Raw genomic sequence first — 46,075 nt, 5'->3', positions numbered from 1 at the left:
GCCCCGAGCAATCGGGGCCGCTTTCGCCGCATTCTGGTTGATCATTGCGCGCAGTACTGGGAGAAAACGCGGGAATTCAAGCCGCTTTTGCTCCTCCTGCTGTGCCGGGGCGAGAGCCGGTCTGCTCTGCTATGAGGGTTCGCGCCGCCTTAAAGACGGCGGCTTACCAATTTTTCCGCCGAACCGCTGAAGCGGCCCGGAGAAAAATGAGTTCCTCCGCGCACCACCGACGGCCGCTGACGCGATCCTGACCCCGGCCCGATTTCACATCCGTGGGCGTTATCTTTTACACTATCCAAGGAAATAGTGATTATACCTATGCAACAATAGAGAAAACCCATATGCCCAAGCCAAGCGGTTCCTATTCAACCAGCGACCTCTCACGGAAGTCGGGCGAGATCATTGCCGAGGCCCTACGCCATCCGGTAACCATCACCCAGCGGAACAAACCCCGTCTGGTTGAATTTATCAGCCGCCACATGTCTGCCACCGAGATCAGCCGGTTCCGCTGAGCTTGGGTTTCGCGATAGTCTCATCGCTACTGCGCCATTTTGACGAAGCGGTTCGGCTTGGTCGACGCATTCATCTCCTTCCGCCGGAAGTAGATCGCGCGCCCGCAGCGAATCGGGCTGTGGCCCTGGACGACAATGATCTGTTCGTCCTTTCGCATCGACTGGGTGATCTCATGCGGCATGATCAGCGGCCGGCGCTGGAAATTGACGCTCTCCGATTTGCGCGATGCGCCGTTCTTCGTGTCCCAGCCGATATTGCGGGAACTTGCCTTCACCTCCACCGTCATCTCACCGCATTGCGCCGAGACATTGCGCGCCGTGTCGAGCGCCTTGATCGCGGCATAGCTTGCGAATGCGCAGCCATCGATCCACGACGTTGCACCATCTTTCCCGAAATGCCGCTCCAATTGCCCGACCGACTGGTACATCAGCATCATGCTGACGCCATATTTGCGGCCGCGGTCGCGCGCCTCCTCCAGCACCCGCATGTAACCGAGCAGATCCACCTCATCGAGCATGAACAGCGCCCGGCGCCTGAAATCGCCATCGGCCTGCACCATTGCATTGATGAGCGAGCCGATGATCACGCGGCCGATGCCTGGATAGGAGCGCAGGATCGATGCCGGAATGTTGAGGAAAACGTCCTTCTTGCCCATAACGATGTCGGTCGATCTGAAGGCATTGCCACAGACGAGCGCGGCATAGCTCTCGAGGGAAAGCCACTGTGTGTAAACTGATGCGGACTGTTTTCATCGCCACCTTCCTTCTTACGGCCGCCGCCTTTCCGGCGCTTACCCTCGAAATTCCGCGCGGCGGGGCGCAGGACAGCCGCGTGCGTTTTGTCGAGTACCAGCCCTATAACATCACCCGCATCATCGGCTCGCTACGCTCCTCGGTGCAGGTGGAATTCGCCGCCGACGAGGAGATCGCGCATGTCGCGCTCGGCAACAGCGTCGCCTGGGAGGTGGCTCCGGCCGGCAATATCCTGTTTCTCAAACCGCGGGAAAACCAGCCGGTCACCAATATCTCTGTCGTAACCACCCAGCGCGACGGATCTACCCGAAGCTACCAGATGGAATTGACAGTGCGGGATGGAAAGGTGGAGGTGGGTAATGACACATACTTTTACGTCAAGTACCGCTATCCAGCCGATGAAGCGGAACGACGGCGACAGGCCGCGGCGGCGCGAGCGGTTGCCACGCAGGCGAAGGAGGCCGACAAGGTGCTGGCTCTCCATGAAGCCTTTGGCCCTCGAAACTGGCGTTACTCGGCTCAGGGTTCACAGGCGCTAGCACCGCAGTCCGTTTACGATAACGGGAAGCTTACGACCTTTGCCTTCACCGGCAATCAGGAAATGCCGGCCATCTATATCGAGAACTCGGACGGCAGCGAGAGTCTGGTGCCCAAATCCGTCGACGGCAACCTGGTTCTCGTCCATGCGATCAGCCGCAAGTTTATCCTGCGCAGGGGAGGGGACGTGCTTTGCGTCTTCAATGAGGCCTATGACCGGATCGGTATCAACCCTGCCACCAACACGACTTCACCGTCAGTCGAGCGCGTGGTCCGGACCGAGGTCGGCACGGCGCAGTAGGAGGCTGTTATGGTTCATGAAGATGAAAACCGGATACCGGGCGAGCGGGCCGAAACGCACGCCGGCGGGCGGATCGACAACAATCCCGCCCTGAAGCGCGGTGCCGTTGCGCTTGCCGTCGTCGCCTTTGTCGGCTTCGCCCTGTGGTCGATGAGTGGGGGAAGGGAAAAGCAGGAAAATTCCCAGCCGGAGCGAGTGGTCATCCGACAAACCACAGACTTCGAACCAGCCAAGGAAAACATTGAACCGGTTCAGCCGCTACCGGAGGTGAAGTTGCCAATGCCTGTCGTGACCGAGGAGGCGAAAGAGGAAGATCCACTGCTCGACGCGGCGCGCCGAGCGCCCGTCATCGCCTATAGCGGCGGACAGAGAAACACCAGATCGCGCCGTGAAGCCGAAAATCCTGTCACTTCGGCGGAGAGCAATTTTCTGCCGCTTGATGGAAACACGATGGGCCAGAATACCGCCAACGCCGATGAAGAGCGGTTCAACGGGTTGCTGCGGCCGACCAAGCTTGAGGGGTCGCGGGCCGGTACGCTCGGCAATCGTAACTTCATCATCGCGATGGGGACCTCGATACCCTGCGTCCTGGAAACTGCCATGGCATCGGATCAGCCCGGCTTCACGAGCTGTGTGATCAACCGTGACATCCTCTCGGACAATGGCCGCGTCGTGCTGATGGAGAAAGGCACCCAGGTTGTTGGAGAGTATCGCGGCGGTTTGCAGCGAGGTCAGAAGCGCCTCTTCGTGCTCTGGAACCGCGCGAAAACCCCGAACGGCGTCATCGTCACATTGGCCTCGCCAGCGACGGATGCGCTCGGCCGGGCCGGGGTGGACGGCTACGTCGACACGCATTGGTGGGAGCGGTTCGGAAGTGCGCTTCTCCTCTCCATTGTCGGCGACGCCACCAGTTATGCCGGCAGCCGCCTGCAGGACAGCGACGTCGACGTAGAGAACATGACGAGTGCCGGCCAGCAGGCGGCGGCGATCGCTGTCGAGCAATCGATCAACATTCCTCCGACGCTGAACAAGCATCAGGGTGAACTGTTATCGATCTTCGTGGCGCGCGATCTCGACTTTTCCGGGATTTACGGATTGCGAGTGACCGAGCCGAGAAATAAAGTCCTCGACCGGACGGTGCTGGGGGACTTCAGGCCGCAGTCAACGCTCGTGACGAAGTAGGAGGCAGGAGCGATGACCGAAGGTTCTGATGCGACAGTCATTCGTGAACTACTTTCTCCGTTGGCGCGATTCCTCGGAGATAGGTCGCTCTACGAAGTGATCGTCAATCGGCCCGGGCAGGTGCTGACGGAAGATGCCGGTGGATGGCGGACCCATGATCTGCCGGAGCTTACATTCGAAAAGCTGATGCGCCTTGCCCGGGCCGTGGCCAGTTTTTCTCACCAATCAATCGATGAGACGCGACCGATCCTGTCTGCAACACTACCCGGCGGCGAGCGCATCCAGATCGTCATTCCACCGGCCACCACCAGAAACACGGTCAGCATCACGATCCGAAAGCCATCCTCGGTCACGTTCACGCTCGATGACCTAGAGGAGCGCGAATTTTTCTCCGAAACCCGGGCGACGAATGAAGACAGTTCGACGACGGACCAGGATTTGCTGGCGCTCTACCGTGCCGGTTGCTTTAAGGATTTTCTGCGGGAAGCCGTCATAGCGCGGAAGAACATCATCATATCCGGCGCAACCGGATCGGCCAAGACAACGCTTTCGAAAGCGCTGATCAGGCACATTCCGCAGCATGAACGGATCATTTCGATCGAGGACACACCCGAACTGACTGTTCTCCAACCCAACCACGTTCGACTGTTCTATTCGAAAGGCGCCCAGGGGCTCTCCACTGCCGGCCCAAAAGAACTATTGGAATCTTGTCTCCGGATGCGGCCGGACCGCATCTTGCTTCAAGAGTTACGTGACGGCACGGCATTCTCCTATATCCGCAATGTGAATTCCGGTCACCCGGGGTCTATAACCACCGTTCACGCCGACTCTCCAGAACTCGCCTTCCAGCAGCTGGCGTTGCTTGTGAAGGAGTCCGACGGTGGACGCAATTTGGGTCGTGATGACATCGACAAGTTGTTGAGGATGTCGATCGATGTCGTGGTACAATGTAGGCGAATAAGTGGGCGGTTCCGTGCAACCGAGGTCTACTACCCAGGTTGAGATTTTTAGGCTTTCCATGCAGCGACGCGGTAATAGTTGATCTCTGCGGCCGGGGCGCACTATCTCATAACGAAATTCGGTATGGATGCTGGGAGACCATTATAATGGTGAGAAGGATAGTCCCATACCTTCAGCTCACAGCTGTGTTCTTTGTAGCGGCGACGGCAGTCCGGGCAGAGGTGCCATTTGAACGCATTACTGTTGAGCGCGGGCCATGCCTTGGGACATGCCCCGTTTATCGCTTCGTGATGAATTCAGACGGGGTTGGCCTGTTCGACGGACGAAAATTCACAACGGCGAGTGGCGTGCATCGCTTTGCCATCACGCCCGAGGAATGGTCATCCTTCGAAGCCGCCCTAAGGCCTTTTCGCCCACGTGGCACAGAAGACATCACGCGTGGCCATCCGCTGTGCGCGCGCATGGCGACAGATCACCCCATGGTCTCCGTTACATGGGAGGACGGTGATGGCATCGATCACCTCAGGTTCAATTTTGGCTGTCGCAATGAAAAAACTGAAGCCATGGCCGACGCGTTGGCAAACGCTCCCGATCTTCTCCCGCGCCTCGCCGATCTAATCGAGCGGGTTCGCTTGGAGGAAGGGGAGCTCCATCACCGAGAATAGCTGAACCCTGCATATCTGATGAATCCAAATACCTATGCAGCCGCAACGCCTCTTGCCTTGTCTTGAGTGTTGTGTCGATCAGTTCCGCCGCCGCGCAAGCGCCGGCTCCAACGCCTGACCGGAACGATGACTTTATCGAGACGAGAGATCACTTTCGAAGGATCGTGCTTTGCCCGTCTGCGGGTCCAGTTCGCATGTGAATTTGAAGGAGGTCCAATCATTTCCCGTCCGCACGTCGCCTGAACCACTGAGCAGGTGATTGTCAGTGAGGTCCAGAGTGCGAGGATCATCGGTGCCAAGAAATACGCGATCCGCCTGCTTGTTCCACTTTTGTAGTTCGCTCAAGGCAAGGGGCCGGCAGATGAACTCGGCCACCTTCTTTGCGTCGGACCAACCGGCAGCAACTGCACGCTCCTCGGGTGCTTTGAGTTCCTTGATTTGGGAAGCGATCATCGCCTGCTGGGCTTGCGACAATTCACCTGCGGCCTTTGCTGGTGTCAGGATCAAGGCAGATCCAAGCAGCAGTGCTCCACCGAAGATTGACTTGGCTTTTTGCATCGGCTGGTCTCCTTCCGTTGAGCCGCCTATGTAGACTGTCTTGTTTTTCGACAGGTTAACCAGCCAGGCACTGGCACCCGATGGAGCAGCTGTTCACAGAACGGCACGACAAAACCATAGATCAGCCAATCGCGACTTTCAATTTTTGCGATTATCTCAGCCTAGTGAAAACGTTAAAAAGATCGCATCCTGCTGCTTGCGCAGTCTCAAGAGATGCGAGTTTGGATCGAGCTCGAGATGGCTGAGCGCTATTGCCTCGCCCTCGCGCACCGGCTTTGCAAGTTTGCGATTAGCTACGAGATAGAACGGTGCCGGTGCGTCGGCAGCAAGCGGGGCTGCGGGAATAAGTGCCGATCCGACATTCTCTATCGCATGATGATGACCGGTTGCGGAAAGCAAAGTGCCGGCCGGCAGATCCGTTTCAGCAACTGCGATGAGGTCGAGACGAGGTTTAGGGTCCGGCGCGCCGCTCGACCGTTTGAGCAAGACTGCGTCGAGGATGCTGGTCGACGCCTCGAGGCCAAGAAGGTGGCGCGGAAGATAGATCATCGCGGTGTCGCCGGTACGGCTCAGGATGTGTCCCTTCTCGGCCAGCATCTTCCAGCTTTCGGCATCGCGGCAACGCACGACGACGAAGACGCCGCCGGCGAAGCTCACTTCACCCGGTAAACGCAGGCAGTGGAAGACGTCGAGGCGTCGGTCACCGCCGAGAATGCCGCCTTCGTCGCGCGTGGAAAAGATCGTCGGGACCTCTGTGATGCGCGCGATCGGGCAATGGAAATCCGGCCGGTCGGGAAAAAGATCGATGGAATGGCTGACCACGCCCATTTCGCAGAGATCGGGAACGGCTCGTTGCGGCAGTGCGGCCGCCGCCCTGGCGCGGGCGGCTATCAGGGTTTCGATATCGGCATTGCCGAGATCCAGGAGATGCGAAAACTCCGGAACCGAGATGGTTTCGCCGTTGCTCGTCAAGGTCGCCGTGGCCGGGTCGAAGACGAAGTCGTATTCACTTGCCTTACCAGCCGCGACAATCTCGAATCCTAGCAATTCCGCCCAGGTAACAAGATCGATCAGAAGGCTCGGTTGGTCTCCGTCCACGGGTGTGACGACCACCCCGCGTTCGGCGGCAATGTGGGCGAGGCCCGGTCCCACCACACTGTCGACCTCCTTGCTGACCAGCGCGACATGGCGGCCGTTCGAGACGGCCATGTCGGTGTGGCGGGCGCCTGCCTCCGGATCGCCGGTTGCCTCCACGAGCAGGTCGAAAGGCAGGTCAATGACATGGGCGAGATCGCCCGCCGCGATAGTGCGACCGTCGGCAAAAGCCCGCGCAGCCTTTTCGGCATTTTCACAGATTGTAATGCGAGCGTCTGGAATACCTGCCGCACGAAGCGCAGCTGCCGCCCGGGTCGGATCCATGTCAACGGCGATCCGGATATCCAGGCGCGGAACGCGGTGGGCAAGCAGGCTGCGGCCGAAGGCACCCGTTCCGACCAGACAGACGGATGCTTTGCCGGAGGCGGGATAAAGAGCGTGACGATACATCGGAACTCGTTCTCAGCTTGCGTTGGAAGGGTTTTGACGGCCGCGTCGGATCAGGTTACGAAAACCCATCACTTTCCCGATCAGCGGCCAGCCGAGCATAAGGATGCCGAGCCCCATGATGCTGGCGACGAGCGAGTTCGACCAGAAGATCGTGAGAGAGCCGTTCGACATCAGCATGGATTGGCGGAACGCGTCCTCGGCCTTGTCGCCAAGCACCATGGCAAGCACCAGCGGCGCGATCGGATATTCCAGCTTCTTGAACACGTAGCCGACGACGCCGAAGATCAGCACCAGCCACATATCGAATGTGGAATTGGCGATCTGATAGGCGCCGGAGAAGATGACGGCGACGATGATCGGTCCAATGATGGCGAAGGGCACGCGCAGAATGGCGGCATAGAGCGGCACGGTGCTGAGCACGAGCAGGACGGCAACGACATTGCCGAGATACATTGAGGCGATGAGGCCCCAGACGAAATCCGGACGATCGATGAAGAGCATCGGTCCCGGCGTTAGCCCCCAGATCATCAGTCCGCCCATCATCACCGCCGCGGTGGCCGAACCTGGAACGCCGAGGGCTAGCATAGGCAGTAGCGCGGAAGTGCCGGCCGAATGGTCCGCGGTTTCCGGACTGACGATGCCGCGTGGATCACCCTTGCCGAACATCTCGGGATTGCGGGCGAAGCGGCGGGTCATGCCGTAGGCCATGAAGGAGGCAGCCGTCGGGCCTGCCGGCGTGATGCCCATCCAGATTCCGATCAGTATGGATCGGCCGATCGCGATGGCGTGCCGGGGAATTTCAGCCATTGTACGCAGTACGTCGAGTGGGCGGATACGGGCCTTGATGCCTTCGAAGCGGAGACCCTCCTCCGTGGTCAGCAGGAGTTCGCCGATGCCGAACAGACCCATGACCGCCACCAGGAAGGACACGCCCTTGATGAGGTCGGGAACCCCGAAGGTGAGGCGAAGGCCGCCGGAGATCGTGTCCATCCCGACGGTTGCGAGCGCAAAGCCGAGCATCATGGAGACGAGCGTCTTGGCGGGCGCGTTGGCACCCATGCCGATAAAGCTGGCAAAGGCCAGGAAATAGACCGCAAAGAATTCGGGTGATGAGAACTGCAGCGCAAAGCGCGCGACCCAGCCGGAAAGCAGCGTAATCATGATCACGCCGGCGATCGCGCCGATGCCGGCCGACATGAAGGCCAGGGTGAGTGCGCGCGTCGCCTGACCGCTGCGAGCCATGGGGTATCCGTCGAAAGTGGTGGCGACGGAGGACGGTTCGCCCGGAATGTTGAAGAGGATCGATGTCGTCGAGCCACCGAAAAGCGCGCCCCAATACATGCAGGAGAGCAGGATGATCGCCGAGATCGGGTCCATGGCGAAGGTGAGCGGCAAGAGGAGCGACACGCCATTCGGCGCACCGAGCCCGGGCAATACCCCGACGAGAATGCCGAGCATCACACCCACCACCATGATGGCCAGATGATAGCCGCTGATGACAGTGGCGAAACCATCGAGCAGATGGCCGAAATTCTCCATGAAACTTCCTCCCAAACGATATCGACAGGCCGCCCTGCGGCGGCCCGCCCGCCTAGTAGATGCCGAGCCAGTCTTCTATCGGACCCTTCAGCAGCGGCACCTGGAACGCGATCTCGAAGACGCAATAAAAGGCAGCGGTGACCGCCGCACCGGTAAGGGTGGCGATCCACCAGCGATAGCGGCCCTGCCAGATCATCGCGGTCGAAACGTAAAGCAGCGTCGCGACGTAGAGACCGAGCAGAAGGGCGCCGACCATGAAGCCGACGAGAGGCAGGGCAAAGGCCAGAACCGGCCGGGCGCGCTCGCTATCCAGGAAAATCTCCCTGCTCCAATCCTTAACGAACGCTCGTATCAGATTCGCCAGGCTTCCCAGGATGATGAGAAGCCCGATATAGAAGGGAAAGTAGCCAGGCGCCGGTCCGGTTTCGGTCCAGCCTGTCCCGATCTCGGCGGCGCCGTAGCAGACCGCTCCGCCCGCCGCCGCCGTGGCGATCGCGGTGGCGATCTCCATTGTCCGGCGGCTGAGATGTCTTTTGCTGTCTTCAGCCATGGCAAGCTCCTCCAACTTGGATGGTTACCTGATGAGCCAGCCTTCGCGCTCGAGCACCTTGGAGACGCTCGCTTTGTCCTTCTCGATGTAGGACTGGAATTCCTCGCCCACCATGAACTGTCCGGTCAGGGACGTCTTGGTGAGATATTCCTGCCATTCGGGCGTCTCGGTGACTTTCTTCAGCACGTCACGGTAGAAGGCGATGACATCTTCCTCGACACCGGCAGCCAGCCATACGGTACGCGGCATGCGATAGTTTTCAAGCGCGATGCCGGCTTCCTTGCAGGTTGGGATATCGTGCCAGCCCTTGCCGTCGTGAACAGCGTCGCTCTGCGGGAAACGGTCCGGCCGGAAGACGCAGAGCGGCTTGACCATGCCGGCCTGCCATTGGCCGCGGTTTTCGTTCGGATTGTTGACGTTGGCATCGATATGGCCGCCCGCAAGCTGGGTCGTGGCCTCGCCGCCGCTCTTGAAGGGAATGTAGCGAAACTCGGCTCCGACCGCTTCAGCCAGAGACGAGACGAGGATCTGGTCGGTATCCTTCGACTGGCTGCCGCCGAACTGGATGGCGCCCGGCTTTTCCTTTGCGGCCTTCACGAAGGATGCGGCATCGTCGAAATCAGATTTGCCGTTGACCCAGATCAGGAACTCGTCGAGTGCCATGGCGGCGACCGGCGTGAGGTCTTCCGCCTTATAGGGAACGGCCGCCACGCTCGGAAGCAGATATTCGTTGTTGGTGCCGAAGGTGAGCTTGTGGGGGTCGCCTTTGTAGCCGGCTGCGTAGACGAAACCTTCCGCGCCGCTGCCGCCGCCCTTGTTGGTCACGACGATCGAGGCGTCCATCAATTCATGCTTGGTGATGATCGACTGGATTGTTCGCGCAAAGGTGTCAGTGCCGCCTCCAGGGCCCGAAGTGACCACGAACTCCACAGGCCTCTTGGGTTCGAAAGCCAGGGCCGGCGTGGCAACCGCGACCGCCAGTGTGACGGCGGAGAGATATTTCAGCATGTCAATTCCTCCCTTTCAACATCGGCGCCCTCCAGCGCCTCCGAGATTACTTTTTACTCAAGCGGGGACGCGTCTCCGCTCAGCCATTCTTGCGGCAAGTAGCACCGCCTCGCGCGCGGCCCCGACATCGGCGATGCCGCGTCCGGCGATGTCGTAAGCAGTCCCATGTGCGGGCGTGCACAGCGGGAATGGTAGCCCGCCGATCATGGTCACGCCCTTGTCGAAGCCCATCATCTTCATCGCGATCTGGCCCTGATCGTGGTACATGGTCAGGACAGCCTGAAAACCTTCCTTGAGGCCGCGCAAAAACACCGTATCTGCCGGGAAGGGGCCGTCCACATCCATGCCGAGAGCTTGAGCAGCCTTGACCGCCGGCTCGATGATTTCGATTTCCTCCATGCCGAAGCTGCCGCCGTCGCCAGCATGCGGATTGAGACCCGCAACAGCAATGCGTGGTCGATCGAAACCTGCCTGCCGCAGGCAATCCGCAGTCAGCTTCAACTCGGCAATAATGGCGTCCTGCGAAAGGTGGGAAGCCACCGCGGAAAGCGGGATATGCGAGGTTACGCGTGCGTTCCATATGCGCTCAAGCACATTGAATTCACGCATCTTGCCGGGATAGCCGAGCACATCTGAGACGAAGCGGATCTCATCGTCGTAGCCGGGATAGGCGTAACGCATCGCTTTCTTGTTGAAGGGTGTGAAGCAGACGCCCTCGGCGCGTCCTTGATGGGCGAGTTGCAAGGCGAAGCGAAAATTTTCGACGGCGAACTGGCCGCCTACAAGCGTGGCCTCGGAGAGCGTCACGTCGACCGGATCGAGATGCCCAAGATCGACGAAAACATGCCTGCCTACCGGATGGTCGGGAATGCTGTCGCGGGATACGACCTGAAGATCGAGATCGACGCCTGCTACATCGGCACCTTTCCGTAGAATGCGTGCGTCGCCGACGACAATGAAGTGGCAAACGTCACGAAGTTCGGGGAGGGCCAGTACGCGGGCCGTCAGTTCCGGGCTGATTCCCGCCGGATCGCCCATCGCCAAAGCCAGTGTCGGACGTCCTGCAGCCCGCGCTTCGATACCAAGTGCGTTCACTATGTCTGCCTCCCTAGCGTTGCGCCCTCCAGAGCGCATTCTGTATTCTGTATACAGGATTATGCGTGCATTGTGAAGACCCCTTCTGATGGCGTAAGATGATTTGGACAAAGCACACGCAAACCGAGGATCACCCTGTGGATGGCACGGCCGAAAGAACAGTTGGACGCGGAATTATCGAACGGCAGTCGCTCCACCAGGAGATCGTCAGTCGGCTGCGGGATATGATTATCGAGGGCGAGCTGCAGCCAGGGGAGCGGCTTTACGAAATCCAGCTCGGCGAATCGCTCGGCGTGTCGCGCACTCCGTTGCGCGAAGCATTGAAGTCGCTCGCAAGCGAAGGTCTGGTGGAATTGATCCCGGGCCGCGGTGCAGTGGTCCGCCAGTTCACCCGCAAGGATGTGCACGACATGCTCGTGCTGATACGCGCGATGGAAGAGCTGGCGGCGCGTCTTGCCTGCGAGGTGGCGAGCGATGATGAGATCCGCCGTGTGCGCGAGCTCCACGACCGCATGAGGGCGCACTACGAAGCCGGCGAGCGGATGGAATATTATAGGCTCAACCAGCAGATCCATACGTCCCTGGTCGCGTTGGCCGACAATCCGCATTTGTCGGCTTTTCATGCCACACTGCAGGCTCGGCTGAAACGAATCCGCTTCATTGGTCACGAGGGACCGGAGCGGTGGGCAGCAGCCATGGCAGAGCACGAGGACATCGTCGCGGCACTGGAAAAGCGCGATGTGGAGACGCTCGTCGCGATCATTGGCAAGCACCTGCATAACGCCTGGCTACGGGTGCGGGACGCTGTCTGAACGGGCGAACCAATTTCGCGCGCTAGGTTATAACCTTCTATTGTAGATGCAGCACGCCCGTGATCTCCGGAACGAAGGAAAACACTTTCTGAAGAGAGGAGGTTTCGTCGGTCACCGCCTCTCGCGCCAGCCTTCCTGCGGTCTCGCCAATAATGCGGCGGGGTGATCTGGAGGTAGCAATCCTGACAGGTAGCGCCTGGGCGAGGTCCAGCCCGTTGAAGCCAGCGATCAGGATGTTCGCGGGAGTTGCAATGCCGAGTTCCATGCAGGCGAAGAGGCCGCCGGTCGCCATGTCGTCATTGGAATAGTAGATGCAGTCGAGATCAGGGGCAGTTGCTAACATGGTGGTTGTCAGCCGCTTACCAAGCGCGATTGAAGAGAAAGCGTCGTCCTGTTGCTGTTCGACGAAACCGAGGCCATTTTCGCGCAAGACGCGTTCGAAGCCCGCCTTGCGCTTGCCCGCGCGCAAATCCCTGTCAAGCGCGCTTCCGATATAGCCGAACCGTTTACGGCCAGCAGCGAGCAGCGCCCGTGCCATGTCCTCTCCGGCCTTGCCGTGCGAGAGCCCGACGTTGAAATCGACGGGCGTGCCGTCGAGATCCATGATCTGGATCACCGGTATCGCGGCACTCTGGAGTATCCTGACAGTCTCTTCCGGCTGGTCGAGGCCGGTGACGATGATAGCGGAGGGTTGCCAGGAGAGCATGTCTCGGATGATTGCGTGCTCTTTCACTGGGTCGTAGTCGGATATGCCGAAAACAGCCTGCATCCCGGACCCTTCCAGTGCAGCCGAAATGCCCGCAAGAACTTCGGGAAATACGATGTTCGACATGCTGGGTACGACGACAGCGACCAGATTGGTCCGCTGAGAGGAAAGCGAAAGTGCCAGGCGGTTTCCGACATAGCTGAGGCGCTCGGCAGCATTCAGAACCTTCGCACGGGTTACTTTGGAGACATCGCTGGCCCCACGAAGCGCCCGGGATGCCGTCATCTTGCTGACCCCGGCTTCGGCGGCGACTTCTTCAAGAGTGGGTTTGCGCATCCCGTTTGGATCCCCCGATTGCCGCTGATTTCTGCAAGCGCGGCTCCCTGTCATAGGACGTTTTGCGGTCAAAGGGAAATGGCGCGCTATTGACATCCACCGGTAAAACGGTCGATGGTATCGATACCGGTATCGGTAACAATGGCGGTTTAAGCGGAAAGGAAGCTCCGTGAGGGATGTGAGGCGAGCAGCCGTCATAGGCTTGGGATCGATGGGCTGGGGTGCTGCGCTTTCCCTGCTCAGGTCGGGCTTTGCTGTAAGCGGTTGCGATGTGCGTGCCGATGTGCTGGAGCGCTTTGCACAGGCGGGCGGCCGTGCCTGCGCCACGCCCGCGGCAGCCGCAGAGGCCGCTGATGTGGTCTTCGTCTATGTCGTTAACAGCAAACAGGTCGAGGAGGTGCTTTTCGGCTCCAACGGGGCGATCGAGGGTGCGCGACCCGCGACAGTCTTCCTCCTCTGCGCTACCATGGCGCCGAGCGCTTCCATAGCCATTGCGGAGAAATTGGAGGCCGCGGGCATGCTGGTCATCGATGCGCCCGTTTCCGGTGGGCACCAGCGAGCGCTGTCGGGCGAGATCACAGTCATGGCATCGGGTTCGGACGAGGCGTTTTCGCGAGCGTCTGCCGCGTTGGATGCCGTGTCCGCCAAGGTTTTTCGTCTAGGAGATCATGTTGGTCCTGGCTCCCAGATCAAGATGATCAACCAGCTTCTGGCCGGGGTGCATATCGCCGCAACCGCCGAAGCCATGACGCTCGCAGCAAAGAACGGGATCGATCTCAAAACCCTCTACGACGTGCTGCGGGTTTCCGCTGGTTCCTCGTGGATGTTCGAAAATCGGGGCGAGCATATTGTCACCGGCGACTATACCCCGCGCTCGGCCGTGAACATATTTGTCAAGGATCTCGGCATCGTGACGAGCGAGGCGCAGAAGGCGGGTGCTGTGGCGCCGCTCGCCACCGCGGCGATGCAGCTTTTCCTGGAGGCTGCCGAAGAGGGGCTCGGACTGGAGGATGATGCCGCCGTCGCGAAAGTCCTGGCGCGCAAAAGCGGTGCCGTCCTGCCGGGCATGGAGGGTTGAGCGCCATGGGCATCGTGCTTGGCTGCATAGCGGACGACTTTACAGGTGCAACGGATCTTGCGGCGCTTTTGGCGCGCAGCGGCTTACCGGTATCGCTGCGCATCGGCGTGCCGTCCGAAGAGCAGAACAACTCCGATGCGACGACTTTTGAAGTCATCGCGCTGAAGAGCCGGACGGCACCGGTACGGGAAGCGGTTGAGCAAGCCCGCCAGGCCTTCTTGTGGCTAAAAGGGGCCGGCGCGACGCGGTTCTTCTGGAAGTACTGTTCAACTTTCGACAGCACGGCCGAGGGCAATATCGGACCGGTCGCGGAAATGCTGATGTCGGAGCTCAACGCTGAGCAGACGATCTATTGCCCGGCGTTTCCGGAAAATGGCCGTAGCGTATTCATGGGCCATCTCTTCGTCGGAGAGCAGCTTCTCTCCGAAAGCCCGATGAAAGATCATCCGCTGACCCCCATGCGCGACTCCAGCCTGCCGCGTCTTCTTGGCTTCCAAGTGCGGGGCAAGGTCGGTCTTGCCAACCGGCAAGTGGTTTCTCAAGGCCCGGAGGCGTTGAAAGCCAGGCTGCGGAGCCTTGCCGAGGAGGGCGTGCACCATGTGATCGTCGATGCTGTTTGCGACGACGATCTCCGGTCGATGGCGGCCGCCACGGCGGAGATGCCACTCCTGACGGGCGGCAGTGCCTTCGCCGGCCAACTTCCGCGCTTTTATGTAGAGCAGGGCATCATTGCATCATCGGCCACCGCGCCAGCCGTGACCGCTCCCATGGGCGGGCAGATTGTCCTGTCAGGCAGCTGTTCGGCTATGACGCGCAGGCAGGTCGCCCATTATGCGCAATGGAGCGCCAGCCTCCGGCTCGATCCGATCGCCCTTGCGAGAGACGGTGTGGGGGTAGCGCGCGAGTGGTTGCAGCGGCAATCTCCCGATGCCCCAAAGCTGATCTTCGCCACCGCCGAACCCGCCGAAGTGCGTCAGGCCCAGGAAAAGCTCGGGCTCGAAAAGGCAAGCCAGGTGGTGGAACAGGCGCTGGCGGAGCTGGCGCGGGAAGCTTTCCGGCTCGGCATTCGCCGGTTCGCCGCCGCTGGCGGCGAGACCTCCGGTGCGATTACGCAGGCGCTCGGCATTACACGGCTGGTGATCGGGCCGGAGATTGCACCGGGTGTTCCCTGGACCTTTGCCGACGTAGAAGGCGAGCGCGTGGCGCTTGCCCTGAAGTCCGGCAATTTTGGGAACGAGCGTTTCTTTGAGAAAGCGTTCGAACTTCTGGAGGGAGCATGAGCGAGGAAGCCCGCCTCAGGGAAGAAATCTGCCTCATGGCGAAATCACTTTATGACCGGGGTCTGACAGCCGGTTCTTCCGGCAATATCTCCGCGCGCCTCAGTGACGGCCGGCTGCTGGTGACCCCGACGGGGAGTTCTTTCGGTCGGCTCGACCCCGCCCGGCTTTCCTGCTTCGACCGCGACGGGCGTCTGGTTGGCGGCGACAAGCCGACCAAGGAGATGCCACTTCATGCCGCTTTCTATGAAACCAGGCCGGAAAAAACAGGTGCCGTGGTGCATCTCCACTCCTGCCATTCCGTGGCGCTCTCGCTGCTGCCCGGGATCGATGTCGACAACATGCTGCCACCCCTGACGGCCTATTCCATCATGAAGCTCGGCAAGGTGAAGCTGCTGCCCTATTACATGCCGGGCGATCCCGCCATGGGCGATGCGATCCGTGGGCTTGCGGGCAAGCGAAGCGCCGTGATGCTTGCGGCCCATGGACCGGTGGTCGCGGCTAAAGACCTCGAAGCGGCGGTCTATGCCATCGAGGAACTCGAAGAGACGGCAAAGCTTGCGATGCTGACGAGAGGCGCCAACCCCTCGCTGCTCAGCGCGGCGCAGATTGCCGATATCGTCCGGACCTATGACGTGGAGTGGGATTGAGCATGCTGCGTTTCTCCGCCAATCTCGGTTTCCTTTGGCAGGAACTTTCGCTTCCCGATGCGATCCGGGCCGCAAAGCGGGCCGGCTTTGATGCCGTCGAATGCCACTATCCTTACGACGTCCCGGCTGAGGCGGTGCGGGGTGCGCTTGAGGAGGCGGGCCTCACCATGCTCGGCCTCAATACCATCCGGGGCAATGTAGCAGCCGGCGACAACGGGCTGGCCGCTGTGCCGGGGCGGGAGGTCGAGGCGCGCCGGGCAATCGAGCAGGCGATTGGCTATGCCGCCGCGACAGGCACGCTAAACGTCCATGTGATGGCGGGAAGGGCGGCTGGGGAGGATGCCCGTTCCACTTTCATCGCCAACCTGCGGCATGCCTGCGATCTTGCCGGCCGCGCAGGTCTCGGTGTGTTGGTAGAACCGCTCAACCACCGCGATGCGCCTGGTTATTTCCTCCAAACCGCGGAGCAGGCGCTGGAGATCATCTCCGCTGTAGGGGCTGCGAACATCAGGCTGATGTTCGATTGCTATCATATGCAGATCAATCAGGGCGACTTGACCCGCCGTCTGCAAACCTGTCTCTCTTCCATCGGGCACATCCAGGTCGCCGCGGTTCCCGATCGTGGCGAGCCGGATCATGGAGAGGTAGATTACCGGCACATTCTGCGCTTTCTGAAAGAGCAGGGATACAATCAGCCGATTGGAGCGGAATATCGGCCGGCGACCACCACGGAGGCGGGGCTCGGCTGGCTGACGGCTTATCGATGAAAGAGGCATGCATCGGCTGGCGTGACAACTCGCTGACCACGAGTGCAGCAAGAAGGTCGCCGGCAGCTGGTATCGAAGAGGAATTTGGGAGGGACTGAATGAGTGAGACTTCTTCGAACGGAAGGGGCAAGATAGCGCTGGTGACCGGCGGGGGAACGGGTGTCGGCCGCGCGATCAGCAGGGCGCTCGGCTCGGCCGGGTACGCCGTCGTCGTTTCCGGACGGCGAGTGGATGTACTGGAAAGGGCCGCGGCTGAACTGGCGGAGGAAACCGGGGCGGAATTCCTGGCAGTCCCAGCCGATGTCGGCGATCCGGCTTCTGTGCGTGCGCTATTCGACGTGATTTCCGACAAATACGGGCGGCTCGATCTCCTCGTCAACAATGCCGGCATCAACGTGCCGACGGTGCCGATGGAGGAACTCTCCTTCGAGCATTGGAACGCCATCCTCGGCGCCAATCTCACCGGCGCTTTCCTCTGCACCCAGCGGGCGTTCCGGCTGATGAAGAGCCAAAGCCCGCGCGGCGGCCGCATCATCAACAACGGCTCCGTCTCGGCCACCACGCCGCGGCCGAACACGGCTCCCTATACGGCGACCAAGCACGCGATTACCGGGCTGACCAAGTCGACGGCGCTCGATGGACGGGAATTCGATATCGCTTGCGGTCAGATCGACATCGGAAATGCCTCGACGGACATGACGCGGGCGATCTCGACCAACATCCTCCAGGCGAACGGGAGTTATGCGGCCGAGCCGACGATCGATGCTTCTCATGTGGCCGATGCGGTAGTCTACATGGCCCACCTGCCACTCAGCGCCAACGTGCTGACGATGACGGTGATGGCGACCAAGATGCCGCTCGTGGGGCGGGGATGATGGGCCGGGGGCGTTAAGAGCGTCTTCGCTACCCTCAATCCGAGTTCTTCCACCCCAATCGCATCGGCAGTATCGGAAATTTGAAAGAGGGGATTGAGGACTATGTCCGCTGTTACACTAACGATCTTAATCTTGCCACGTGTGCTTTGATTCCCAAAAACCGGGCCATTCATAACCGGAGTTCCGCGGTAATTTCCCGGCTGGGAGAGGGAGTGGAAGCATGAAGTATTGATGTTCTCGGACGCTCAGAAGGCGTTCATTTTGAAGCAGGGTGATGATGCGTGCCCGGAGGCGGGGGGCAGCCAGGTGACCTATTTTAATTGGCGCAAAAAGTATGCAGGCTGGTGCCCGATGAGAGGCGCCGTCTGAAGGCGTTGGAAGAGGAGAACTCCAGACTGAAGAATATCCTCGTAGATCTGATCCTCCGCCGCGAGATGCTCCAGGTTGTCATCCGCCGAGAGCTCTGAGGCCTGCCCGAAGGCGCAAGCTGGTCGACGGAATGTTGCTGGGCTGGGCATATCGATCCGACGGGCCTGCCAGTCCTGAGGTTCGACACCCCGACTTACCACTACAGTCCCGGCGCACCGGAGAGGCCCCACTCGAGAGGCGGATCAAGGAGATCTGTGAGACGCGCGTGTGGTATGGCTACCGCCGTGTCCATGCCTATCTGTGTTGTGACGGATGGAAGATCAACATGAAGACACGCAGAATCTGCAGCGAGTTAGGACTTCAGCTGCGCAATAAGCATCCCAAGCGCCTGGTGAAGGCAAAGCTCAGGGAGGATCGCCAGGAGGCAGTGGGACCAAACGACGCACGGGCAATAGACTTCGTTCACGACCAGCTCGCGGCGGGCAAGAAGCTGCGCATCTTGACGGTGGTCGACACTCACTCGCGCTACTACCCTGCAGCCGATGCACGCTTCACCGGGGCGAGGATGTGGTTTAGACACCGGAATGGATCCGCGGGAAGACCGATTATCTGAAGACGACCAGGGCGAACAATGGCAGCGAATTCATCTCCTGTCATCTCGACCTTTGAGTCTATGCCAACAACGTCAACTGGATTTCTCGTGGCCCGGCAAGCCGACGTACAATGGCTTCATCGAGGCGTTCAACAGCAAGCTCAGAGCGGAGTGCCTCAATGCCCACTGGTTCCCGGCCCTTGCAGGTTCCCGCGAAAAGTTGGAAACTTGGCGTCGATACTACAATGAGGAACGTCCTCACTTAGCGATCGGATATAACGTCCCGACTGCCCTGCACAATCCCGGTGGCGAAGCCAGCCAGCCATCGTGATCAGAGCCGGAAAACTCCAGCTCCGGCGGCCCATGGTTTGGTCTCTCAGAGCAGTGGGTCTCAGGTCACAGGCTGTAACTCGTCCAACTTACGGCACCAGTTCATCGCCGGGGTTCTAACCGGAAGTAATCATGACGATCATGGAAAATCGCTCAGTCATCTGGTCCGCTTTTGCGTTGTTGGTAGGGACATATCTGTTCTTCGCTATCTTCATTTACGCAGGTCGATGGCAAGGTGATGAATTCCACACCGGTGCGATGCTAGCGAAGCAGGGCGGTGATTGGATGACCTTTAGGATTCTGTGGAGCCCCCGTCCATTCTCCGAGGCGATTCTTGGCCTTTACCTCTGGCTTGTGAATCAAACTGGTGAGAGATTCATCGCGCCATTCCTTGCGGCGCTCTGGGCGCTATTGTTGATGGCTCCGTTCCTTGGTGGGCGGACGAAGTTACCGGCGGTCCTCCTGGCGATGGGGTTGTTAATCATGGCAATCGCAGGCCGATTCAATTCGGAGGTGCTGTATTGGGTGCAGGGAGCAGTTGCGTATATTCCAACGATCGCATTCTCGCTCTTCCTGACCGCCCGCTTCATTAGCGCGCCAGAGACAGGTCGGTCGCCTAATGGGCTTGACGCGACGGCGCTAGTTTTTCTGGCTTCTTCATCTGAAACGGGAGCGTTTGTCGTACTGCCGTTCTCGGCAATGGTGCTTGCCCTGTCAGCTCATAGTGAGCGTCGGCTGAACTACCCAGCGCTGATCGCGCTCCTGAGCGCCGTATTGGTCATTTACATGACAATGACAGGTAGATTTCAAAGAGCGGAGGAGGTCTCGCAAAGCTTTACCGCCGCAGGAGAGTTGTGGTCCTCTTTCGCAGATGCGACTTTCTATTTTCTTCGGTCGGTTGTGTTTTTTGGAGAAAACGTCGCTCGCTCGCATCAACTCTGGGCTGGTCTGCCAGCCAAGGTCGCGTTCCTTGTTGGCGCAATTGCCGTCGGAGCAACTCTCCGTCCATCTAACAATCAGATGAAGGTGATCTCGGCGTGGGCGCTTAGCCTGCTATTTGCGGCGTTTCTGACGACTTTTGCGAGCTACTATAAGCTCGGAATGCCGGGTGCTCCGCGCCACATCACGATCCAGTCGTACTTCCTATGGATCGCAATCGCGATGTGCGGCGTGGTAGCGTCCCAATGGCTCCGAGCACGGGCGCCCTCTTTTCCGGTCGGTGTAATCCTTCTCCTCATCTCCGTTTCAGTGCCGACTGGGCTATCCGCGAAAGGAGCGGTGGAGGACCTGATTAAACTGGATGAGCTGGTCACATTGCGTGATGAGGTTTGGGAGGCGGGAAGAGCTACGGGAGGCGAGCTCGTCATTCATACCTGTGCGCCTGGCAAGATCGTCGGATACATCTGCCCTTATCCGCCAGCCGGTGAGTATCTTCTCGACGATGGAAAGAATTGGGTTGCCGATGCCATCCTTCGGTATTTCGGAAAATCCAAACTAGTGATGAAGCACCAGAATGGTTAAATATGAGATTGTGAGGTTTAGTTTGGTAGGGGTGGCGGCCACGGGAACACATTTGATTGCCGCCAGCATCTTTGTGGCGCTCTTCCGTGATTTCGAGGCAGTAGCTATAAACACGGTGGCCTTCTGTGTCGCGTTTGTGGTTTCTTATGCTGGACACCGGTATGTCACGTTTGGGAAGGCTGGTTCGCCTGCGAAGTTCCTCGCAACTTCTCTTGCGGGGTTGGCGGTCAACAATGCTGTTGTCTACGCCGTTTCGGCGTACGTTGATGTCAGGTTGGTGGCGATTGTAATTGGAACGCTGATCGCCCCCGGGATAGTCTTTTTGCTTTCTAAATACTGGGTATTCCGAACCAAATGACTGAACAGAAGAAACGGATCATTACTCTGGTCGTGCCAGTCTTCAACGAGCAGGATGCGGTACCGGTTTTTTACGAGGCAGTGAAACGCGACCTCCAGATACCCAATGCAGATGTGCGCATGGTTTTCGTCAATGACGGAAGTCGAGACGATACCTCGCGGGTCCTAGCTGAGCTGTTCAAGCGCGACCCTGAGCGGGTGACCGTTATCAATTTTTCCCGAAATTTCGGCAAGGAGCCCGCTCTTTTCGCCGGTATCGAACATGCTTCAGGGGATGCAGTCATTCCGATTGACGTGGACCTTCAAGACCCAATCGAAGTAATCCCGCAGATGGTAGACAAATGGCGGGAAGGCTATGAAGTTGTTCTGGCGAGGCGGCTGAGCCGCGATGTCGACGGCTGGTTGAAACGCTGCACTGCGGAGCAATTTTACAAGCTCCACAACGCAATATCTAATTCAAAAATTATCGAAAACGTTGGAGACTTCCGTCTCATGGACCGCTCTATCGTGGAAGCGGTCAAATCGCTCCAGGAGCGCCAGCTTTTCATGAAAGGGGTCTTATCTTGGGTCGGCGGCAGAACGGCTATTGTGGATTACGTCAGGGCAGATCGAAGCGCTGGTACGACCAAGTTCAACGGCTGGAAACTCTGGAATTTGGCTCTGGAAGGGATTACTTCGTTCAGTACGGTTCCTCTGCGGATATGGACATATCTCGGGTGCTTCGTCGCCGCTGTTTCGCTAATATACGCGGCGTGGATGGTCTTCGACAAGCTTGTCTTCGGGAATCCCGTACCAGGCTATCCGTCGCTAATGACGGCTATTCTGTTCCTAGGTGGTGTCCAACTTATCGGTATAGGTGTACTCGGCGAATACATCGGTCGCATCTATATGGAAACTAAGCAGCGTCCGCGGTACGTTATTAGCTCCATTCAACGCCGGGAACAGTTATAGCAGAATCGGGTTGACGATCTAAATAAATTGATCTTCCATCCTCTTCCAGAGAAACTATGGAAAACTCTCAAAAGCCTGTCTGTCGTGAGGTTCAGGTAAATTCATCTATTGAGCTTGTCGAACGCTGCCTTCCAGTAGGAACGGTTTCGGGCGCGCCTCATACGTCCTTTAAAAAGGCGAACTTTTAGAGGCTGACGGCTCGCTAAAGGCAAACGCTCATCGTTGGAACCAGGAGAGTCAGAATGAGTGAGGCTTGCGAGCTCATCAAGCTCCATCTGTGTCGGGTTGGTTACCAACCTTTCGAATGGCCTTACCCACTGATCAGACATTAGAGTAGCAGGTTCGTAGATAGACAGTAGGAACTTATAGTCGTCGAAAAATCTCCGTACACCCGATTGGACACGCATCGCTTTCTCGCGATAAGGCGTTTCTAGCTTGCTCGCGTCTTCGATGATGGGCACTATTTGCCCGTCTTCTTGGCGTCGAAGCTCCAACGCGGAGCCGTGGTCAGCTGTGAGCAGGAACTCTAGCAATTCCACACCGCCATTTACCAACAAATGCTCCCAATTTTGCGGATGGCCTCCATTGCAGAGCCAGCCTTTCATTTTGAATCCCTTAGCGGCAATATGATTGCTTGACGTCAGTGTCCCCAAATACAATCCTATTACTCGATCACGAGCCGTATAATCATTCATTGTATGAACGAACGCCTTCTGGATATTTCCTGCCCAACCTATATCTACAAGTCCTAGGTGGGCGTCTCGCTCTGGCATCAGATTAAAGTAGTCTTTATATAAATCTCTATTAATTTTGGTGGCCGCCAACGCCTCTTGGAACATGGTGTCCAGCGCGTGTTTCATGGAGAAATGATGGAAGTGATCGCGTGCGCAATGAATATCCTCTAACCCAAAAGCCGAAAGCTGATGTAAGTTTTGTTCTGCCCGAAGATTGGCATTCCTAAAAGATTTTTCAACGCTTTTGGGCGTTCGACTAGAGATAAGATACCAGTTTAAATGAGAATCCCATTCTCTAAGCCCGACTTGATATCCTATCTTGCGTGACATAAAGAAATATTTGGCGGTCACGTCAGAAAGGCCAGCCACATCTTTGCAGCTTTCAAATAGTTGCTTCAGAAGCCATCCATCACGCGCGACAAATATCAAATCTTTAAGTTTGTTTTCTCTACAGGCCTTCATTAGCCATGCGTTGAATCCGAAAAGAAGTGGGCCGAAGACGCGATAACCGATCGCCTCAAGGTTGTCTGCGGGGATGTACTGCGCAGCCTGTCGAGTATCCAGGAACGCGATGATGCTGGCAACTATATGCGCTGCCCCCTTTCCAACAGTGGGAGTGAAACGGTTATCAACCTTCCCCCAATCTGCATGAAGTGTACGGATACCGTATTCTTTGGCCCTCTTGACGTCAGCGTGGAGGTTATCGCCAACGTGAAGCCATCGGTAGTTGTCAGCAACCCCTAATGCCTCCTTTACGACTTGGAAGAGTTTGCCTGTATGTTTACTAAGGCGGTGTTCGCCGGAAACAAATATATCTAGTTGATCGGCTCCCGAAAAGCCCTTTGCTTGCAACGTATCGCGAAGCCAGTCTGAGGGCAGGTACATGTCGGAGATAAAAGCAATCCTTCTGCCGGCATTGCGATGCTCCTCGTAGACTTTCATGCCTTCGTGGCTTGCAACTAGGACATGGCGTTCAACGTCCAGTTCGATCGATTTAAGGAACTCCGTGAGTTCTTCTCGACATCCGGTTAGTAGAGAATACTCGCGGTATATCTCATCAAAGGTAACTTCGCCTTCACCGCCAGATTCATTTTGGTGGCGTATCCGGCTTCTCCTTTCCGCGTCCATTCTATCATAAGTGAAGTTCAATAGGATATCGTGTGCCAGTAGAGATCTCTCGTCTTCAAAAGCTTTGAGACGCACCAACTCGAACACATCGACAGGCGCCAACACCCGTCGGTGAAGAAGTGTATCGAAAATATCGAACGTTACCACATCAATGGGGGTGTCACCGGATCGCATGTATAATCCCCTTGATCTTCTGCCTCAGCCTTCTCTCACCATCTTTGAGAGCGTGTATGAATTCCATACGATAGTTTCGCTTGGCCCATCGTGCCGACCATATTTCATCACGGACCCTCTGGAAGTCTGACTGTAATTGGTCCTGTATTTCCATTCCTAATAGGATTGCCATCCTGTTTGTTGCCGAGCCGTTGGGGTCATTCAGGTCTGAGCGAATCCACTTATTCCGCAGTATTTGTCGATATTCTCTATGGAGGTGTCCTCCCGCATGAACCGAGTTTCCCAGTACACCATCCGCAGTTACTCGATGATGATAGAAGGCCAGAAATTCGGGATGTACCCAGATATCGTTCTTAAGTACAAAGCGCGTGTGAAAATCCCAATCTCCCAATACAGGAAGCTCTGCGTCAAACATCCCAAGCTCTTTGCAGACTTTAAGGTCAAATAAGAAAGCAATTGGAGGGAATTGGTTGCGGACGAGCATTTTCTGTATGCTCAACAACCCCTCTTCGAGTCGGTCAAACTGGCTCGCATACCACGGCTCAACTCGCTCGATCTGAACCATGTTCGCCGTGACGGTTTCATAAACGGCATTTAGGTGTGTAACAATTCCGCGAATACTCGGATACTTTTTTCTTTTCTCAAGCATGACTCCAGTTGTCACTGATAGAAAGTCCGGCGCCCAGCTGTCGTCATCATCATGAATAATCGCGTAGTCAGTTTCAAGTAATGTAATGCCAGCATTGCTTGCCGCTTCCATTCCTTGTGACGAGGAGTGATGAATAATCTGAACCCTTGAATCTGCTTCAAAGATTAGCTTAATTAGTTTGTCAACAGGGCCAGGGTCGCCGCCATCGTTGACAACGACAAGTTTCCAGTTTTGAAAAGATTGATTGCGAACACTTTCGAGCGCGCGCCTTAGTAGGACCGTTCGGTTCTTAGTTCTAGTTACGATCCCAACACTGGGACCACTGCTCGTTTTCTGCATGCTAGGATAAAAAACCTCGTGTTCGAGAGTTTGCCGTGTGATTACACTACGACGTCTTTCGTCGCTGGAGTCGTCGTGCTGTTTGCCAGACGGTCACGTTCCAAGGCGCTTGGATTGCCAGATGCCACCATTTAACAGCGCCGCTCTCGAGTTTTGCTAAAAATGCGGGAGAACGAAGTTGGTATGGCAGTGCATCGGAGAGTAACTGCATTTCCAGAATTAGATCGTCTTTTTCCGCAGTTTGACCCCGCAACCAGTTCAGTTCAGAATTAGCTGCGCCCAAAGCCCGAGAAGCCGCCGCTGATGCCTCAGCGAGCTTAGAGTTTGCTTCTTCCAAGGTGGCGATCGTATCTCGAAGTCTGGAAGCAGTTGCTACTGCAAGCTCCGCATCCTTGGCTTCCGAGAACCGCTGCCGATCAACCGCAACGAGATTTACATCTGTTTTTGCGATCAGCATATATCCTTGCGACTTGAGATAGGCTTCAATAGCCGCGGAGTTGCCCTCGTGAAAATGATCGGATGGCTCGGTCTGTATGATCGCCGGTCTCCAGCGATCCCAATCCCAGTCCATAAGAATATCCAAATCCAGCCCCTCCACATCAATGGAGAGAAAGATTGGAGCATCGTCGAAGAATTCCTCTCTTAACAGCGTGTTAACACGAAGAGCAGGCACTTTCTCTGTTCTAGCGAGGCCGACAATGCCCGCTCGCCATTCTTCCACAAATCGTTTCGATAGAGAGCTAAGCTCACTCTGGTTGGAAACGTAAAAGTCGATAAACGGTTCATCGCCGATGCTAATAGCAGCATGCTTGATCGTGTCGCGAGGGCGAACTTTCCGCAATGTCGGAAGGAGTTGAGAGTTTGCTTCGACTAGTACGCCTCGCATCCCAAGCTCGCGATGCATGAGGTAAGTTGCGCTGGTGGCTATTGGGTGATTGGCGCCAATCTCCAAATACCGCTGCTCGGCCAAATTGACGTTCTCGCGAACTGAAATCGCCTTCAAAATGGCGACAACGATAAGGTCCTCAGCGCATTGGCCAAAATATGGCCGAGCATAGACAGGAATGTCAGGTGCCTGCACGTCGTTGCTGAAGCACTCGTTATAGACGAAAGTGTTAATAGCCGACACCATTTCCGAACCTTACAGCGCAACGCTGGATCGCATCGCACGTGAAGAAATTAAAATCAAGCACTGGGCTTTTGTGGGGAGCAGCGTGAAGCAGATCCGGTCCTCAATACGCAAGCCGATGTATTGCAGCTAGCGCCTCGGTTTCAGCGTTTTCCCAAAGTAGCCAAGATGCAAGTCCTTGCTTACCATGCCTAATTTCGTGGATTTTCGCGTGATCTACAGTCGGATCGATTTTGATAAAGGTTAAAAACTCCTGGAAGATGGGCCTCGCGAACGAAACTTTGTCTTTGGGCGTAGTACATTGAGTCTCGTAGCTCATAATGTTGGATCGCTCATCAATGGCGACCACATTATCTGGGGAGGAATCGAATATCGGGAAACCCAGGGAGGTGGTGACTTGACCCTTCATTGTATGGCGTAGCTGGGGAAGAAAATTGTACACTCCAAAGCGGGAGATATGGTCGATCCAATCTCCCCATACAAATTTCAAGCCATAGCTTCGGAGATAATTGTCATCCTCGAAAAAAGGGCCGCCAATGTAAACGCCTTTTTTTGCCATTTTCACCGACTTCTCAACGAGGTCAATAACTTGCTGGGCCGTTTCCAGGTGTTCCAGAAGATGGCTCATAAAAACGTAATCTACCCGCACCCCGTCGGGGATGTCGAATGCGTTCATTTCTACGCACGAAATCCCATCTCTACGCATGTTGTCGAGCCTGATTTTCTCAATATTGAGCCCGATCGGGTTTGTCGCGCCCAAATACTGTTTAGCCCACTCGATTGAATTGCTATCGCCTCCAATGTCGATACAATCAAAACTTGTAAAATCCATGGTCCCATCCCTTATGTGCGCGTGCTTTCGCACTGATAGCCAATAGCAGTCGAGCACGCTACTCATTTCTCCAATCGATGGAACCGTTGCGAGGGCTGGCGAGTGCCGCCGGCGAGGTTGGCTCGTCGGTAAGATCGATGCTCAGATACCAGTATGGAGCCGGTTGCCAAGCACTTCCTCCACGTGAGGCTGCGTTCAGACATTCAATTCCACCAATCGCTCCTTGCAGATCGCCTCGACGAGACGGTGAAGATGCTCCGTCCGCTCGAGAAGCCAGACGAGCGCTTCCTCGGTGATTTCGAAATGCTTCGAATAGCGAGCCTTTACATAGGCCTCGTTGAGGATGTTGTACCAGGCAGTGAAGCGGTGCTGGTCACGCGGCCAGGCCTCGATGAGCCGACGGTCATGATCCTCGGCAAGGCCACGCAGGAATTTGAGATTGTGTGATGGCGGGCTGTAGTTGGTGAGCGTGAGGAGCAGGCAGGAGTAGGCGATCTCGATTGACTGGTGCAATTCGAATGCTGAATGATTGAACTGACCCTTCTTGAACAGATATTGTGATGTATCGAGAAAGCTGGCCGCCGCCGAATATTTTTTGTCGAAATGCTCCTTCGCCACCCTGAGTGCATCGGCGGGAGAAAGCCGCTTCGGTTCGGCCAGCGGCCGATCGTCGAGCTCGTAGAGCACGATGCCCTCACGCAGGATATCGACGAAGAAATACTGCCCGTCGGCCAGGAAGTTGTTCACCTCGCGGGCGCCATGCACGATCAGCCCGACCGGCGTCGAGACACCCTTGTCCCACATCAGCCGGTCGGTCGCTTTGTCCCATATTTGCGGCTCGGCCAGTTTCTTGGAGCTGACGATGACCAGGATATCGTAATCGGAGCGGTAGCCCTTCATCGTATGCGGCTCGTCGACAAAGGTGCCGCGGGCATAGGAGCCGAACAGGATGATCTTCAGGATCCGCCCGCGCGTCTTGAAGGCGGCCGAGCTTCCCGCGAGTGTATCGGCAAACTCCTCGTGGATGATCTCGACGACGCGGGCAAGCTCGCGCTGCTTCTTTTCAGGCAGATGTTCGAGGCTCGATTTCATATCCCATCGATAGGGCAAAGGCGATTCGCCGTCTACCACCGGAATTCATGGGTTCTGCTTTATCAAAAAATAACATATTGATCCAAGATGGCGATTAATAGATGATCTGCACCTGGCGGAAAGGCCTAGGTAGATGGAGATAGAGAATGGAAGTCCGTCAGATGAGATGCTTTGCGGCGCTGGCCGAGGGCAGCGAAGGCCCTCAGTCCTGGAAGTGAAGCCCCCGCCGGTAAGCCTTAATAGCAATCAGCTTAGCGCCGCCACTTTTTCCGTTTCGGCATCGTCGGAGAGGAACTGGTAGCTGTAGAGGCGGTGATAAAGGCCGCCCTTGGCCAGCAATTCACGCTGGGTACCCTCTTCGGCAACGCGCCCTTCTTCCATCACGATGATCTTGTCAGCCTTGGCAACGGTGGACAGGCGATGTGCGATGACGATCGTCGTCCGTCCCGTTGTCAATCTCTGTAAGGCGTCGCTGACGAGAGCCTCTGTCTCTGAATCGAGAGCGCTCGTTGCTTCGTCGAGAATGAGGATCTGGCTGTCGCGCAGCATGGCTCGTGCGATCGCGATGCGCTGCTTCTGGCCGCCCGAAAGATTGCCGCCATTGTCGCCGACATTGGTATCATAGCCTTTCGGAAGCGTCGTGATGAAGTCGTGCGCATTGGCCGCCTTTGCGGCTTCGATGATCTCGGCCTCCGTCGCGCCAGGTTTTCCAAGCGCGATATTGTGCATGATCGTGCCCGCGAAAAGGAAGGTATCCTGGCCGACATAGGACATGCGTTCGCGGAGCGAGGCAAATGTCACGCCACGAATGTCGACCCCGTCGATCTCGACCGAACCTTGCGTAGGGTCATAGAGCCTGAGGATGAGGTTGATGATCGTCGACTTGCCGCTGCCCGAGGGACCGACCAATGCCGTCATCTTGCCCGGAGGGAAATTGAGATCGATATCGTGCAGGATCGCGTGATCGCCGGAATAGGCGAAACGGACCGCCTTGAAATCGATCTGGCCCTTGCCCGGTGGAAGGGTGACTGCATCCTCAGCCTGACGCAGAGTAATCGGATGATCGAGAACCTCGAACATCATGCGAACGCCGGTCAGGCCAGCCTCGATGCCGATTCGCATACGTGCCAGGCGCTTCGCAGGCTCGTAGGCGAGCAGCAGCGCCGTAATGAACGACATCAGTTCGCCGGGCGTCCCGCCATGCTCAAGCACCAGGACGCCGCTCAACGCGATAACGCCGGCGATCGCAAGTCCCGAAAGCGTTTCCATGATCGGGCTCGTCGCTGATTCTAGGCGCACAATACTGTTGGCGCGCCTTTCGACATCCGAAACCGCCTTGTCCATCGAGGCCGCCATTTTCTTCTCAAGCGAAAAGGTCTTGATGACGCGGATGCCGATGACGGTTTCCTGGACGATCTGGACGATCTGCCCGAGCGAGGCGAGCTCAAGTTCCATGATCCTGCGCACGCGTTTCAAAAGCAGCGTCACGCCGATGATCGCCATAGGGCCAATGACAAGCGAAACCAGCGAGAGAATGGGTTGCTGATAGAACATCACGGCGATGAGGCCTAGCAGCGAGAAGAGGTCGCGTACAAAGGAGGTGACGATCGTATCGATGACGGCGCGGGCGGCTTGGGCATTGTGCGTCACGCGCACGAGAAGCTCGGAGGCCGGCATGTTCTGGAAGAACGAAACGCCCTGCCGAAGCAGATGGTCATAGATGCGGCGCTGCTGCTCGGCCACGATGCTGTTGCCGGCTTGGCCGAGATAGTAGCCCTGGATGAATGTGGCGAGACCCTTGACGATGAAGATCACCGCGACGGCGGTCGCGATGTTCATGACCCTTCCGATATCACGCGAGACCACCATCTCGTTGACGATGTCACGCATGATCCAGGCGCTGAGCGACGTCATGGCGGCAGTGACGAGCATCGCCACAGTGGCGATCCCATACCAGAGCGCATGCTTCTTGAAATTTTCCCGAAGCAGGCGCAGCAACAGCCCTCTATCGAATGCTGATAAGCGTTTTCGGAGCATTTAAATACCTTCTTACTCTTGCTTCCGAACCCGGATGCACAGCCCGTCGCGAAATCCGTGTCGCGATGGGCGCTTGTGCGCCATCATCCTATGGCTCGCGATCTTCTCGCCGCCTCCCCCAAAACGCTGCCTATCGAGAAAATCCAAACTAGACCCTGTCTGTCTCGTGCGTCTGGCCCGAGAATGGTCAAGGCCGGCAAATTTGCTGCGTACTTAGCGTTCTCCGCCGCCTTATGCAACAAACGCGATGCAACTGCCCTTCTCGATGGCGACGGGCGTCACCCGCATTCTCTCGATTGTACATCGATGTACCAGTTCCTTGCCAATCTCCTAGCGGTTGTGCCAATTGAAACTGTCAGCACTTGCTAATGGACCACACAGCGTATATTGCCGGGTTAAAATATACATTAATAACGTCTATTTGCCCTGGATCGGCAAACCGATCCGGGTATTTTTTGCATGTTGGTGGCGGAATGAGCAGGGAAACGGATGGCTGAAAAATTTCTCATGGTTGGGGCAGGGCTCTCGGGGACGGTGATCGGACGCGAACTCGCGCAGGCCGGTCATGAAGTCGAGATCGTCGATACCCGCAACCATATCGCAGGCAACTGTCATACCGAGCGCGATGACGAGACGGGCGTCATGGTCCATGTCTATGGACCGCATATCTTCCACACGGACGACGCTGAGGTCTGGGGCTATGTAAACGGTTTCGAGACCTTCATGCCGTTCAAGAATCGCGTCAAGACGACAAGCGGCAGCCAAGTCTATTCCTTGCCCGTGAATCTGCACACGATCAACCAGTTCTTTGGCAAGACCTTCCGGCCGGACGAGGCGCGCGCCTTCATCGAAGAGCAGGCTGACAAATCAATCACCGATCCGCAGACCTTTGAGGAGCAGGCCCTCCGCTTTGTCGGCAAGGACCTCTATGAGGCCTTTTTCAAAGGCTATACGCAGAAGCAATGGGGTTGTTCGCCTACCGAACTGCCAGCCTCAATCCTGAAGCGGCTTCCCGTTCGCTTCAACTATGACGACAATTATTTCTTCCACAAGTTCCAGGGCATGCCCGAAAACGGATACACCCGAATGGTGGAACGCATTCTCGATCACCCGAACATTACGGTGAAGCTGGGCGTTCATTTCGACCGCAGCGAGGCGGCGGACTTCGCCCACGTCTTCTATTCCGGACCACTGGACGGCTATTTTGCTTACGAGCTTGGCCGGCTCGGTTACCGCACGCTCGATTTCGAGCGCTTCACCTATAAGGGTGATTATCAGGGATGCGCGGTGATGAACTACGGCGACTTCTCAGTGCCTTACACGCGAATCACCGAGCACAAACACTTCTCGCCCTGGGAGGAACAGGCCAAGTCCGTATGCTATCGTGAATATTCGCGTAGCTGCGAACCTGATGACGTGCCCTATTACCCGATCCGGATGGTCAAGGAGAAGGCGCTTCTCGCCGACTATGTCGCACGCGCGGAAAGGGAATCAGGAGTAACCTTCGTCGGGCGTCTTGGCACTTACCGGTACCTCGACATGGACGTGACGATACGGGAAGCGCTCGACACGGCCCGGCTTTATCTGTCAAAGAAGGAAGAAGGCATAAAAATGCCGGCTTTTGTCCATTCGCCTATATGACATGATGCTAGGGTCGGAGCGGAGACCGGGCATGTTGAATGTTCTTGTATTGAGCTTACCCTCAGCAGACAGCCGTCGACGAGCGTCGCGGGCGGAGCTTGGCCGCTACGGGATGAAGTTCGAGTTCTTCGATGCCGTCGACGGAGGACGGCTGCCTGAAGAGATCTCGAACTGCCACTATGACGCGGCGACGAATGCCCGGGCATTCAAGCGGCCGCTGTCGGCCGGCGAGATCAGTTGTTACCTCGGACATCTTCAGATGTGGCGTCATCTGGTCGAATCCGGTGCCAAGGCGACATTGATCCTGGAGGATGATTTCGAGTTCACGCGTGATCCGACTGCGTTCCTGAACGAGATCGTGGCTTATGATCTCTCGAACGTCATCGTGAAGCTTGATGGGAACGCGCCCCGCCGCTCCAGGAGGCTTCAGCAGATCGGTGACACCTGGTTGGCGACGAACAGCCTGCTTCCACCCCGCACCACCGGCTATATCATAGGTGCCGGCCCCGCTGCCGCGCTGTTGGAGCGGAGACAGCGTTTTTTCCGCCCAGTCGATATCGACCTGAAATGCCATTGGGAACATCGCGTGCCGATTCTTGTGACTGAGAAAGCGCTCATCCGTGAGCGCCAGCACAATGTCAGCGGCCTGGAGGGTGCGCGCGTGGAGAGCAAACCTTCCGCCTTGACCCGATTTTGGCGCAATCTCAGCTATCAGGCTGCATTCCGTTGGGGCATACGGACTGCCGGTCCTTACGAAATAGCCCAATTGAAACGCAAAGTCCGATAGCCCGATGCAGGAAATATCCATAAATCTTCCGCCGAGGCCGAATCTTGTCGTAGTTCGCGCCGGCGAACGCTCGCTGCATCCCGGCTGGTTGAACCGTCCTTACGAGACGCGAACGTTCGATCTCGTCGTCAGCTACTTTTCCGAGACTGCCTATGCCGGGCATAAGGCCGAACCGGGCGTCACCGCCGTTCTGGTTAAGGGTGGGAAATGGGACGGGCTCTTCAACACACTGACGACGCTACCGGAACTCGACCACTATGATTATGTTTGGCTGCCGGATGACGATATCGCATCAGATGGCGAGACGATCGATCGTATGTTCGATCTCGCGCGAACCTACAAACTGGCGGTTTGCCAGCCTGCATTAACGCGAGACAGCTACTTCTCCCATTTTATCTTCAGCCAGTGCCGTGCCTTCCGGCTGCGTTATGTCAATCATGTGGAGATAATGGTCCCGTGCCTCAGCCGCGCGCTTCTCAAGCGGGCACTACCCTATTTTGAAGGCACGATGAGCGGCTACGGCCTTGATTACATCTGGTGCCGCTGGCCAGAAAGCGGACCGTTCCGCGCCGCCATCCTTGATGATGTCGCCGTCCATCACACCCGGCCAATCGGCAGCCAATTGAAAGGCGCCATTAAATCGGCCGGTCTTCATGCGCAGGAAGAAGAGGGCCTGCTCAGGACCCGCGTGGGTCTTCCCGAAGGACGGGTCGTCCCGCTTGCCTATGCGGGCATCACAATTGACGGCAGCAGAATTGATCGGCAGATCGCGATGGGCTGGGCGATGTTTCGTGCCTGGGTGCCCGATCTCGGGAGCTTCCGAAATCCTGTTCTCGCATTCAAGAAGTCTCTGCAGGTTCTCAAGCGACAGTATATAAAGCGCTTGGAATTAGATTTGCTGAACGATGGCAGAGGTGGAGGTTTGTGATGTTGATTCAACATCTATTTCTTTGCGTAAGGGCACATTGGCCTGAGCGCGCATGCGGTTTTCGCCTTGAGTACATGTCAACTGCTCTATTTCGTAGAGTAATATAGCGATAGTCCGGCAGTTGAACTGCTTAAGCAAAAGATGATAGAGCCGCATGCAAATTCTTCAAAAGTTTACCTTTTATCGCAATCGTTTCTCTGGCGAGTGTGCGTTATTCCATCGATGGGAGAGGGAGCCCGGTCATAGGCCCTTTGTGAAGGAGGGTCTCATGCTGCGCAGTGGTGAGTGCTTGGATTGCATCACCTACTACAACGCTTTCAGCGTGTTGAAATGGCTCGATATCACGGGAATCACTGATGTTGGTCTTTGCCTCCATGGTGAAGGTCGCGTGATTCTGAGGCTCTATAAGCTCGACCCGCACGCCACCTCGTCGTTGGTCCGCGAGGTGGTTTACGATCTCTCAAGCGGCGAGATCGTCTTCTTCAAAACGCCAGCAGACCGTTCTGCCGTTATAATTGGCGTCGAAATTGAGGCAGTCGACGAGTTTGTGCACGTTAAGGCCGGAGAATGGAACACGTTGTCTGAGCCTCAAAGGGAGGTTTGTCTCGCCGGCGTTATTACTTCTTTCCGAAGAGAAGAGGAGACACTGGCGGCGATTGAGAAGTTTGCAGAAAAGGTCATACCAGGGGCAGATGGAAAATTCGGCAGGCTGTTTGTTATTGATAATGGGCAGACACTCCCTAAAATGGCATTGCCGGGTGTGACCATCCTACAGAACGCAAATCTTGGTGGTGCCGGCGGTTTTACGCGAGGTCTCCTTGAAGCACGCAAAGCGGGTTGCTTCACACATGTCTTGTTCATGGACGACGATGCGAGTTGTGAACCCAGCAGTGTTTGGCGCGCGATTGCACTCCTGAGCAATGCTCTCGATGAGAGTACCGCTGTCTCTGGATCGATGTTGTTCAATGATCGTCCGACAGTTCAACACGAAAAGACAGCGCTTTTTTCCAAGTTTGAAAAACACACGATTCCACTTCGACCTCAAGGTAATAATTTTGATTTGTCACGGAGAGTAGACCTTGTCCGTAATGAACTACTGGTCGAAGGTAATTACGGAGCGTGGTGGTATTTTGCATTCCCCCTTAATTGTGTGAAGCATTTGCCCTTCCCATTTTTTGTGCGCGGTGACGACATCGATTTCTCGCTAGCAAATGCTTTTAAAATAGTATCGTTAAATGGAATAGCGAGTCGAAGCGAAGATTTCGGAAAGAAGATCAATTGTGCCACTGAGTACCTTAGCGCAAGAAGTCTTCTTGCTTTGGCTTTTTTGCATGGAAACATGGAGCGGATACGTAGAACATTTGTTCAGCTTGTAAAGGTTGCTTCGGAGCAGGGGCGTGCATTCGACTATGCCCGCATGGAGGCGGGCCTAGCGGGTCTTGAAGACGTAATGAAAGGTATCCAACATTTTCGTGACAATCCCTCCGCTATCGAAACTATCAGAGCTTTAGGCGCAAATGATACAAAGCGGATAATGTTACAAGAGGATATGATGCGTTTGCGGACGCCAAAAAAGGCGAAAGGAATTAGGCGAGTTAAGAATGTGCTAACCTGCTGGGGGCATCTCGTACCTGATTGGTTGAGCAAAAATACAATTTTGAACCACAGCGATCGCGGGAACTTGGCAAAAACCGACGTTGGTTTATGTCGCTATGTCGCGTTCGAGCAAGGAGGCTACGGTTTACTGCTTGAACGTGACAAGAAGCGGTTTTTTGAAGGGCGCCGGCGCATACGCAGATTACGCCGTCACTTCAGAAAGCAACTAGAAGTTGTGGAGCGGGATTATAAAAATAACCATGCAAAGGTTCGATCGCAGGAGTTTTGGGAACGCGCGCTCGCCGACGTTTGTGATGGCAATCACCCGCGGCCGTCGGAATAACTGAGTGGTGAAAGATGCCTCGCTGAGGCCATCACCAAATGCCACCTTCGGATCAATCGCGTCGGATGGAGGGCTGCGACGCAGATTCGAAGCTTGTTGCAGGGAAAGATGTAGCCGAACTAATAGGATTGCGGTAGACCTCTCTATGGTCCTAATAGTCCCTTAGGCCAATTATTTCAACTCCCTGCCAGCCGACTGCAATCTTACAAAGGCATTAAACCTTCGGGTATGGATCTCACCGGTCTCGCCGCTCGGCACGTAGACGCGATCGACGTCGGATAGTTGGGTCATAGCTTCCCGGATATCGAGAAACAGGCCGGCTGCGACGCTTCCGAGGATCGCGGAGCCGAGAAGCACCGGCTCATCGGAACGGGTGGCGATGACCGGCTTGCCCGTCGCGTCTGCAAGAAGCTGGCGAACCAGGTCGAGCTGGCTTGCCCCGCCGCTGATGACGATTTTGTCAGTGGAGACGCCAGCGGCTTCCTGGGCATCGAGAATCTGCTTCAGTCCGTAGCCTATGCCGCATAGTCCTGCGATATAGAGCGATACGAGGCTAGCGATGTCTTTCTCCATGCCAAGCCCCGAGATGATCGCACGGGCGTGAGGATCGGCAAAGGGCGCGCGGTTTCCCAGGAATTCCGGGACGACATGCAGTCCCTCGGCCAGCGTCACCACATCGGACAAGGAGGCGATCTTCTCTTCGGCAAGCTGCGCGAGGAGAACCGGAAGCGAAAGCTCCCTGGATTGTGCGAGAGACCGCGCCTCGCCTGCCGCCGGGTGAAAAGACAGCAATTGTTCGATGGCCGCGCCGGCGGCCGATTGACCGCCTTCGTTGAGCCACATGCCTGGAACCATGGCCGAAAAGTAGGGCCCCCACACGCCCGGCACGAAAACCGGCTCGAACGTGCTGGTCATGGTGCAGGAGGAAGTTCCGAACACATAGGCAAGATTCCGATCAGGGTTGCCGTCGGCGCCCGCCGTGCCTATTCCGCCCGCGTGGGCATCTATCATGCCGATAGAGACTGGCATGCCCGCCGGCAGGCCAAGCTCTTCGGCGGCGCGCTCGGTCAAGCCGGCTCCCACCGGCGTGCCGGGATAGAGAATCCGCTGGCCAATGCGTGCGAAATCCTCGTCCGCCAGCACGCCAAGGCCGATCTTGTGAAAGTAGTCAGGATCCCAACGCCGTTCGTGGCTGAGATAGGTCCATTTGCAGGTCACCGTGCAGGTGGAGCGCGCGAGATCTCCCGTCGCCCGCCAGGTCAGGAAATCCGCAAGATCGAAGAATTGCCAGGCGGCATCGAATACGTCCGGCCTGTTCTCCCGCAGCCAGAGGAGTTTCGGTGTTTCCATCTCGGGCGAGATGCGCCCGCCGACGTAGCGCAGCACGGGATGGCCCGTCGCGTTGATCCGTTCGGCCTGTTCGACGGCGCGATGATCCATCCAGACGATGATATCGCGCTCGGGGTCTTCGGAGGGGCCGATGGGGAGGGGGCGTCCGCCGTCTCCAAGAACGACAAGAGAACAGGTCGCATCGAAACCGATGCCGGCCACCTCATTCGGGTCGACGCCGGAGCGGGCGATCGTGTCGCGCACCGCCGCGCAGACGGCAGACCAGATCTCGGCGCTGGACTGTTCGACGATCGAGCCGGCCTCGCGGAAAAGGGTGATGTCCCGCTTGGCCGATCCGAGCATGCGGCCGGTGAGGTCGAAAAGGCCTGCCCGGGCGCTGCCCGTACCGACATCCACGCCGATGATGTATTTTGCGGTGGCCGGTGCGGGTGAATTCTTCGACATCACGTTCTCGCTGTCTGCAGGAAAGGTTCCGGCGGGATCAGAACCCGCCGCGAAGAAGATCAGAGATCCACGCTGTTTGGCAGGATCACTAGATCCCGGATGGTGAGGTTGCGCGGGCGTGACAGCATGAAGAGAACCGCTTCGGCCACCTCCCGCGGCTGCATGAGGCTGCCATTGGCAAGCGCTTCCTCCATCTTCGCCTTGGGCCAATCATCCAGCAGCGCCGTCACGACGGGTCCGGGCAGGACCGCGCCGACGCGCACGCCGTGCGGCGCGAGCTGGCGCCGCGTGCTGTGCACGAAGGCCTGCACGGCGAATTTGGAGGCGGTGTAGATCGGCTCCCATACGACCGGAACGACGCCCGCGATCGAGCTCGTGAAGAGGATGTCTCCAGTCTTCCTTTCGATCATATGCGGCATGACGGCGTGAACCGAGCGGAAGGCTGCATTGATATTGAGGTTGAGCATCTGGTCCCAGGTGTCGGGATCACCTTCGGCGACGGGGCCGCCGACATAGGCGCCGGCATTGGCGTGGAAAATATGCAGATCACCGGCGAGTTCGAGAATGCGCGGCAGCATGCCGGAGACCTCGGCCGGCTGAAGCAGGTCTACCATCAGCGGCAGAGCATTCGGTCCCATTTCCGCACATAGCTGCTTCAGGCGGTTCTCGGCGCGGTCGATGAGCACCACTTTCGCGCCTTCGGAGAGAAGAATGCGGGCGCATTCGAGCCCGATGCCGGACGCCGCTCCGGTGATAGCCGCAACCTTGCCTTTCATGAGATCGGCCATTGAAAAACTCCTGCTGAGATTTGAAAATCAGGCGCGTCCGTGACTGACACGGGACCTGCGTGCGAGCGAATCCACGATGACGGCAATCGCCAGCACGCCTCCGGTGATCATGTAGCGGAGCGACGAGCTGAGATTGAGCAGCGTCAGCCCGTTGGAGATCGCCTGGATGACGATGATGCCGAGTAGCGCCGAATAGGCACTGCCCCGGCCCCCGAAGAGGCTGGTTCCGCCGATCACGGCGGCTGCGATGGCGTTCAGGTTGACGTCGCCGGTGCCCGCCTGCTGGCTGGAGGAGGCAAGACGCGAAGCCGACAAGATACCGCCGAGCGTGGCGAGCGTCGAGCAGAGCACGAAAGCGCTCAGATAGATGCGCCGCACATTGATGCCCGAGCGGCGGGCCGCCTCCCGATTGCCGCCGACGGCAAACATGGACCGGCCCCATTGCGTGCGGGTGAGGGCATAGTTCAAGATGACCACGAGGCCAACGAAGAGGGCGAACATCCACGGCACGCCGCGGCCGAGGTTGAGGTAGAAGACCGCGAATTCGAGGATGGCGGTCAGGACGAGCGCCTTGAGAACCAGCGTGCGGATCGGCTGGGCAGACAGGTTTGCTGCCGTGCGTCGCCGTGCCGCGCCGATGCCGGCGATGACCATGACGATGCCCGGCACCGCCGCCAGCGTATGGGAAAGCCAATCCGGCATGATCAGGATCTGGCCGAAGCGGACGAGCGACGAGGCATAGGGCAGATTGATCGAGCCGGTCGGGCCGAGGATGTAGAGTTGCAGGCCGAGGAGCGCGAGAAGCCCGGCCAGCGTGGAGATGAAGCTCGGCATGCCAAGGCGGTTATAGAGCGCCGCATAAAGAACGCCGATCGCGACACCGGTGAGCAGCGCCGCCCCGATCGCAAGGCCGAGCGGCCAACCGGAATGGACCCAAAGGACGCCGATCATGGCGGAGGAGAGCCCGCTCATGGACCCCACCGACAGGTCGATCTCGCCGAGCATCAGCACGCACACGATGCCGAGCGAAATCACGCCCACAGTCGCACAATCGAACAGGAGGTTCACGAGGTTGTTCGGCGCAAGAAAGATTGGGTTCAAGGCGCTGAAGACGATGGAGATCACCACCAGGCCGACGGCGACCGGCAGCATCCCGAGATCGCCCGATTTTATGCGGGCGATGAAGCCCTTGATGGCGGCGGCCAGTCCCTGGTCGTGGCGTAGGCGCTCATCCTGCCGGTCCAGCGCTATCATTTGCCGCCCCTGCGGCGCGGTCTTCGAAGCATTCTCACTCATGCGGCATCTCGCTCTGCTGGCTGTGGAGGCTGGACTTTCGTTCCAGGCGGCGTGAGACAGCGTTTTCCGTCGCGCCGGTGATCGCGGCGACGAGTTCCTGATTGGACGCTTCCGGCGAAAAGACACCGTTGTTGCGCCCGAGCCGTAGGACCACGACGCGATCGGCCACCGCCCGGACATCCTCCATATTGTGGCTGATGATGATGACACCCAATCCGCGGTCGCGGACGCGTTCGATCAGGTTCAGGACCTCAGCTGTCTGGGCGACGCCGAGGGCGGCGGTCGGCTCGTCAAGCATGATGAGCTTGGGATCGAGCAGGAGCGAACGGGCGATCGCGACTGTCTGGCGCTGGCCTCCCGAGAGGGAGGCGACCGGCTCGCGCACGGAAGGGATGCGCGCGGCGAGCTCGCGAAGCAGCGTCCAGGCGCGCACTTCCATGGCGACCTCGTCCAGGCGCCATGGAGACATTTCGTGGCCAAGAAAGAGGTTGGCGACGACATCCAAGTTCTCGCAGAGCGCAAGGTCCTGGAAAACCGTGGCGATGCCGAGATCGAGCGCCCTGCCGGGACTGTCGAGCGTGACGTTCTGGCCGCGGAACTCGATCGTCCCCGATGACGGCTGATGCACGCCGGCAAGCACCTTGATGAGCGTCGATTTGCCGGCGCCATTGTCTCCGACAAGTGCCACGACTTCACCCGCATGGACATCCAGGTCTATGTCGGTGAGGGCCGAGACAGCTCCGAAATTTTTAGAAATGCCGCGCAGACGCAGGACCGGCGCGCCTGCTTCGGAAGTGCCGCTGATATTCTCTGCCATGCCGGATGCCTTTCGACTAAGGGCGGCATCCGGCTGTCCTGCCGGATGCCTGGATACGAGAGATCAGTTGATGATGCCGAGTTTACGGCAGGCTTCAACATATTCTCCGGTGCAAACCTCTTCGGGCTTGTTGATGCCCTTGTCGAAGACCTCAGCCTTGATGTTCTTAGCGGTCACGACGGCCGGCACGAAGAGCTGGGACGGCGTTTCGTAGAGCGTATGCGTCGCTTCCGGAGCCTCGCCCTTGAGAAGCTTCACCGCGACGTTGGCTGCGGCGGCGGCCACGATCTCGGACGGCTTCGAAATGGTGTTGTACTGCTCGCCGGCAATGACGAGCTGCAGCGCCGCGATCGTGGCATCGTTGCCCGTCACCGGAGGAACGGGATTGACGCCGGCTGCCTTGAAGGCGGCAATCGCACCGCCGGCCGTACCATCATTAGCGGCCACGACGCCCTTGATCTGGTCGCCGAAGCGGGTGATCTGGCCAGCCGCCCATTCCTGTGCCTTCGGAGGTGCCCAGTCCGGCGTGTCGAACTCGGCAAGCGTCTTGTAGGAAGAGGCGTCGAGCGCGGAATCGATGCCGTCGCGGATAAGGCCGGCTGCGGCATCCGTCGGCGAGCCGTTGATCTGGAGGACGCCCGCGCCATCGGGAACGCCCTCGGCCTTGAGGTGATCGACGAGCGACTGGGCGATGGAGCGGCCGATGGCCTCGTTGTCGAAGGAAACGTAATAATCGGCTGGCTTGTCGGGGATGGGCCGGTCATAAGCGATGACTTTGACCTCCTGGGACTGGGCGATCTCCACCAGGGCCGCGGCCGCGGCCGAATCGACCGGATCGAGGACGATCACCTTCGCGCCCTGGGCGATGACGGAGTTGAACTGCTGCTGCTGAAGCGCCACGTCCGCGTTGGCGTTCTGATAGATGACGGTGCAGTCCGGGCAGAGCTTTGCCATCTCGGCCTTGAAGCCGGGATAGTCATGTTCCTCATAGCGCGTCGAAGCCTGGTCGGGCATCAGGAAGGCGACGGTGGCGGCTTCCTGGGCTGCGGCTGCTGTGCCGAGGGTTACGGTCATTGCGGCAGATGCCAGCAACAGGTTCAATGTTCTCATCGGTCTCCTCCATGAGTGATGTGAAGCTGCTCACCCGGAACTTGGGAGCTGGTCCATCCAGGAAGCTGTCGTCCATGAGGACCGCCCTCCTGCTCCTCTCATCGCGGGCATCCGTGGACCGCGGACGTTGCCGCGATTCTCTGACGTGAATCCTGCGATGTTCTCCCTGGGTCAGCTCTTTCGGGCTGCCTACTTCATCGATTGAGCGGGCTTGCTCAATCGATGAAGCAACAATTGCCACTTCTCTTCATTGGTGTCAAGGTGACGCTTGAGAAGGAGTGTGCGACTCGTGAAACGCGTAAGTCTGGCCAAGAGAAAGACGATCTACGATCTGGCTGAACTGGCCGGCACTTCCGCCAGTGCCGTGAGTGCGGTTTTGAACGGCAACTGGAAGAAACGCCGGATCAGCAGCCAGCTTGCGGAAAAGATCATCCGTATTGCCGACGAGCAGGGTTATGCGCCAAACATGCAGGCGAGCGTGCTTCGCCGCGAGCGGTCAAGCATCATCGGCATGATCGTTCCGAAATACGACAACCGTTACTTCGGATCGATCGTCGAACGCTTCGAGGCCATGGCGCGCGAGCGTGGCTTGTTTCCGATCATCACCTGCACGCGTCGAGATCCCGACCTGGAGATGGAAGCCGCCCGGGCCATGATTTCCTACCAGGTCGATTATGTGATCGCCACGGGCGCCACCGATCCGGACCGCATTACCGATCTTTGCGCCGCCGCAGGAGTCAGGACCGTCAATCTCGATCTGCCGGGCACGCACTCTCCGTCCGTCATATCCGACAATTTTCAGGGAGCGCTGGAACTCACCCGCCGGGTGCTCAGCAATTACGAAAAAGAGTTGGGGCGGAAGGCGCCTCTCATGTTCGTCGGCGGCCGCGGGAGCGATCACAATACCTCGGAACGTATAAGGGGCTTCAGGGCGGCGCATCATGAGATCGGCATCACGCCGGAAGAAGACCTCATTCTGGCCTGCGGCTATGCGCCGGAAAAGGCGGAGCAGAGCCTGAAGGCACTCGCCGAAAAAATCGGCAAGGTGCCGCATGGAATGTTCGTGAACTCGACCATTTCGCTTGAAGGCGTCATCCGTTGGCTCCGCCGTTCGGGCCACTATGGCGAGCGGAAACCGCAGATAGGCTGCTTCGACTTCGATCCTTTCGTGGCGCTGCTGGGCGAAAACATCGAAATGGTGCGCCAGGACGTGCCGAAAATGCTCGACGCGATCTTCGACATCATCGACAACGGCGTCTCGGATCGGCACCTGATCGAGATCATGCCTATCGCTGAAAGGGTGGCATGAGGCGGTAGCCGCTTCACTTGCGAATGGCGCCCAGCCTCGCCAGCACCTCGTTGGGTATCCCGTAGCGATCGGCAACCTCGCGCGTGTTGCGGAGACCGCAAATTTCCCTCTGGATGAAAAATGCCCAGACGGCTTCGGATGTGTTCTCGACCAGCGTTTCGCGGTCCTTATGACTAGGAGCGTCTTCACTCCAGTTTCGCAATTTCGCGAGCTCTACCTCAACTTTTCGCCCGTGGCGGCCCAGAGCATCAGTCCCCTCGGAGGCGAGCTCGTATTCAAGCGGGTTGAAGCTGGAACCCGATTGCTGCGAGAGGGAGCGTGGCAGTCTGAAACTCATGGCGGGCCTCCGACCACCCCTGAGTAGGGGACTCTCCTAGGCTGCGCTTTCGGTGTCTCACGCCGCTGCTGGCGGCATCGGGGACGGCCCTTGCAGAACGACCACACGGGTCCGGGGCGGCACGCGGCGATAGAGGTCGATAATGTCCTGGTTCAGAAGGCGGATGCAGCCGCTGGAGACCGCTTTGCCGATTGTCCAGTCTTCCGTCGTTCCATGGATGCGGTAAAGCGTGTCCACCCCGTTCTTGAACAGGTAGAGCGCTCGCGGCCCGAGCGGATTGAGCACGCCCGGCTCCATGCCTCCAGCGAGCGGGCCGTAGCGCTCCGGCTCGCGGGCGATCATCGATTGCGTCGGCGTCCAGCGCGGCCATTCGCGCTTGTACTGCACGATACCTTCGCCCTCGAACTCCAGTCCGGCCTTACCGACGCCGATCCCGTAGCGCAGCGCCCTACCGTTTTCACCGACGAGGTAGAGATAGCGGGCAGCCGTGTCGACAACGATGGTGCCGGTCGGCTCCAAGGTCGGATAATCCACCTCGCGACGATAGAATTGCGGAGCGACGCGCGTCAGATCGGCGGCCTTGACCGGGAAGGGCTCTCCTTCAATGGCCGAATACATGGCAATATATTCTGCCGCTATCACTGGCTTGACCGAAACGGTCTCGCGCCCCGCGCTGACGCAGCCGGACAGAACGAAAGGCGTTGAAATCAAGAGGGCGCGGCGTGTGAGGTTTGGCAAGGCAGGTATCCGATCGTTTGGCATCGACTATGGCCTCTGCCCGCTTACGGCTGGACAGGTCTCGTTGTGGCCATTCGTCGAGATTGGGCGCTGATAGCCGCGAAATAGGAAGACTGGCAATTCACGGAAGCTCACCAAATCGTGATGAATGCCAGCGACTCGTATATCCGGTTCTAAGCATTGAGATATTCCAACTGCCTTACGGCAGGCTTGGCTCATCGCGTTGCTTCGCCCAGTCGAGCGCGTGATAGAGGATGATCGCTCCGATCGTCGCTGTGCCGATACCGTCAAGTGTAAAGCCTGCAATATCGAGCTTGAAGTTACCGGCACCGAGCACAAGCGCGACGCCGACCGTGATGAGATTGCGCGGCTCGGCGAAGTCAACCTTGTTCTCGACCCAGATTCGGCCCGCGGTCGCCGCAATGAGACCGAAGACGACGATCGAAAGTCCGCCAATTACAGGTCCCGGGATGGTCTGGATGAGCGCACCGAATTTCGGGGAGAAGCCGAGAAGGATCGCGACCGCGGCCGCAACCAGGAAGACGAGCGTGGAGAAGATGCGGGTGACCGCCATCACTCCCATGTTTTCAGCATAGGTCGTCATGCCTGCGCCGCCAAAGGCGCCCGAAAACATGGTTGCTACGCCGTCGCCGATGAAGGCGCGGCCGAGATAGGGGTCGAGATTGCGCCCTGTCATCGCGCCGATCGCCTTGATATGCCCGAGGTTTTCCGCAACCAGGATAACCACGACTGGAGCGATCAGCGTGATCGCGGAAGCAGAAAAGATCGGCGCTGTGAACCGCGGCCAGCCGAACCAGGCAGCTGCCGCGACGCCAGAAAAGTCAATCGGCGTACCAAGGCCGAAACCATTTGCAAGCACGAGATAGGCAAGATAGGCAAGCGCGCCGCCGATAAGGATTGGCAGGCGCCGCGCCATGCCGGGCGCATAGACCGCCACCAGACCGACGGCGGCGAAGGTCAGGATAGCGATCCAGCGCGAGAGCTGGTCGCCCTCCGGATTTGTTGGGTCGGTTCCCGAGGCGCTGGAAATGGCAATCGGCGCAAGTACGAGCCCGATCGCAGCGACGATTGCACCGGTAAGGACCGGCGGCATCAGCCGCTCGATCCAGCGATGGCCGGCGGCCATGACGATGACGCCGATCAGCGCATAAAGAGCCCCGGCCGCAATGATGCCACCGAGCGCAAGCGCAATGTTCGGATTGGGTGCCCCGGCCGTTGCAGCCGTCGCGGCGAGAACCGGGCCAATGAAGGCGAAGGAGGAGCCGAGATAGCTCGGCACGCGCCCGCCGACGGCGACGAAGAAGATCAGCGTCGAAAGGCCGGAAAAGAGGATAGAGACATTTGGATCGAACCCCATGAGGATCGGGGCGAGCACTGTGGAGCCGAACATGGCGACGACATGCTGGAACCCCAGCACCATTGTCTGCCCCGCGGGCAATCGCTCTTCGGGCAGGATGCGCCCTTCCGTCTTCAGCCGCCAACGGGGAAAATAGCCGCCTGCCTCGCGCATCGCTCGCCTCGCAAAGTTCGATCCCGCCAAACGGCGTCGAGGAACTTTCTCGAGCTGGGCCGAAGGCGTGAACTGGAATTATCGGTCGCCCTGTTACCCGATCTCGACAGGAGTCGATTCGCGGTACCGGCGCGCCAAACCTTCGATACTGATATCGATCGCCGCTGTCATGAGGCCGGATGGCTTTCCCACAACACTCGACGGTCAGAATATGCTGCCCTAGGTTTTCCTACGGCGCTCCTGCCCCTGTGGATCAAAGACAGTTCATTTAACCGAGCGTGAGAACTGCCATATCGGTGGAGGCGGAACGGCAACAACACGGTGCCGTATTTTTCAGGGAGGTTTGCGTCCTCAATGCGAAACACCTTTGCCCGTATTGCCCTGCTCCTCGTGGCGCTGACCACCAGCCCAATATCAGCTTGGAGTGAAAACTTGAAAGGTACCGAACTGCATGCGGCAGCAGCTAACGACGATCTTGGCTCCATTCGGCAACTGCTTTCGAAAGGGGCCGATATCGATGCGCGGGATGAAACCGGCCGGACAGCGTTGCTTGTCGCCACGCACGGTAACAAAATTGGTGCCGCGAAAGCCCTCATCAATGCCGGGGCGGACGTGAACGCGAAGGACAACATCAATGACAGCCCCTACCTTTATTCAGGGGCGCGGGGGCATCTTGAAATCCTCGAAATGACCCTTGCACATGGTGCCGACCTGAAAAGCACCAATCGCTATGGCGGTACGGCGCTGATCCCCGCGGCCGAGCGTGGCCATGTTGAAACGGTGCGCAGGCTGATCGCCGCCGGGGTCGACGTCGATCATGTCAACAATCTCGGCTGGACCGCTCTGCTCGAGGCGATCATCCTGGGCGATGGCGGCAAGCGCCATCAGCAGATCGTGGAGCTTTTGGTTGAGGCCGGCGCGAACGTCAATCTTGCCGACAACGATGGCGTCACGCCGCTGCAGCATGCACGTCAGCGAGGCTATCGAGAAATCGAAGAGACCCTTCTCGCCGGACGCGCGCGATAGCAATCAATTATCGAACGCTTCCGATGAGATGAGTGACAGACGATAAGAAGCGGACGTAGCCGCCCATCCTGGCTAAGGATGGGCGGCCGTCGCT

General features: G+C 57.9%; 40 protein-coding genes and 3 pseudogenes. 21 read left to right on the top strand and 22 right to left on the bottom strand.

Annotation, left to right across the window (positions count from 1 at the left end):
• Nucleotides 1-341 precede the first annotated feature (341 nt).
• Nucleotides 342-461 (top strand): annotated as a pseudogene (locus ACE04I_RS02260) (type II toxin-antitoxin system prevent-host-death family antitoxin); the annotation flags it as partial.
• 77 nt (nt 462-538) lie between these two features.
• On the opposite strand, the pseudogene ACE04I_RS02255 reads toward ACE04I_RS02260, so the two are convergent.
• A pseudogene (locus ACE04I_RS02255) lies at nt 539-1,255 on the bottom strand (type IV secretory system conjugative DNA transfer family protein); the annotation flags it as partial.
• On the opposite strand from ACE04I_RS02255, the gene virB9 reads away from it, so the two are divergent.
• The 4 genes from virB9 (at nt 1,249) to ACE04I_RS02235 (ending at nt 4,910) form a co-directional block, all read left to right on the top strand.
• A complete protein-coding gene (virB9, locus tag ACE04I_RS02250) occupies nt 1,249-2,103 on the top strand; it encodes a P-type conjugative transfer protein VirB9 (RefSeq protein ID WP_487206488.1) in 855 nt (284 codons plus the stop codon). The pseudogene ACE04I_RS02255 and the gene virB9 sit on opposite strands and share 7 nt — an antisense overlap.
• A gap of 9 nt (nt 2,104-2,112) precedes the next feature.
• Entirely contained in the window at nt 2,113-3,285 is a 1,173-nt protein-coding gene (virB10, locus tag ACE04I_RS02245; protein WP_487206487.1) for a type IV secretion system protein VirB10, read from the top strand.
• Nucleotides 3,286-3,297: 12 nt separating this feature from the next.
• Nucleotides 3,298-4,287, top strand: coding sequence for a P-type DNA transfer ATPase VirB11 (gene virB11 / locus ACE04I_RS02240; RefSeq protein WP_046793152.1), 990 nt, complete (start codon nt 3,298-3,300; stop codon nt 4,285-4,287).
• 104 nt (nt 4,288-4,391) lie between these two features.
• Entirely contained in the window at nt 4,392-4,910 is a 519-nt protein-coding gene (locus tag ACE04I_RS02235) for a DUF6438 domain-containing protein (RefSeq protein ID WP_487206486.1), read from the top strand.
• 132 nt (nt 4,911-5,042) lie between these two features.
• Here the strand turns inward: ACE04I_RS02235 and ACE04I_RS02230 are convergent, their stop codons facing one another.
• The 6 genes from ACE04I_RS02230 to ACE04I_RS02205 all read right to left on the bottom strand — a co-directional run bounded on the left by ACE04I_RS02230 (nt 5,043) and on the right by ACE04I_RS02205 (nt 11,148).
• Nucleotides 5,043-5,468, bottom strand: coding sequence for a DUF930 domain-containing protein (locus ACE04I_RS02230; RefSeq protein WP_046793154.1), 426 nt, complete (start codon nt 5,466-5,468; stop codon nt 5,043-5,045).
• Nucleotides 5,469-5,624: 156 nt separating this feature from the next.
• Nucleotides 5,625-7,013, bottom strand: a complete 1,389-nt coding sequence (locus ACE04I_RS02225; protein ID WP_487206485.1) for a flagellar biosynthesis protein FlgA — start codon at nt 7,011-7,013, stop codon at nt 5,625-5,627.
• 12 nt (nt 7,014-7,025) lie between these two features.
• The gene (locus ACE04I_RS02220) at nt 7,026-8,552 is read right to left on the bottom strand and encodes a tripartite tricarboxylate transporter permease (RefSeq protein WP_046793156.1); all 1,527 of its coding nucleotides are present in this window, start codon (nt 8,550-8,552) and stop codon (nt 7,026-7,028) included.
• A 52-nt stretch (nt 8,553-8,604) separates the two neighbouring features.
• Complete coding sequence (locus ACE04I_RS02215) at nt 8,605-9,102, bottom strand: tripartite tricarboxylate transporter TctB family protein (protein WP_487206484.1); 498 nt, start codon at nt 9,100-9,102, stop codon at nt 8,605-8,607.
• Between the two features lie 24 nt (nt 9,103-9,126).
• Entirely contained in the window at nt 9,127-10,110 is a 984-nt protein-coding gene (locus ACE04I_RS02210) for a Bug family tripartite tricarboxylate transporter substrate binding protein (RefSeq protein ID WP_487206483.1), read from the bottom strand.
• A gap of 57 nt (nt 10,111-10,167) precedes the next feature.
• Complete coding sequence (locus tag ACE04I_RS02205; RefSeq protein ID WP_046793159.1) at nt 10,168-11,148, bottom strand: 4-hydroxythreonine-4-phosphate dehydrogenase PdxA; 981 nt, start codon at nt 11,146-11,148, stop codon at nt 10,168-10,170.
• Nucleotides 11,149-11,342: 194 nt separating this feature from the next.
• Between ACE04I_RS02205 and ACE04I_RS02200 the strand changes: the two genes are divergently transcribed.
• Entirely contained in the window at nt 11,343-12,017 is a 675-nt protein-coding gene (locus tag ACE04I_RS02200) for a GntR family transcriptional regulator (RefSeq protein ID WP_046793673.1), read from the top strand.
• Nucleotides 12,018-12,054: 37 nt separating this feature from the next.
• On the opposite strand, the gene ACE04I_RS02195 is transcribed toward ACE04I_RS02200, so the two are convergent.
• Nucleotides 12,055-13,059 carry a LacI family DNA-binding transcriptional regulator gene (locus tag ACE04I_RS02195; RefSeq protein ID WP_046793160.1) on the bottom strand — a complete coding sequence of 335 codons (1,005 nt, stop codon included), beginning with the start codon at nt 13,057-13,059 and terminating at the stop codon, nt 12,055-12,057.
• Between the two features lie 169 nt (nt 13,060-13,228).
• On the opposite strand from ACE04I_RS02195, the gene ltnD reads away from it, so the two are divergent.
• The 9 genes and pseudogenes from ltnD (at nt 13,229) to ACE04I_RS02150 (ending at nt 21,826) form a co-directional block, all read left to right on the top strand.
• Complete coding sequence (gene ltnD, locus ACE04I_RS02190; protein ID WP_082118246.1) at nt 13,229-14,137, top strand: L-threonate dehydrogenase; 909 nt, start codon at nt 13,229-13,231, stop codon at nt 14,135-14,137.
• A 5-nt stretch (nt 14,138-14,142) separates the two neighbouring features.
• Nucleotides 14,143-15,417: a 3-oxo-tetronate kinase gene (gene otnK, locus ACE04I_RS02185; protein ID WP_487206482.1), complete on the top strand. Its 1,275-nt coding sequence runs from the start codon at nt 14,143-14,145 to the stop codon at nt 15,415-15,417.
• Nucleotides 15,414-16,064 (top strand): 3-oxo-tetronate 4-phosphate decarboxylase, encoded by a 651-nt coding sequence (otnC, locus tag ACE04I_RS02180; protein WP_487206481.1) that lies wholly within the window; start codon nt 15,414-15,416, stop codon nt 16,062-16,064. Before otnK ends, otnC begins: the two co-directional genes overlap by 4 nt.
• Before the next feature lie 2 nt (nt 16,065-16,066).
• Entirely contained in the window at nt 16,067-16,831 is a 765-nt protein-coding gene (locus ACE04I_RS02175) for a hydroxypyruvate isomerase family protein (RefSeq protein ID WP_046793164.1), read from the top strand.
• A 98-nt stretch (nt 16,832-16,929) separates the two neighbouring features.
• The gene (locus ACE04I_RS02170) at nt 16,930-17,706 is read left to right on the top strand and encodes an SDR family oxidoreductase (RefSeq protein WP_487206480.1); all 777 of its coding nucleotides are present in this window, start codon (nt 16,930-16,932) and stop codon (nt 17,704-17,706) included.
• Nucleotides 17,707-17,937: 231 nt separating this feature from the next.
• Nucleotides 17,938-18,998, top strand: a pseudogene (locus tag ACE04I_RS02165) (IS3 family transposase).
• 131 nt (nt 18,999-19,129) lie between these two features.
• Nucleotides 19,130-20,518: a hypothetical protein gene (locus tag ACE04I_RS02160; RefSeq protein ID WP_487206479.1), complete on the top strand. Its 1,389-nt coding sequence runs from the start codon at nt 19,130-19,132 to the stop codon at nt 20,516-20,518.
• Nucleotides 20,511-20,876, top strand: a complete 366-nt coding sequence (locus ACE04I_RS02155) for a GtrA family protein (RefSeq protein WP_487206478.1) — start codon at nt 20,511-20,513, stop codon at nt 20,874-20,876. The genes ACE04I_RS02160 and ACE04I_RS02155 overlap by 8 nt, the downstream gene beginning before the upstream one ends.
• Entirely contained in the window at nt 20,873-21,826 is a 954-nt protein-coding gene (locus ACE04I_RS02150) for a glycosyltransferase family 2 protein (protein ID WP_487206477.1), read from the top strand. The genes ACE04I_RS02155 and ACE04I_RS02150 overlap by 4 nt, the downstream gene beginning before the upstream one ends.
• A 101-nt stretch (nt 21,827-21,927) precedes the next feature.
• On the opposite strand, the gene ACE04I_RS02145 is transcribed toward ACE04I_RS02150, so the two are convergent.
• The 6 genes from ACE04I_RS02145 to ACE04I_RS02120 form a co-directional block, all read right to left on the bottom strand.
• Complete coding sequence (locus ACE04I_RS02145; protein ID WP_487206476.1) at nt 21,928-23,862, bottom strand: HAD family hydrolase; 1,935 nt, start codon at nt 23,860-23,862, stop codon at nt 21,928-21,930.
• Complete coding sequence (locus ACE04I_RS02140; RefSeq protein WP_487206475.1) at nt 23,849-24,850, bottom strand: glycosyltransferase family 2 protein; 1,002 nt, start codon at nt 24,848-24,850, stop codon at nt 23,849-23,851. The genes ACE04I_RS02145 and ACE04I_RS02140 overlap by 14 nt, the downstream gene beginning before the upstream one ends.
• 46 nt (nt 24,851-24,896) lie before the next feature.
• Nucleotides 24,897-25,982 (bottom strand): FkbM family methyltransferase, encoded by a 1,086-nt coding sequence (locus ACE04I_RS02135; protein WP_487206474.1) that lies wholly within the window; start codon nt 25,980-25,982, stop codon nt 24,897-24,899.
• A gap of 100 nt (nt 25,983-26,082) precedes the next feature.
• The gene (locus tag ACE04I_RS02130) at nt 26,083-26,811 is read right to left on the bottom strand and encodes a hypothetical protein (protein ID WP_487206473.1); all 729 of its coding nucleotides are present in this window, start codon (nt 26,809-26,811) and stop codon (nt 26,083-26,085) included.
• Nucleotides 26,812-27,006: 195 nt separating this feature from the next.
• A complete protein-coding gene (locus ACE04I_RS02125; RefSeq protein ID WP_487206472.1) occupies nt 27,007-27,903 on the bottom strand; it encodes a nucleotidyltransferase and HEPN domain-containing protein in 897 nt (298 codons plus the stop codon).
• A gap of 246 nt (nt 27,904-28,149) precedes the next feature.
• Entirely contained in the window at nt 28,150-29,940 is a 1,791-nt protein-coding gene (locus tag ACE04I_RS02120) for an ABC transporter ATP-binding protein (RefSeq protein WP_487206471.1), read from the bottom strand.
• A gap of 489 nt (nt 29,941-30,429) precedes the next feature.
• Between ACE04I_RS02120 and glf the strand changes: the two genes are divergently transcribed.
• The 4 genes from glf (at nt 30,430) to ACE04I_RS02100 (ending at nt 35,235) form a co-directional block, all read left to right on the top strand.
• Complete coding sequence (gene glf, locus ACE04I_RS02115; RefSeq protein ID WP_487206470.1) at nt 30,430-31,581, top strand: UDP-galactopyranose mutase; 1,152 nt, start codon at nt 30,430-30,432, stop codon at nt 31,579-31,581.
• A gap of 31 nt (nt 31,582-31,612) precedes the next feature.
• Complete coding sequence (locus ACE04I_RS02110; protein ID WP_487206469.1) at nt 31,613-32,368, top strand: glycosyltransferase family 25 protein; 756 nt, start codon at nt 31,613-31,615, stop codon at nt 32,366-32,368.
• Nucleotides 32,369-32,372: 4 nt separating this feature from the next.
• Nucleotides 32,373-33,296, top strand: a complete 924-nt coding sequence (locus ACE04I_RS02105) for a hypothetical protein (protein WP_487206468.1) — start codon at nt 32,373-32,375, stop codon at nt 33,294-33,296.
• 268 nt (nt 33,297-33,564) lie between these two features.
• Nucleotides 33,565-35,235, top strand: a complete 1,671-nt coding sequence (locus ACE04I_RS02100; protein WP_487206467.1) for a hypothetical protein — start codon at nt 33,565-33,567, stop codon at nt 35,233-35,235.
• Nucleotides 35,236-35,406: 171 nt separating this feature from the next.
• Here the strand turns inward: ACE04I_RS02100 and ACE04I_RS02095 are convergent, their stop codons facing one another.
• The 5 genes from ACE04I_RS02095 to ACE04I_RS02075 all read right to left on the bottom strand — a co-directional run bounded on the left by ACE04I_RS02095 (nt 35,407) and on the right by ACE04I_RS02075 (nt 41,040).
• Nucleotides 35,407-37,029, bottom strand: coding sequence for an FGGY-family carbohydrate kinase (locus tag ACE04I_RS02095; protein ID WP_487206466.1), 1,623 nt, complete (start codon nt 37,027-37,029; stop codon nt 35,407-35,409).
• A 59-nt stretch (nt 37,030-37,088) separates the two neighbouring features.
• Nucleotides 37,089-37,817 (bottom strand): SDR family oxidoreductase, encoded by a 729-nt coding sequence (locus ACE04I_RS02090; RefSeq protein ID WP_487206465.1) that lies wholly within the window; start codon nt 37,815-37,817, stop codon nt 37,089-37,091.
• 27 nt (nt 37,818-37,844) lie between these two features.
• Nucleotides 37,845-39,113 (bottom strand): sugar ABC transporter permease, encoded by a 1,269-nt coding sequence (locus ACE04I_RS02085; RefSeq protein WP_487206464.1) that lies wholly within the window; start codon nt 39,111-39,113, stop codon nt 37,845-37,847.
• On the bottom strand, nt 39,106-39,930 hold the full coding sequence (locus tag ACE04I_RS02080; RefSeq protein WP_487206463.1) for an ATP-binding cassette domain-containing protein: 825 nt from the start codon (nt 39,928-39,930) through the stop codon (nt 39,106-39,108). The genes ACE04I_RS02085 and ACE04I_RS02080 overlap by 8 nt, the downstream gene beginning before the upstream one ends.
• A 63-nt stretch (nt 39,931-39,993) precedes the next feature.
• Nucleotides 39,994-41,040: an ABC transporter substrate-binding protein gene (locus tag ACE04I_RS02075; RefSeq protein WP_487206462.1), complete on the bottom strand. Its 1,047-nt coding sequence runs from the start codon at nt 41,038-41,040 to the stop codon at nt 39,994-39,996.
• Between the two features lie 289 nt (nt 41,041-41,329).
• Between ACE04I_RS02075 and ACE04I_RS02070 the strand changes: the two genes are divergently transcribed.
• Nucleotides 41,330-42,349 (top strand): LacI family DNA-binding transcriptional regulator, encoded by a 1,020-nt coding sequence (locus tag ACE04I_RS02070; RefSeq protein ID WP_487206461.1) that lies wholly within the window; start codon nt 41,330-41,332, stop codon nt 42,347-42,349.
• 13 nt (nt 42,350-42,362) lie between these two features.
• Here ACE04I_RS02070 and ACE04I_RS02065 read toward each other — a convergent pair whose 3' ends face one another.
• The 3 genes from ACE04I_RS02065 to ACE04I_RS02055 all read right to left on the bottom strand — a co-directional run bounded on the left by ACE04I_RS02065 (nt 42,363) and on the right by ACE04I_RS02055 (nt 44,955).
• A complete protein-coding gene (locus ACE04I_RS02065) occupies nt 42,363-42,686 on the bottom strand; it encodes a DUF6665 family protein (RefSeq protein WP_487206460.1) in 324 nt (107 codons plus the stop codon).
• A 57-nt stretch (nt 42,687-42,743) separates the two neighbouring features.
• Nucleotides 42,744-43,448, bottom strand: coding sequence for a L,D-transpeptidase (locus tag ACE04I_RS02060; protein WP_487206459.1), 705 nt, complete (start codon nt 43,446-43,448; stop codon nt 42,744-42,746).
• Between the two features lie 175 nt (nt 43,449-43,623).
• Nucleotides 43,624-44,955 carry a solute carrier family 23 protein gene (locus ACE04I_RS02055; protein ID WP_487206458.1) on the bottom strand — a complete coding sequence of 444 codons (1,332 nt, stop codon included), beginning with the start codon at nt 44,953-44,955 and terminating at the stop codon, nt 43,624-43,626.
• Nucleotides 44,956-45,309: 354 nt separating this feature from the next.
• On the opposite strand from ACE04I_RS02055, the gene ACE04I_RS02050 reads away from it, so the two are divergent.
• Nucleotides 45,310-45,981 carry an ankyrin repeat domain-containing protein gene (locus ACE04I_RS02050; protein WP_487206457.1) on the top strand — a complete coding sequence of 224 codons (672 nt, stop codon included), beginning with the start codon at nt 45,310-45,312 and terminating at the stop codon, nt 45,979-45,981.
• Nucleotides 45,982-46,075 lie beyond the last annotated feature (94 nt).

Source organism: Rhizobium moroccans, assembly GCF_057559155.1.
The sequence above is the reverse complement of the archived record's forward strand: the minus strand, read 5'-3'. Positions and strand labels throughout refer to the sequence as shown.

What these genes read in the sequence shown, in the direction of transcription:
- virB9 (WP_487206488.1), top strand. Translation starts at nt 1,249, where the DNA reads ATGCGGACTGTTTTCATCGCCACCTTCCTTCTTACGGCCGCCGCCTTT.
- virB10 (WP_487206487.1), top strand. Translation starts at nt 2,113, where the DNA reads ATGGTTCATGAAGATGAAAACCGGATACCGGGCGAGCGGGCCGAAACG.
- virB11 (WP_046793152.1), top strand. Translation starts at nt 3,298, where the DNA reads ATGACCGAAGGTTCTGATGCGACAGTCATTCGTGAACTACTTTCTCCG.
- ACE04I_RS02235 (WP_487206486.1), top strand. Translation starts at nt 4,392, where the DNA reads ATGGTGAGAAGGATAGTCCCATACCTTCAGCTCACAGCTGTGTTCTTT.
- ACE04I_RS02230 (WP_046793154.1), bottom strand. Translation starts at nt 5,468, where the DNA reads ATGCAAAAAGCCAAGTCAATCTTCGGTGGAGCACTGCTGCTTGGATCT.
- ACE04I_RS02225 (WP_487206485.1), bottom strand. Translation starts at nt 7,013, where the DNA reads ATGTATCGTCACGCTCTTTATCCCGCCTCCGGCAAAGCATCCGTCTGT.
- ACE04I_RS02220 (WP_046793156.1), bottom strand. Translation starts at nt 8,552, where the DNA reads ATGGAGAATTTCGGCCATCTGCTCGATGGTTTCGCCACTGTCATCAGC.
- ACE04I_RS02215 (WP_487206484.1), bottom strand. Translation starts at nt 9,102, where the DNA reads ATGGCTGAAGACAGCAAAAGACATCTCAGCCGCCGGACAATGGAGATC.
- ACE04I_RS02210 (WP_487206483.1), bottom strand. Translation starts at nt 10,110, where the DNA reads ATGCTGAAATATCTCTCCGCCGTCACACTGGCGGTCGCGGTTGCCACG.
- ACE04I_RS02205 (WP_046793159.1), bottom strand. Translation starts at nt 11,148, where the DNA reads ATGGGCGATCCGGCGGGAATCAGCCCGGAACTGACGGCCCGCGTACTG.
- ACE04I_RS02195 (WP_046793160.1), bottom strand. Translation starts at nt 13,059, where the DNA reads ATGCGCAAACCCACTCTTGAAGAAGTCGCCGCCGAAGCCGGGGTCAGC.
- otnK (WP_487206482.1), top strand. Translation starts at nt 14,143, where the DNA reads ATGGGCATCGTGCTTGGCTGCATAGCGGACGACTTTACAGGTGCAACG.
- otnC (WP_487206481.1), top strand. Translation starts at nt 15,414, where the DNA reads ATGAGCGAGGAAGCCCGCCTCAGGGAAGAAATCTGCCTCATGGCGAAA.
- ACE04I_RS02175 (WP_046793164.1), top strand. Translation starts at nt 16,067, where the DNA reads ATGCTGCGTTTCTCCGCCAATCTCGGTTTCCTTTGGCAGGAACTTTCG.
- ACE04I_RS02170 (WP_487206480.1), top strand. Translation starts at nt 16,930, where the DNA reads ATGAGTGAGACTTCTTCGAACGGAAGGGGCAAGATAGCGCTGGTGACC.
- ACE04I_RS02160 (WP_487206479.1), top strand. Translation starts at nt 19,130, where the DNA reads ATGACGATCATGGAAAATCGCTCAGTCATCTGGTCCGCTTTTGCGTTG.
- ACE04I_RS02155 (WP_487206478.1), top strand. Translation starts at nt 20,511, where the DNA reads ATGGTTAAATATGAGATTGTGAGGTTTAGTTTGGTAGGGGTGGCGGCC.
- ACE04I_RS02150 (WP_487206477.1), top strand. Translation starts at nt 20,873, where the DNA reads ATGACTGAACAGAAGAAACGGATCATTACTCTGGTCGTGCCAGTCTTC.
- ACE04I_RS02145 (WP_487206476.1), bottom strand. Translation starts at nt 23,862, where the DNA reads ATGCGATCCGGTGACACCCCCATTGATGTGGTAACGTTCGATATTTTC.
- ACE04I_RS02140 (WP_487206475.1), bottom strand. Translation starts at nt 24,850, where the DNA reads ATGCAGAAAACGAGCAGTGGTCCCAGTGTTGGGATCGTAACTAGAACT.
- ACE04I_RS02135 (WP_487206474.1), bottom strand. Translation starts at nt 25,982, where the DNA reads ATGGTGTCGGCTATTAACACTTTCGTCTATAACGAGTGCTTCAGCAAC.
- ACE04I_RS02130 (WP_487206473.1), bottom strand. Translation starts at nt 26,811, where the DNA reads ATGGATTTTACAAGTTTTGATTGTATCGACATTGGAGGCGATAGCAAT.
- ACE04I_RS02125 (WP_487206472.1), bottom strand. Translation starts at nt 27,903, where the DNA reads ATGAAATCGAGCCTCGAACATCTGCCTGAAAAGAAGCAGCGCGAGCTT.
- ACE04I_RS02120 (WP_487206471.1), bottom strand. Translation starts at nt 29,940, where the DNA reads ATGCTCCGAAAACGCTTATCAGCATTCGATAGAGGGCTGTTGCTGCGC.
- glf (WP_487206470.1), top strand. Translation starts at nt 30,430, where the DNA reads ATGGCTGAAAAATTTCTCATGGTTGGGGCAGGGCTCTCGGGGACGGTG.
- ACE04I_RS02110 (WP_487206469.1), top strand. Translation starts at nt 31,613, where the DNA reads ATGTTGAATGTTCTTGTATTGAGCTTACCCTCAGCAGACAGCCGTCGA.
- ACE04I_RS02105 (WP_487206468.1), top strand. Translation starts at nt 32,373, where the DNA reads ATGCAGGAAATATCCATAAATCTTCCGCCGAGGCCGAATCTTGTCGTA.
- ACE04I_RS02100 (WP_487206467.1), top strand. Translation starts at nt 33,565, where the DNA reads ATGCTGCGCAGTGGTGAGTGCTTGGATTGCATCACCTACTACAACGCT.
- ACE04I_RS02095 (WP_487206466.1), bottom strand. Translation starts at nt 37,029, where the DNA reads ATGTCGAAGAATTCACCCGCACCGGCCACCGCAAAATACATCATCGGC.
- ACE04I_RS02090 (WP_487206465.1), bottom strand. Translation starts at nt 37,817, where the DNA reads ATGGCCGATCTCATGAAAGGCAAGGTTGCGGCTATCACCGGAGCGGCG.
- ACE04I_RS02085 (WP_487206464.1), bottom strand. Translation starts at nt 39,113, where the DNA reads ATGAGTGAGAATGCTTCGAAGACCGCGCCGCAGGGGCGGCAAATGATA.
- ACE04I_RS02080 (WP_487206463.1), bottom strand. Translation starts at nt 39,930, where the DNA reads ATGGCAGAGAATATCAGCGGCACTTCCGAAGCAGGCGCGCCGGTCCTG.
- ACE04I_RS02075 (WP_487206462.1), bottom strand. Translation starts at nt 41,040, where the DNA reads ATGAGAACATTGAACCTGTTGCTGGCATCTGCCGCAATGACCGTAACC.
- ACE04I_RS02065 (WP_487206460.1), bottom strand. Translation starts at nt 42,686, where the DNA reads ATGAGTTTCAGACTGCCACGCTCCCTCTCGCAGCAATCGGGTTCCAGC.
- ACE04I_RS02060 (WP_487206459.1), bottom strand. Translation starts at nt 43,448, where the DNA reads ATGCCAAACGATCGGATACCTGCCTTGCCAAACCTCACACGCCGCGCC.
- ACE04I_RS02055 (WP_487206458.1), bottom strand. Translation starts at nt 44,955, where the DNA reads ATGCGCGAGGCAGGCGGCTATTTTCCCCGTTGGCGGCTGAAGACGGAA.
- ACE04I_RS02050 (WP_487206457.1), top strand. Translation starts at nt 45,310, where the DNA reads ATGCGAAACACCTTTGCCCGTATTGCCCTGCTCCTCGTGGCGCTGACC.